Source organism: Pseudomonas sp. Larv2_ips, assembly GCF_963879675.1.
In the GTDB taxonomy this organism is placed as follows: domain Bacteria; phylum Pseudomonadota; class Gammaproteobacteria; order Pseudomonadales; family Pseudomonadaceae; genus Aquipseudomonas.
The window spans coordinates 184,285-240,920 of the sequence record NZ_CAWOAW010000014.1 but is presented as its reverse complement, the minus strand read 5'-3'; the positions used below and the strand labels follow the sequence as shown (position 1 = coordinate 240,920).

Sequence of the window (56,636 nt, the reverse complement as noted above, 5' to 3'; positions counted from 1 at the left end):
GCATCAATCGGAAGATGGCCGGCAAACTTGCGGCGCCAGGTATCTTCCAACTGCGACTGCCAACTGATACCGCACTCACGCAGGGCGAGGTCGATATCAGCGCGTTGCAGACCGCGCTGGCTCAGCTCTTCGCGAATTCGCGCCGGGCCGTAGCCGGAGCGCGCGCGGTAGGAGACAAAGCTTTCCAGGTAACGCGCTTCCGACAGAAGCCCTTCTTCCGTTAAGCGGTCGAGGGCAGTTTCGATCATCTCGGGCTCTGCGCCGCGCTGACGCAGTTTACGCGTCAGCTCGACTCGACCATGCTCGCGTCGAGCGAGCAGGTCCATCGCAGTGCGCCGAACGGCGACGAGTGTATCCAGTACAACAGTCATCGTTTGCTTCAGATGTCAGTATCAGCTTCTTCGACTTCTTCCACCGGCTCGCGATTGGCAGCAGCTTTCACGTCTGGCGCTGCGGTCAGCAACTTGTCGCGAATCTGCTTCTCGAGCGTGGCGGCGATATCCGGGTTGTCCGCCAGGAACTTGGCCGAGTTGGCCTTGCCCTGACCGATCTTGCTGCCGTTGTAGGCATACCAGGCGCCGGACTTCTCGACGAAACCGTGCAACACGCCCAGGTCGATCATCTCGCCGTTCAGGTAGATACCCTTGCCGTAGAGAATCTGGAACTCAGCCTGACGGAAAGGCGGAGCCACTTTGTTCTTCACGACTTTAACGCGCGTTTCACTGCCGACAACCTCGTCACCTTCCTTCACCGCGCCAGTACGACGGATGTCCAGACGGACCGAAGCGTAGAACTTCAACGCGTTACCACCAGTGGTGGTTTCCGGGCTGCCGAACATCACGCCGATCTTCATACGGATCTGGTTGATGAAGATCACCAGGCAGTTGGCGTTCTTGATGTTACCGGTGATTTTACGCAGCGCCTGGGACATCAGGCGGGCTTGCAGGCCCACGTGCATGTCGCCCATTTCGCCTTCGATTTCAGCTTTCGGTACCAGGGCTGCCACGGAGTCGACCACGATCACGTCGATGGCATTGGAACGCACCAGCATGTCGGTGATTTCCAGGGCTTGCTCACCGGTGTCTGGCTGGGAAACCAACAGGTCGTCTACGTTGACGCCCAGTTTGCCGGCGTATTCAGGATCCAGGGCGTGCTCGGCGTCGACGAACGCACAGGTGGCGCCCATTTTTTGCGCCTGGGCAATCACCGACAGGGTCAGGGTGGTTTTACCGGAAGATTCAGGGCCGTAGATTTCAACGATACGGCCTTTTGGCAGGCCGCCAATGCCGAGTGCGATGTCCAGACCCAGAGAGCCAGTGGAAATAGCCGGGATCGCCTGACGGTCGTGATCGCCCATACGCATTACGGCACCCTTGCCGAATTGACGTTCGATCTGACCCAGGGCCGCAGCCAAGGCTTTCTTCTTGTTGTCGTCCATTAAAGTCCTCACGTAATCAATAAGGCCTGACGGCCAACACCTGTATAAGTAGACAGTATTGTTCCACAAAGATCGAAGATCGCCTACCCCTGTTTTTCTATTTCTAGTGCAGCTCGTCGCAACAAGCCCTCAAGCGCGGCCTTTACCGTTTGTCGGCGGACCTCGTCGCGGTTGCCGGGGAAGTGCGCAAGCTCGGCCGTCACCTCCTCGCCAACGCCAAAAGCCAGCCAAACGGTGCCGACCGGTTTGTCCGGCGAACCGCCGTCAGGCCCGGCAACACCGCTGACCGCCACGGCAAAGCGCGACAGGCTTTTTTCCTGTGCACCACGGACCATCGCCTCCACCACTTCCTGGCTGACAGCGCCGACTTTGCCGAACAGTTTCTCGGGTACGCCCAACTGCCGAGTCTTCTGCCGGTTGGAATAGGTGACATAGCCCGCCTCGAACCAGGCCGAACTGCCCGGAATCCGCGTGATGGCTTCGGCGATACCGCCGCCGGTGCACGACTCGGCAGTGGTGACGTGGGCGTTAAGCACCTGCAAACGGCGACCCAGTTCAGCGGCCAGTTGAGTGATTTCCTTCACGGTCGACTCCAGAAGTAGGCGGGGATTTGCCTACCCTACAGGAGCAAATCGCACACGCAAGCGACAGACTGGATCAAGATGCTAACGCCCGACGGCGCGCACGTACGCTTGGCAGGCACGTAAGGCGATCAGGGCGTTATCGCCGTCGTCGGTGATGGCGATAATTCGCTGAGCATGCGCCGGGTCAAGTCCGGCTCGCGGGGTTGCATGAACCACGCCGCTGGCGGTGGCGGCGGTTGGCACTGAGCAATTGAGACTGCGGTCGGTGGCGTCGAGAAGGACTGACAACCGCACATCAGCAGTGGCCAGGCGGTCGCGCAGAGCAGCTTGGTTATGTTGGGCATCGTTCAACTCCTGTACGTGTTGCTGATCGTTGGCACTGAGCTGCTTCTCCAACGCCAACCGTTCTTTTTGCTCAGCCAGGTGTTGAAGCACAACCGCCTGTGCCTGTACATCCGCCTGGCGCTCGAGCTGCGAGCCATAACGCCACGCCTGTACTTGCCAGGTCACAACCACCAGCAGGCAAACGCCGATCAGCCGTAACGCGCCTAAGAAACGCATAACACCGACTTGGCCCGCGCCCACACTTGCAAACGGTCCTCCAGCCCTTTCAGGCCGCCATTGATGCGGCGGGTAATGGTGGTGAACTGGTCTTTGTCGGCCAGCTCATTCAAGCCGTTGCTCTGCCAAAACCACGCCGCGGACTCACATGCCCACTGTGGCTGTTCCAACAGCTGCGGCTGTCCCAGCAGGCGATCGTCGCCGAACAATGCCTGGCTGCACGCCAGGTAGTTACGCCGCCCGGTGATCTGGATCAGTCCCCTGCCCCGATACTTCTGGCCATCGCCGTCCGCTTCGGGGGTGTTGCCCAGGCGCGCGGCCAAAATGCCGGTGTCGTATTTGCTGAGGTATTGGTCGCTGCCCAGTTCGCGCACGTAGCGCAGCTCACCGGATTCGTGGCCGACTTGCGCGAGGAACGCAGCGATGCGCTTGGGTTGGCCGATCTGGAACCTGGACATTGCAGTGTTCAATGCGGACAAAAAAAGGCCCGCAACAGGGCGGGCTCCGGGCAGGATTTGAACCAGTTGAGAAAGCGTTATAGCCATGGGTCCTCACTCGGCCGCGGATAAACCGTTGGCCATGATCGTGCATCGATAACTCTCGCTGCGCTTGCCGCTGGAAGTCACGGTCTTGATCGACCAACGGCCGCGCATGAAGTCGGGCCACGATTCGTCCAGCAGCAACAGGCCTTCAGCGCCGAACAAGGGGTTTCCAGGGCAGATCACATTGACCTGCATCCCTTCGCGCCCCACTCGGCGCATCTCGCCCTCGGCAGCGGTTCTGGCTTCAGCCTCGTTCTGGTAACGCTGCGTCACCACCTTGAACGGCGCGATGCCCACCTGCACCACTCGTTGTTTACCGGCTGCCGCGTCCCACCAGGACGTTTGTGCGCCCAGGTAAGTAGCGCGGCTGGTTTGGGTAAAGCTGGCGGTGATAAACGCGCGATCACCCGGACGATTGTCGCGGGTGATCGACAACGGCACGACCGGCAAGACCTTGCCCGACAGCGATTTTGTCTGCCCTTTGCGGCCCAGCACATACAGCTCGTCGACAGGCTTGGCCACGGCATCGAAGCGATTGGCCAGACGCGTGAGAAACGCCATGTCACTTTCATTGGTCTGGTCGATGTGCGGGATATGCTCGCCTTCCAGATCAGGCGCCACGCGCGGTGAAAAACCGTAGCGCGTGGTCAATTGGCGAAACAGCGCACCCAGGCTGATCGGCCCGTGACTGGCGGTGCGTCGCTTCTTGAATTCGGGCTCATCAAAGGGCGCCGCCGTCGCCACCAGCACCAGACGCAGCGGGAACAGTGACGGTGTGCGCTGGGTGATTTTGAAGCGGCCCTTGTCCACCAGGCCCGACTCCCGATACCCGATGCGCAGGCCGATACGCCCGCCCAGGCTGGGCAGCCCTTCAAGGCCCTCGATGTCGAGTGTCAGCTTGAGCTGGTCGGACGTAAACCCGGCCATGTCGGTATGCTCCCACTCCAATAGCCGCTCATTGAGGAGTGCGGCATTGGCACCGTAAATCTCCACCACGGGTGTAAATCCAAGTGTCATGGTTGCTCCTTAATCCCAGGCCGTAACCGGCTGCCTGGCCACGGGCTGGGTATCCAGCTCAGGCACAATCACATTGACGCCTGCCGGCAATACCGCGCCCTGTTCGGCCAACTGCGGGTTCAAGCGCCACAGCACCTCTTCGGCGGCATCATCACAGCGACCGAGCTCGCGATAGAGCAACAGGTTGACCGAGTCACCGGCAATACTTCGAACCTTACGCATTGACGAACTCCTCCAGTACCAACACCCAATTGACCACCATGGCCGTGCCGTCATCGATCACACAGGACTGTTTTTCGTCCACCGATTTGATGGTCCACAGCCCCCAGTTCAGGCCTACGCCATCGACCAGCGGCAACGGCACACGCAGGGCTTGCAGCGCACGCAATTCGTCCATCCGCGCCATGCCCAGCGCGCGTGCGGCCTTGCCGCCGAATGACAGCGTTTCGAGCGCCTGGCCAACTTGGGTGGATTTGGGCTTGCCGGAAACGATATCCAGGCTGCCCCAACCCCCACTGCTCAAACGGTCCAGGGTGTCGTAGGCAAACCCCCGGGACAGCCCGAAAATAAACGGGCCCAACGCCATTTGTTGTCGCATCACACCACTCCTGTATCGGTCAGGGCCGAGTCACGTCGCGTCGCCAGCAGGCTGTCCATCGACAGCGGCGAGAATTGCGCCTCGATCTGTTGCACCACGATCGCGGCCAGTTGTTGTGGGTTGGCCTGCTCGGGTGCGTTGATGGTGATTTGCGGCGCGAAGTTGACTTGGCGGTTGTCGGCTTGAGCGCTACTGAGGTTTTTGCTGGTCTCGCCGGGTGATGGCAGACGGTCATCGGAGCCCATCAGTTTTTCACTCAGCCAGGCGCCGATATCACTGCCGGCAAACGTACCCAGCGCGCCGCCGACCACTTTGCCGATGGCACCGCCAGCGACACCGCCCATGACCCCGCCCAGCACTGTGCCAGCCCCCGGCACCACCGAGCCGATCGCCGCCCCGGCGAGCGTGCCGAGCGCGCGGCCAACGGCCATGCCCGCAAATTCGCCAGCAACGCCACCGGCAACACCGCCGCCGACTGACCCTACCGTGGTGCTGACGGCTTTACTCAGGCTCCCCGACATCGCGCCCTGGACAAGGTCAATGCCAGCACCCGCCAGCACCACGCCAAGGGAGCCTCTTCGCGCGACCTTACTGGCTCTCGCAGTTCGTGAAGGCTTGTCTGCGGAGCGATCACCGCGCGGCGTTTCGTTGCCTTTGAGTGTGTTCTGGCTGGCTGGCGCGCTCACCTTGCCTGGTGTGGTATCGCCGCCTCCGAGAATCTTGCCGGCGACCTTCTCGAACACCTTGTCCTTCACCGCATCGAACACACCAGAAAACACCGGCCCCAGCGCCGCGCCAGCCAGCGTTACAGCGGCCGTGGTCTTGGGCAGCGCCTCGGCCAACCAGCCCACGCCCGTCACCAGCCCGGTCATCGCGGTTAGCGAGGTGTCCACGATCGGCGCCAGCGCGGCATCCTTGGCGGTATCCAGCCGCGTGGTGCTGGCCTCGAAGGCTTGACGACGTGCTTGTGTGGAGTCTGCGCGAACCGCTGCCGAACGCAGGACCGAGCCTTGTTCGCCAAGTGCCGACGTCGCGTACACCGACTTGTCGGCCACCAGCGTAAACGCCTGCTTTACCGTATCGATGGCGGGCACCAGGCTCAGAATCGACTGATTGCCATCGAACAATTGAGTGGCCAACGCCGCTTGTTTCTCAGCCGGTTGCGCCTTGAGCGCTTCAAGCACCGTGAGCAGGGTCTGGGGCGCATCCTGCTGCATCCCGCCAGCGAGCAACGTGGGATCAAGCTTGAGCGCCGCCCACGCATTGCGCTGGCTTTCAGAAGCGCCGTCGCCTTTGGCCAGGGTGCTGCTGATTTTCTCCAGCCCGACACCGGCTGCACTCTTGCTGTTGCCGGCACTGAGCAATGCCGCCGAAAGCGCCGCTGCCTGCTCGGGGCTCATGCCCGCGGCGGTGGCCGTCCCCCCTGCGCGCTGCACAATCGCGCCGATATCCGCCGCTTCTGCCTTGAGCGAAACGTGGGTGCCCAACACATTGGTCGCGTCAGCCAGGTCCCGGGTTTGCTCGCGGTCGATTTTCATCGACTCGCGCCAGCCGCCCATCATGTCGCCGGCATTTTTGACGTCGACCTTGAAGGCCGTCGCCATGATGGCTGCGTCGCGGGCGAACTGGGTCAGGTCGTCCTGACGAGCCGCGCGGTCGATATTGCCCGAGGCATCCTTGCGGTCGCTGCCGATGCCGGACCGGGCGGCCACATACTCGACCTGTGCCAGGTCCACGGCGCTTGCACCGCTCGCCGCTACCATCGGTTCCGACGCCATGGCCAAGTTGGTTTCGCGCAGTTGTTTGCGCTGGCGGCCGACAAACATCAACAACTGATCCAGGTCAGTCATCGCGGCATCCAGTGCCTGCGAGGGTTTGCGCGCCTCAGCGGGGGCTGCAGCTTTTGCTGCTGCCGCGCCTTCGCCAGCTTCAACTTGCCGGGCGTCCATCATCTTGAGCAGTGAGGCGTTGAACAGCTCGAGGGTATTCACCAGCCGATCCTGCCCCGCCGCCAGGAGATTGATCTCAAGGCTGGCAGTCGCCAGGGCCAACCCCAGACTCGCGGCCTCTACCGGCATCGCGCCCGAGGGCCCGGCGAGTGTTGACGCAATGGGTTTGATACTGGCCTGCGCCACTGCGGTGTCACGTGAGCCCAGCGTCAGCTCGCCTTCCGTGGCGATGGCTGACGGGCTTGCATGGTTATTGCCTGCCATACCGCTCTACTCCTGTTTGACGCCAAGGCGAGTGATCGCGATGTCGTAGCGGCGCAATGCTTTTCCGGCGTCCCAGTCGAGGATCTCCGCCTCATTGACCGAGTAAATCAGTGGCACCACATCGAGGATTACTTCGATGTCGCGCTCCGAAAGAAGTCCGCCGGTTGATTTAAAAAATCGTCGATGCGCTCCTGCAGTTCCGTCCAGTCAGGAACGGTCAGCCCGGCCAGGTCCGGAATCATCAGGCCGGTGCAATGAGCGGTAATGAATTCTGCGCGTTCTTTGTTAGTGGCGAGTTTCTTCATGGCCTTGGTAGCGCGCAGGGCGGGCATTTCCAGGCTCAGTGCGGTCAGGTTGCGGCCGGCGGCATCAAGAGGCAGCATCAGGTGCACCTGTTCATGCTGCGACGGTTCATCGCGTTCGCCGAGGAAGAACGACGCAGGCCGCGTCGACATTTCGTGCACGTACTGAGCAATGCTCACGTAGTCCGGGCGCTTGAGCTGATCGAGTTCTTTTTCCGACAGGCCGGTGGCGAGTTTCGCCAGTTCAAAAAACTGGTCGTCCTCGTCATCACCGGCCCGGGCCAGCGCAGCTTTTTGCGCGGCGTAGAACAGCGGCTTGAGTTGAATCTGCTGGATCGTCGCGCCGGTGTCGGCGGTGATCGGAGACAGCAGAATGTGCAGCGGTGGCATCCAGGCCATGGGGCAATTCCTTGTTTAAGCGTTGTTGAAAGCAGCGCGAATCTAAAGCTGAGCGCGGTCGATGTGGGAGCTGGCTTGCCTGCGATGGCATCACCTCGATACGCCAGGCACACCGAGTCGCCTGCATCGCGGGCAAGCCCGGCTCCCACATTGACTGTGCTCACTTCAGGTCACGGTAGCCCTTAAGGCATCAGCACCGCGCGGCGCGCATCGCCGAGAATGTCGACACCGTTGAGCATGAACTTCTGGGTGCGCACGTCGATGTCGATCACCGAAATGCCGTTTTCCAGACGGTTGTAGGTACGGCAGGACAGTTCCAAAGTGGTGGTGACCTTGTCGCCCATCTTCAGCTTCGCCTCCTCCAGGGATTTGAGTTTGCCGCCGACGGTGTGGTAGGTGAAGTAGGTCTTGCCATCCTGGTCCTGGCCGGCTTCACGCACGTTCAGCAGAATGTCGTCGCCCATACGCACGCCCAGGGCCAGCATGATCTCCGGCCCGGCACCTTGCAGAACCAACTTGGCATTGAGCACCTTGCCGCTCTTGGCCATCTCTTCGGCGATGAAGCGCCCGCCGGACATGGATTCCATGTCGAACTCGATCTTTGGCGGGGTGAACTCTTCCACCGTCGCGGACAACGGCAGGCCTTGCAGGGTGGCCGCAATGGCCTGTCTTACACGGTTGGTAAACATTAGAGAACGTCCTCCAGGAACTGCTCGATGATTTCATCGCGGGCGTTGAGTTGATAAATCATGTGTTCGTTCGGCGCGTAGCGGCCGTAGTCGATGACGATGAACCAGGTGCCGTTTTTGTACTTCTCGACACTGTTCAATTCCGGGTGCAGGTACACGCTGCCGCCGGGGATGGTTTCGTCGGCGACCAGGGTTTGCAGCCAGTCGTTGATGCGCTTGACCTCCTGGTCCATGAACGACTTGGTGAGGTTCTTGGCCATGGCTTTCTGGCCGGCCTTGACCAGCTTGCGGCTGATGGCATCTTCCAGGCCGACGTAGCTGATGAACTTGCCGGTGATGGAGCGGTTACCCAGCAGCGAGAAGCCGCCGAGGATGGTGCGGGCGTAGTAGCTCACGCCATAGCGGTTGAGCAGGTCGCCTTCGGTGGAGGTGTCGAGGATGTTGTACTCGACCACGCGGGAAACGTCCTCGGCGAAGGTCACCTGGTTGCCCGGGCTTTCCCATTGCTTGACCTTGGCCAATGCGGCGATGGCCAGCGAAGATGGCGACAGGAACACGTTTTTCTTCGCCGCCTTGGAGTACACCGATGGCATGTTGTGCACCAGCAGGCATCGGTCGAAACCCAGGTCGGCACCGCCCAGTTCGCCGCTGTAGGTCACCTGATCAGCAACCGAGGCGTCTTTGCCATCCAGCACCACACGGGCCTTGATGCGCTTGCCGAACGAGGCAAACTCGCCGGCCACGGATTTGGTGCCGGTGAAACCCGGGGCGCCGATGATGGTCAGGTCTTCAGGGACGCTGCTCAGGGCAGCCAGGCCCAGCTTGCGCCCAGTGGTTGGCTCGTTGCCGCCGATCACATTGTTGAGGGTGTCGGCCGGGGTTGCGCCCTCCTCCACGATCACCACGTAAACCGGCACCTTCACTACTTTGAGGATCTGGTACACCGCCTGAAACAGCGTGCCCGACTCGGCGCCGGTCGGGTCCAGCAACGCCTGGGTGGTGAAGCTGTTGATGCGAAACGGCGCGTTTTTCGGGATCGACGCGTGGGCGTTCGGCGCAGTGCCGACCAGGCCGATGACGTTATCGCCAAGACCACCCATGGCCTCGGGAGATTCAGTGGCATTCACGGTGATGCCGTTGTGCTCGAAGTTAAGAACCTCAGCCATGGTTAGTCAGCCTTCTTGGGGGTGGAGTTGAGGACGCTGGTCAGTTCCAGGCGGCCGGCGGTGCGCAGGGTGGATGCTTCGACGTCGAGCAGTTCCAGTTCTTCGCCGGCGGTGGACCAGTGGCCACCTCCGAGGGGGAATGGGATGAGGACGGTGTATTTCTGGCGATTAGACGTAGCCATTTTTTTGAATCTCCAGGCATAAAAAAAACCGCAACGCGGCTCTCGGGGAATGTTTCAGATATCGGGTTAAGCATTACGCGCCAAGGCGCGAGGTTATTTCTTTGGAAGTTCGGAGGGATCGACGCCCTGAAAAGCCTTCACTTCAGGCTCGGATGGCGGTGTGTAAATGAAAGGGCTCGCGGGCTGTTCCGGCCAGATCACTGCCTGTGGAAAATCAGGCTGGCCCTCCATCTGTGCAAGATGCACGCGGTACAGGCGCCAAGCCGCCACCTCAGCTTGCCTGGCGGGCAATTCGTCCGCCTCCTCTCCCGCCAAACCAGCGGCGATGGTGTCCTGCAATACCTCAACAGCCGTCAGCAATTCGTTGATTTTCTGGGTAGCGGATGCAGCCTTATCCGTACGCATGCACATCACCAGCGCGAGGATCATTTCACGCGTAGGCTCTTGAACCTCTCCAAACTCGCCAGCCTTCGCACGCTCGAAAAGCTCAACACCGTGAGGCTCAGCGTCATTAGGAGATGCCGCGAAGGGCTGTTCCCCAATGGTCTCTTTGGTTTGTTCAAAAACCACGTTCAGCACTATTGCGCTATGCGCCTGGTCGGTCCAACGTGGATTGTTTGCACTTAGAACGGTAAACATTTGATCACCTTATATTTTAATTAAGAAACACGTTGCCACAACGAAGCGTTGTAGCTAGTCAAAGCGCCATGCAAGCGCCACTGCCCTACGTTGAGCAGGCCTGAATTATTGCCTGCACCGTCACTTACAGTGAGCGATGTATAGAGCAACTGATTGCCCGCCAATATCGTGCCTTGGTTAGAGGCAGGCTGCGCAACCAGCGGACGCGCAAATGCATATTGCCCGACTGCACTTAGGCCAAGGGCAGCCACTTTTGCACCATGATTTGCGTCACTGATCAAATCGCCAAAATCTGTTGCGTCTACCGTTAAACGCAGACTCCCTGCCGAGTTAAAGCCCAGTTTAACTTTGTTATTAACCTGCCCCACGCCACCGCCCTGTTGTATCGGCGTGTAGCCCAAACGCGGCTGAATGTAATAAACGACACCGTCTGTCAAACGGCGCATGTACATGAATTCAGGGTTATCGGACGCCATCCCCACCGTGGTGATGGCATCGCGAATTGGCCTGGACAAAACATACTCTTCGCACTTGGCAATTGTTTCGTCTTTTGTATACGCGTTGGTAATGCCATAGGCGGCAAGCGTAGAGCCCCAATTTGCCTTGGTGTCAGGCGAAAAGTTTCCGGAATACCAAAAATTGCCAAGATCCGTTGTATCCACCGTCGCCTTCAAGCCGACAGGGGACCAGCCAATGTTAACCCTTGATCCCGTCTGTCCCACCCCGGTGCCTTGCGCGACGGGTGTGTAATCCAGTTTTCTCTGGATAAAGTACAACGCGTTATCCGATTCACGGCGCATGTACATAAGCGCTGGATCATTACCGGCCATGCCGATGTTGGTAATACCATCGCGCATGACGCGTTGTGCAACCAAGTATCCCGTTTCATCTTTGGTATAAGCGTTGGTAATGCCATAGGCGGCAAGCGTCGACCCCCAATTTGCCTTGGCGTCGGGAGAGAAGTTTCCGGAATACCAAAAATTCCCCAGGTCTGTTGTATCAACCGTTACTTTCAAACCAACGCTGGACCATCCAATGTTTACTCTTGAGTTATTTTGGCCTACGCCGGTCCCTTGCGAGACGGGTGTGTAATCCAATTTCTTCTGTATGAAATACACCAGGTTATCTGTTTCACGGCGCATATACATAAGTGATGGGTCATTACTGGCCATGCCTATGTTAGTAACACCGTCGCGCAAAGCACGTTGCCCGACCAGATAATTGGTTTCGTCCTTGGTAAATGCGTTAGTCACTCCATAAGCGGCAAGCGTCGACCCCCAATTAGCCTTGGTATCGGGAGAGAAATCAGAAGACGTCCAGATTTTTCCGAGATCGGAATTATCGATGGTCAACTTCAGATTATTACCTGACCACCCCAGCCTTACCGTGTTTTGGAGCTGGCCAATACCCGTGCCTTGCTGAACAGGGAGGTAGGTCAATTTTGACTGAAAGCGCACGTCGCTCTCGGTTTTTGTGAAAGCATCCACAATACCGAAACCCGCGAGACTGGTTGGGTTGGTGCCACCGATCACAAAACCTCGACGGTCAACCGAGACACTCCGATACGTGCCAGGAGTGACCCCACTCGGGCCATAAATCTGCTCGAATTCGAGCGCTGTAGTGCCCAGGATAATCGGTGCGTTCGTGGTCAGTTGCCACAGCGTGTCAGCGTACTTCGTGCCCTCCTCAACACTGACTATCAAGTTAGGTGTTACTTCACCACTGACATCTGCATCAGTACGGCGAAACCAAGTGCCATTGGCAACAGTGTAAATACCATTAGTGGCCGCAATCGCCTGGAACGTTACCAGTACGCTGTCGCCCGCCACAACGGCAACGCCGTCGAGCATTTGAGCACCGCTCAACACAATTGGCCCAGTTGCAGCGGCTCGCACGGACTTTTTAGTGTCCAGTTTCGCCAGCTCGCCTGCCACGTAATCGGCCACCCAGGCACGCGTGGCCTTGACGATCGAGTCATCGATCGACAGCACCACATTCGACGCGTTGCTCGTTTGAAAAATAGCACGCAGATAAAACTCTTTGCCTGCGCCTTGATCGGCCATTACCGGTTTGAATGACTCTGGATACTTAATGACCGCATAGAGGATACCGGTGTCAGTCCATATGGCGGCTTCACGCACATACCAGCCACCCACCTCATTAGGAATCGTCACCTCAGCCAGTAACCAGCTTAAGTTTTTTTGATCCTGCATCAATGCATTGATGCTGCCTCGCCATACCTCACGGCGCAAAGCGACCGCGGTCGCGTCGGGGTTATAAGCAGAACCGCCGCCATCGCCGACCGACATATGCGTCAACTTGATAGGCGTCCCGCTTGCCTTGCAAGCGGTCTCGTGCGCGATCCCGGCGTTTGTTAACAGTGTGTAGTAATCAGCCATTTTTACTCCAACGGGTAAAGGGTCATGGTCTCGACGGTGTAAATACCCGCCGCCATATAAAGCGGCGAAATGGATGAGAGGCCTTCCAACTTGAAGGGGTAAATCGTGGTCAGTTCCCCACACACAGTGACCGCACTGATGCAGTGATTGCCTGATGCGGATAACCCGACACTCACCGCCAACGTGTCACGCTCGCTTTTTGCATCCGCGAGGCGCTTGTCGAGCCGAGTGTTTATCTCTTCGCTGTAAGGCCGATCAGTGAAAGCTCTAACGGTGAAACTGTATGGCGCACCCGTAGGAGACTTCTCATGCCACGCCTGTATCTGAGGCGATAATTCAAGCCCCCGGACCGCATTTTCGAGCGCAAGGCGCGTGCCTGCCTGGCGTTTTGTTGGCCAAGAAAACCCGACGGTAAGACGCTTTTCAGACTCCGCAGCGTTAGCACTCCATTCCGCCACACCGCGATCCGCAGCCAGGTAGGGTAGAAACTCCGTAGGCGTTTCATTAGGGTTCATCAGACTCGGAAAAGGCGGCGTAATACGGTTGACCAGCTTTGCGAAACCGAGGTCCAGCGCCCTCTCCAGTGCCGAACTATTCGCCGGCAGGAGGCTATGATCGATTTGTTCTTCGCTCATAAGATTCGCACCTCAACCGCGACACCGGTGCAATAGGGAGCCTGAAAGGCCGTTGCCTGAATCGGAGATACAGGCTCGAGGATTTCAAGCTGTGCGGCACCCGCTGTATGAATGGCGTAATCAATCCAACTCGGGTCCACACGACCTTCCAGCCGATGACAGGATTTCGCATAGTCCTGCAGCAGTTTTTGAGCAGCTACTTGAGTGAGGCCCGAGTCCGGACCGGCATTGATCTTCGCTACCACACTGATTTTGTAAGGCAGGATTTTCGCAGCTTGCACGCTGACCAGATCCGTCTCCGGCCGTACATCCGGCCGTGCGAAATGGCGACGAACGCCGTCAAGCAAATCGACAGAAGGCGTGCCGTCGCCCTCACGGGAAAGCACGGTGACCATGACTTCGCCGGGCGCTGTTCGACGCCCATTGCCGTCTTTGACCTGGGCCGCATAGCCGTCCGGGTCAAAGGTGTAGCTGACGGTTACCACACCTGGCGTAGCGCTTTGCACCTTCACCGACGGCCGTTCGCCTAGAGTGAAAACCTCACGCCGATACTGCATTCGCGAACCTGCGGCCGGGGCATGTGGCGCCAGGTAGTAACGCAGGCGAGCGTCGTCATCACTCTCCAATGTTGGCGGCACAGGCGGAAATGCCGCCGGGTCGCCAGGGTCGAGTACCTGGCGCTCCAGGCCCATATCGGCCAGGCGCGCATCCAAATTGCTGCCGGTGGCCCACCACGCCAGCATCTGTTTGATGCGTGCATTGTATTTGCGCTCGTGGGTTTGCAGCCGCACGCAAAACGCTTCCAGCGCCAGGGTCAGCAGCTCGCTTTCATTGTCGAGACTGACCTTGAGTTTGGCCGCACTTTGCGGCGCTCGGGTGGCGACGTAGTCAACGACAAACGCCTTGAATTCGGCCAGCAACGGTTCGAACTCATCCACCGCGATGATGGCCGGTTCCTCCAGTTGGTTCTGGCCGGGGATCAGCATGCTCATGTCACGACCTCGAAGGTTTGTTGGCGGTTTTTCCAGGTGCCGGCGAAGCGCAACAACAAGCCGGCACCTTGGCGGGTGGCGACGATGACCTGGGGTTGGAAATCGCCGATGCCGTTCTGCGCGTTATAGAACGCTTGGGCGGCGTGGCTTTGGGCGAGAATCAGCAGGTCGTCGCCGAGGTTCTGGCCGAGCAGTTGCGGGATCTGCGAGCCGTACAGCGGGCGTTTTTGGCGAGTGCCCACGGGGGTGGTCAGCGCTCGGGTGGCGCGCTGCACGAATTGCAGCCAGTCATCAACGGCTGCGCCGGTGTTCCTGTCGATTCCGATCATGCGGTGTCCTTATCGGGGGCTGATGACGCGTCCTTGGTGGTCCACTACGGGGCCGCTGAAGTGTGCGCCGCCGGCATCGAGCAACAGGCGGGTGCCGCCGATTTGCAGGGTGATGCCCTGGGCGCTCATGGTCAGGCTGGCGGCGCCGACCTTGACGTCGACCTGCTCGCGGGAGCCGGTAAAGGTGGTGGGGCCGTTGACCCAGTTGAACGTGTGGCTGGCGTCGTCGTAGTCGCTTTGAGTGCCGTCCTGATGGCGGCGGCGGGTCAAGCTGGCAACGCTGGAGACCGGCGGAAACTGACTAGTGTTCAGGCCGAACAAGGCCACAGACTGGCCGCCGCCTTCGCCGCCGCCGTAGTTGAGCAACAGGCATTGTTCGCCCACGGACGGAATGCGCGTTTCAGTCTGTGCACCGGCGCTAGGGTTGAAAAAACGGATGGCCGGCGTGAGCAACTCACCGTGGCTGACCTTGCAGGTATTGCTGTCGGCGTCGACCTCCTGACACACGCCAATGCGGCAGAAGCTTTCGGCACGCCGGTAAAGGTCTTCAAGCTGGGTTTCCATTTCCACCAGGCGCTCTACGATCGGCCCCAGTTGCATGCGTAACAGCGCGTCGAACATGGGCTACTCCGCCAGTGGTTTGTATTGATCGGGGTCGTTGATGTTCGAGACTTCCCAGGTGCGAGCGAACAGCGGTTGGCCTGTGGGATCGGTGAGTAATACAGGTCCCAAGTAAAGGGTTTGGGTGAAGGAAACGGTCCAGGTGTCGTAGTCCGTTTCCGCCGTGGTGCGCACAGACGGCGCGGCGACGATATTCATCGGCAAATCACACTGTGACTGCGGCAGGTTCCAGCGGTTATCCAGCACCAGGTCCATCAGTTGGCTGGCCAGGTCGCAGGCATCAAATGGCAATGCCCCGGGCGCAACCATGGCCTTGAGCGAAAGGGTCAACGCGTGAGCCTTGCGCCCTTCTCGGGAGCGAATGCCGGGGCCATTGCCCTCGACCGTGATCAATACGCCGGTGTTATCCCCGGTGCCGTTAAGGTCCTGGTGATTGCCGATCTTCAGGTCCGGGAAGGCCGCTTGCAGCGCCTCGCCAATGGCGAGGGGCAGTTGAGAGGGCTTTTCGATGAGCATCATTTTAAGTAGCGTCCTTGCAACAGTTACTGCGGGTCCTGACGGGAGTTTTCGTTGATTCCGATGCGCTTGGCCGCCCACCGCTCATACAGGCCGATGGCTACATCGGCACCGGCCATGGCAGTCAGGCAACCGATGGCGCCGGCCGTCCAGATCGACATGCCGGCGGCGTAGCACAGCATCAGCGCTGAAACGCCGCACACCATGCAGGCCCCGGAGCGCAGGGCCAGACGGCGGATCAGCGACCAACCCCGTGCGCCCTCTTTGTCGGCGCGCCACATTTCGCCGGATACCCCGCCGATCACTGCCAATACGATGACCAGCCAGATAGGCATTTCCGCTAACGCTTGCTGTTCATTTGTCATGTCACGCCTCCTGGCTGAGCAATAGATAGTCCGTTTTTCATTTACAAATGCTTCGATAGGTAGGCATTCCAAAAAGCCCGGTCGCCCGGGCTTTTCAGTAATGCGGTCCAGATTCGGTCTTTCGGCGCTACTGGCGCGGTACGGACCTTTCCTCAATGTTTTTCCGACCACGATCCCTGTCTGCCGGATAACTGCTTCTGGTGCTTTACGCTGCACACCCGGGTCAGTTGCCAACCCTCTGAACCGTTATTAGGCCGGTTCATCGCTGCCTGTTTTTGAAGCGTTGAAACTAAAGAGCGTCGGCATCCTTGCCGGTGTTGCCTGGCATCCCTGCCATCGCTTCGATGGCGTCCTTGCCGATGTTGCGTGCCGTCCTTGTCACTTTCCTTGGCAGCATCCTTGCCGCCTCCACCACCTTGTTGGCTGGCTTGAGACAAAGAATATGCATGTATGCATATACAGTCAATGCACAAATGCATTTATTTTTGCCGTGGAAATGCATGCGTGCATTCGCGGCCTTGCGGGCAGAGGGCTTGGTGGTTTTCTGCAGGCGAAAAAAAGCCCGCGCAATGGCGGGCGTTGTCTTACGTAAGGAGGTTAACGGGCGTACATGCCCCACCAGAACACATGACCGAGGATGCTGATCTGCTCATCCTGGATATCCTGGAAACTGTAGTCCTCGTCCGGGTGTTCATCGCGATTGAAGCTGCGCAAGCGAATCCCGGTAGGCAGGCGGTAGAGCTGTTTCACCCGTAACTGGCCATTGTGGTTGATGGCATACAAATCGCCATCGACGATATCGCCAATGCCACTCTTGCCTGCGTTCACCCCGACCGTGGCGCCGTCGCGCAGCACCGGCAACATACTGTTGCCGCGCACCGTCACACACTTGGCCTGGTCGAACTGCACACCGTTATGCCGCAAGCTGCGCTTGCCGAACCGCAGGCTGGCCTTCTCGCTTTCCTCGATGACGAATCTTCCTGATCCAGCAGCCAATTCAACCTCGCGCAGAAAGGGGATCGACACCTCGTCATCATTAACGGGCGTGTCGTCGTCCCACAGGCTTATGTCCTTGAGTTCCGAATGCATCGGGTCGCGCCCGTCATCGCGCAAAGCCCCCGCCGCCGCGCGCCCGCGCAGGTGGTCGGTGCTGACGCGAAAGTACTCGGCGATGCGCGAGATGTGCTTGTCCGACGGGTCAACGATCTTGCCGCTGAGGATCCGCGAGAGTGTGGATTGAGGCACGCCGGTACGCCGGTGAAGCTCCGTGGGGGAGATCCGGTCGCGGTCCAGCAGTTCTCTTAAGACGATAGAAACGTTGCGTTTTTGCATAACGCGGATAGTGCCGGGAGTTTTAGGGGTTGGCAAATGCTAATTTGCATAATTTATGCAAATCAGAAAGCGACAGCCAAAACGTCAGTAAGCGATGGGGGACTGGACACTCATCAACTTCAAAGTCTGAGAGGCTGTTATCAGCCAAAAGCAGTCATTCATCTGACCTTCAAACAAGAGGTATTTATACGGAGAACGACAATCGAGAAATTATGAGGCACCGGCGGTCGGACTCGTCTCAAGCACCGCTCTGGAAGGCCGATACCACAGGTGTTAATTTGCGCGGCTCCGGCCACGAACCGGAACCGCAGACAGGGATGTTTGGACGTCTTTCACGCCCAACCAGGCGTGCCTAATTTCTGTCATGAGTATCATCCGATGCTGCAAAGATCCCTAAGAACCCAAATTCTCGCGCTGCTGAGCGGCAGCCTGTTGGCGATGTTGCTGATTGCTTTGGCATGCTTTCATTTCCTGTCCAGCGGGGTGCAAAACTACGCCAACCTAATCGAAGGTCCGCTGCACACGTCGCAATTGATCGACGAAGCCAATCTGCAATTCAAGGTGCAGGTACAGGAATGGAAAAACGTATTGCTACGGGGCAAGCAGCCGGCAGACCTGGATAAATATTGGAAGCAATTCGAAGAACGTCAGCGCGACGTGCAGGGGATCCTCGGCGAACTGGCTAACCAAAATGGCCTGGACGGCCAACTCAAGGCCCGCATCGAACGCCTGCGTGACGAACACCGCCAGCTGGGCAGCGCATACCAGAAAGGCCGCGATGCCTATATCGCCGCGGGTGCAGACCCCACCGCAGGCGACACCGCCGTTAAAGGCGTCGACCGTGCTACCAGCGACCAGATGAGCGAACTTGTCGGCGAACTGCGCAAACAGGGCGCCGAGCAATCGACGCTGATCAGCGCTGCTGCAAAACGCACGGTGATGCTGGGGATTATCGTAATGCTCGCCTCGGGTCTGTTGATCGGCCTGTTGAGCCTGTGGCTCATCAACCGCAACTTGGTTGACCCCATCCGCAAGCTGATCGACTACGTGGCGCAACTGAGCCAAGGCAAACTGACCGAACGCGTGGTCAGTAGCCGTGAAGACGAGTTGGGCAAACTGGCCATGGCCGCCAACACCTTGCGCGACTTTCTCGCCGAAACCTTCAACCGCTTGCAGCGCAGCGCCAAGGATCTGGACAGCGCAAGTGGCGAGTTAAACGCCATCGCCGGTCTCATGGCCAGCGGTACCAACGAGCAGTTCAACCGTACCGATCAGGTGGCTACGGCGATGAACGAAATGTCCGCCACCGCCCAGGAAGTGGCTCGTCACGCAGCCGATGCCGCACGCGCTGCCGATGATGCCGACCAATCCGCGCAGCAGGGCGAAAAAGTCATGCGGGGCACCATTCACACCATCACCCAAATGCGTGGCGAGATCGCCAACACAGCCACGGTGATCCGTCGCCTGGAAACCGACAGTGGCCGCATCGGCAAGGTGCTGGAAGTGATACGCGGCATCGCCGAACAGACTAATTTGCTGGCGCTGAACGCGGCGATCGAAGCGGCCCGCGCCGGTGAAGCCGGACGCGGTTTTGCGGTCGTGGCCGACGAAGTGCGAAGCCTGGCCCAGCGCACAGCGGCGTCTATCATCGAAATCAACCAGATCATCCAAACGGTGCAAACCGGCGCGGTGGACGCGGCTCAGGCGATTGAAAGTGGCCAGTCGCGCAGTGAAGAAAGTGTCGCGCAAGTGAATGAGGCCGGCGCCATGCTGGAGCGCATCACCCATGCCGTGGAAGCCATTCGCGACATGAACCGCCAGATTGCCACCGCCGCCGAAGAGCAAACCTCGGTGGCGGAAGACATCTCGCGCAACCTCACCGAAATCACCACGATTGCCAGTACCAACCTGGACAACATGCAGCGCACCGAAGCGGCAAGCCGCAACCTTCACGGGTTGTCAGGGCAGTTGAATGAAGTGACGGCACGCCTGAGTGCTTAGCCGGACCGTTAGCCGTTAGATCGGCTTCGGGCTGAGCAGACATGTTGGAAGACCGAGCCCCGTATTTAGTCATAGCCTGACACGGGGCAAATGCTCAGACCAAAGACTCTCAGCATTTGCGTGACCTTGCGGCGGTGATACCTAATCGACGAAACGTAGGCTTTTTTTGCGGGCACGCTGGACAGCTTTTTTGCCAGGCTCTTTTGGCAGCAACTGCGTTAGATCCGATAATCGCGTCTCCGCTTTTTCGAGCGCGTTGATTGAGTAGCGCTGCCAAACCTTTTCAACTGGCCACAGGTCAGGTTCAGTCGAGCTCTCCCGACGGGCATCTTTTGTCCGTTTCCACTTGAGTCGATTGATCGGTAGTGGCCTAAAGCTGCGTTCACCTTTAAGCCACTGACCAGGGCTTTTATCCTCAGGTGATCATTGGCGGGGCGTATCCCCCCGCATGGGCCCGCTGGCAACTGGCAAAGCAAAGAGGCTTCCCTTTTTCCCAGTTGCACCCACCCCAGCACCACGCTACCCTCCTTCCCGTCGCTGCCAATTCAGTGATCGGGCCTGAGAACCCGGCAAGATGCAGGCGCACCAAGCGCCCCCAAACCCGATTTGCAGGCGTTTTTTTTCGCCTCACAATTCGTGCAATGGCGGCTGTGCGTGGGAGACCTTCGGGTCTGCCGGGTTCCTGTATCTCCGGTTTCTCAGCCTGCGCACAGCTGCCACCCATTCGCCTGAGAACGAACGTGGTAGCTCTCCACTGATATGGGAGTTTTACCGATGACCGCTACAGATCCGTCTGCGTTAACCACCCTCGGCGTCACCCCCTTCTCCTTTCATTCCGACCAACCGCTATTCCGTGTCAACAGCGGTGTTTCCCTGCACGAAGCCTTGCACCATGCCTCCGACCTCCTCCATGTCGCCAAGCAGCTCGCAGAAGATGCGGCGATGACCAGGGAGACGGACCGTTACGCCTGGGCGTCGCATTACTTGCAGGAGATGGTGAAAGCGGTGGTTGATGATGCAGTGAAGGTGTTGGATTCGCCCGGCAACATTCAGTAAGGGGCGACCGTAAAAAAGGGCGGCGCTTTATATAAAGGCGCCGCCCTTTTTTTGTGTTTTACCTGGCCGTTTGCGACCTGCGAAGGGCCGACTTCACGTGTTAACCTTGCGCCCATCGCAACAAATGCTGGGCCAAGCGCCCAATGCCGTTTAGTTAAGCGCCCCCGATTGGGCACGATGTTGAGCTTTCGAACTTCAGCGATGCAGGGGCTGCGGCCTGCAGGTACAGCGCGGCGATCCCTTCGCAGCCTCGCTAAGGCTCGACAGCTCCCACATTCGGCCTGCGTCGTTTGGAAGCCTGCGCTGCGCAACTGATCGACACTGGACCACGCGCGCCCTTTGCCCCATCACTTTCAACGAATTTGCCTACTATCCAATGAGTAAAAACACCGCCGATCTGTCCTCCCACACGCCGATGATGCAGCAGTACTGGCGTCTGAAAAACCAGCACCCTGATCAGTTGATGTTCTATCGCATGGGCGACTTCTACGAGATCTTCTACGAAGACGCGAAGAAGGCCGCCAAGTTGCTGGACATCACCTTGACCGCGCGCGGGCAGTCGGCGGGGCAGTCGATTCCGATGTGTGGGATTCCTTACCATTCGTTGGAAGGCTACTTGGTCAAGCTGGTGAAGCTGGGCGAGTCGGTGGTGATCTGTGAGCAGATCGGCGACCCGGCGACCAGCAAAGGGCCGGTGGAACGTCAGGTGGTGCGCATTATTACGCCGGGCACGGTGAGTGATGAGGCGTTGCTGGACGAGCGTCGTGACAACCTGATCGCGGCGGTGTTGGGCGATGAGCGTTTGTTCGGCCTGTCGGTGCTGGACATCACCAGCGGCAATTTCAGCGTGCTGGAGATCAAGGGCTGGGAGAATCTGCTGGCGGAGCTTGAGCGCATCAACCCGGTGGAGTTGTTGATTCCGGATGATTGGCCCAAGGACTTGCCGGCAGAAAAGCGTCGTGGGACCAAGCGTCGTGCGCCGTGGGATTTCGAGCGTGATTCGGCGTTGAAAAGTCTGTGCCAACAGTTCTCGGTGCAAGACCTCAAAGGCTTCGGCTGCGAAACCCTGACCCTGGCCATCGGCGCCGCCGGTTGCCTGCTCGGTTATGCCAAGGAAACCCAGCGCACCGCCCTGCCGCATTTGCGCAGCCTGCGCCACGAGCGCCTGGACGATACCGTGGTGCTCGATGGCGCCAGCCGTCGCAACCTGGAGCTGGACACCAACCTGGCCGGTGGCCGCGATAACACGCTGCAATCGGTGGTGGACCGTTGCCAGACCGCCATGGGCAGCCGCTTGCTGACCCGCTGGCTGAACCGTCCGCTGCGCGACCTGAGCGTGCTGCAAGCGCGCCAAACCTCTATTACCTGCCTGCTGGATGGCTATCGTTTTGAAAAGCTGCAGCCGCAGCTGAAGGAAATCGGCGATATCGAGCGCATCCTGGCGCGGATTGGCCTGCGTAATGCGCGGCCGCGTGACTTGGCGCGTCTGCGCGATGCCTTGAGCGCCCTGCCGCAGCTGCAAGTGGCGATGACCGAGCTGGACACTGCGCACTTGCAACAACTGGCCGTGACCGCCGGCACATACCCGGACCTCGCGGCGCTGCTGGAAAAAGCCATTATCGACAACCCGCCGGCCATCATCCGTGACGGCGGCGTGCTGAAAACCGGTTACGACACCGAGTTGGATGAGCTGCAATCGCTGAGCGAAAACGCCGGGCAATTCCTGATCGACCTGGAAGCTCGCGAAAAGGCCCGCACCGGCCTGGCCAATTTGAAGGTCGGTTACAACCGCGTGCACGGCTACTTTATTGAGTTGCCGAGCAAGCAGGCCGAGTCGGCGCCGATCGACTATCAGCGTCGTCAAACCCTTAAAGGTGCTGAGCGTTTCATTACGCCGGAGCTGAAAGCGTTTGAAGACAAGGCGCTGTCGGCCAAAAGTCGCGCTCTGGCGCGCGAGAAAATGCTCTATGAAGCGCTGCTCGAAGACTTGATCAGCCGCCTGGCGCCGCTGCAGGACACCGCCTCGGCCCTGGCGGAACTGGATGTGTTGAGCAACCTGGCCGAGCGCGCGCTGAACCTTGATTTGAACTGCCCGCGGTTTGTCAGCGAGCCGTGCATGCGCATCGTGCAGGGTCGTCACCCGGTGGTGGAGCAGGTGTTGACCACGCCGTTCGTCGCCAACGACCTGGCGCTGGATGACGACACCCGCATGCTGGTGATCACCGGTCCGAACATGGGCGGTAAATCCACCTACATGCGCCAGACCGCGTTGATCGTGCTGCTGGCGCATATCGGCAGTTTTGTACCGGCAGCCAGTTGCGAGCTGTCGCTGGTCGACCGCATTTTCACGCGGATCGGTTCCAGCGATGACCTGGCCGGTGGCCGTTCGACCTTTATGGTGGAAATGAGCGAAACCGCCAACATCCTCCACAACGCGACCGAGCGCAGTTTGGTGCTGATGGACGAAGTCGGCCGCGGCACCAGCACCTTCGACGGGCTGTCGCTGGCCTGGGCGGCCGCCGAGCGATTGGCGCATTTGCGCGCCTATACATTGTTCGCCACGCACTATTTCGAGCTGACCGTGCTGCCGGAAAGCGAGCCGCTGGTGGCCAACGTGCATCTCAATGCCACTGAGCACAACGAACGTATCGTGTTTCTGCACCACGTGCTGCCAGGGCCGGCGAGCCAGAGTTACGGCCTGGCCGTGGCGCAATTGGCCGGTGTACCGGGTGATGTGATCACCCGCGCTCGCGAGCACCTCAGCCGCCTGGAAACCACGGCCTTGCCCCATGAAACCGTGGTGGCAAGCCCGAAAAAAGCCAGCAGCAAACCCGCTGCGCCGCACCAGAGCGACATGTTCGCCAGCCTGCCTCACCCTGTCCTGGATGAGTTGGCCAAGCTGGACCTGGACGACATGACGCCGCGCAAAGCGCTGGAAATGCTCTATGCACTAAAGACACGGGTCTAACGCAGACGCTTGCAAGCTGATAGAATCTCGCGCGGTTTGGGATGCTGCGGGCTTTTAGCCTGGCCTGCAGACTATCGCTCCCGAACCTCGCGAGCCCCACCACAAGGGGTTTCGCTGCCGCCGCCTGAGGAGAGAATTAGAAATGACCTTCGTCGTTACCGACAACTGCATCAAGTGCAAGTACACCGACTGCGTCGAAGTGTGTCCGGTGGACTGCTTCTACGAAGGCCCGAACTTCCTGGTTATCCATCCGGATGAGTGCATCGACTGCGCCCTGTGTGAACCAGAATGCCCGGCCGTCGCTATTTTCTCCGAGGACGAAGTCCCGGCAGAGATGCAGGAATTCATTCAGTTGAACGTCGAATTGGCGGAAATCTGGCCCAATATCACCGAACGCAAGGATCCGATGCCGGATGCAGCGGAGTGGGATGGCAAAAAAGGCAAGATTGCAGACCTCGAGCGCTAAAGCGCCGCCGCCCAATAAAAAAGGCCCCTTGCGGGCCTTTTTGCGTTTCTGCAGGGCAGGTTTCACTTTTCTGCAGGCAAAAAAAAGGGGCGGTATGACCCGCCCACATTTTTTCCCTAGTCCCTGTATTCCTTTTTCATCATCCTGATGAATCGCATCCTGCGACGTTCCTTCAACCATCGTTCCTTGATGGCTGTGTCAATCCGTGGACACAGGGCTGATCTTAGAGAGTTCCAAGGGAAGTTCAACGGGATCCAACGGCTGGGCTGAAGAGCTTCATCGCTAAAACAACAATAAATAATTGTTATATTTCAATAAGATAGAAAATTCTCTCTCCATTTCGAGATGTCCACGCCCGGTAAAAAACCCAAACACTTACGAAAAAGTAAGTGAATGCTTACACGCGCAAATGCGTAAAAGCGCAACAGCGCCCGGTTGACCTTCCTGCGGACAAGAAAAAAGCCCCGACACTGTCGAGGCTTCTTTTCCTTCAGGCTGATCAGTCGTCGCTGACCGTAATCGTCGGCATTGCCGGCGCAGCCGCTTCCTGCAGGACGATGCGCGCGCCTACATGACGGGCCAACTCCTGATAGATCATAGCGATCTGCCCATCGGGCTCAGCCGCCACGGTCGGCCTGCCGCCATCCGCCTGTTCACGAATTTCCATCGCCAGCGGCAATGAAGCCAGCACTTCAACGCCGTATTGCGTGGCCAGCTTCTCACCGCCGCCTTCGCCGAACAGGTGCTCGGCATGCCCGCAATTGGAGCAGATGTGCACCGCCATGTTTTCCACGACGCCCAGCACCGGGATGTTGACCTTGCGGAACATCTCGACGCCTTTTCTCGCATCAAGCAGCGCCAAATCCTGGGGCGTGGTCACGATCACCGAGCCGGCCACCGGGACTTTCTGCGCCAGGGTCAGCTGAATGTCGCCGGTGCCTGGCGGCATGTCGATCACCAGGTAATCCAGGTCGCCCCAGGCGGTCTGAGTGACCAATTGCAGCAAGGCGCCGGACACCATCGGCCCGCGCCACACCATCGGCGTGTTGTCATCGGTGAGGAAGGCCATGGACATGACCTCGACGCCCATCGATTCAATCGGCACGAACCACTTCTGATCCTTGACCTTGGGACGGGTGCCTTCGGCGATACCGAACATCACGCCTTGGCTTGGGCCATAAATGTCGGCGTCGAGAATGCCAACGCGGGCCCCCTCGCGGGCCAGCGCCAGTGCAAGGTTGGCGGCCGTGGTGGATTTACCTACGCCGCCCTTGCCGGATGCCACGGCGACCACGTTCTTGACGTTGGCCAAACCCGGGATCTGCGCCTGGGCCTTGTGCGCGGCGATCACGCACTGGATGTCGACCTTGGCCGAACGCACACCGTCGAGACCCTCGATGGCCATTTGCAGCATCTGCGCCCAACCGCTCTTGAAAAGGCCGGCGGCATAACCCAGCTCCATCTGGACCGCGACCTGGTCGCCCTGGACGTCGATGGCGCGTACACAGCCGGCGCTGACCGGGTCCTGGTTCAAATAGGGGTCGGTGTATTGGCGAAGAACGGCTTCCACCGCTGCGCGATTGACGGCGCTCATGGGCTACTCCCGAAAAAAGACTGACTGAAACAGGCGGCTATCCTAACCGTTCCAGCCGCCAAGCGGCATGCTTTCGCGCCCCGGGAGGATTCAGAAACAGCGCCACGGGGTGAAATATATTTCCCGGCGCTTTATAGTGGCCGACCTCCGTTTCATCAAGTAGCCGAGCCCCATGTCCGAGCCACGCAAGATCCTCGTCACCAGCGCCCTGCCCTATGCCAATGGTTCTATCCATCTTGGCCATATGCTTGAGTACATCCAGACCGATATGTGGGTGCGCTTCCAGAAGCATCGCGGCAATCAATGCATTTATGTCTGCGCAGACGACGCCCACGGATCGGCCATCATGTTGCGCGCCGAAAAGGAAGGGATCACCCCGGAACAACTGATCGCCAATGTGCAGGCTGAACACAGCGCCGACTTTGCCGAGTTCCTGGTTGATTTCGACAATTTCCACTCGACCCACTCCGACGAAAACCGCGAGCTGTCGAGCCTGATCTACACGCGCTTGCGCGACGCCGGGCACATTGCCACGCGTTCGATCACGCAATATTTCGACCCGGAAAAGAAAATGTTCCTGGCCGACCGCTTCATCAAGGGCACCTGCCCGAAATGCGGCACTGAAGACCAGTACGGCGACAACTGCGAGAAGTGCGGTGCCACTTATGCACCGACTGACCTGAAGAACCCGCGCTCGGCCATCTCTGGCGCCATTCCGGTGCTCAAGGATTCCCAGCACTTCTTCTTCAAGCTCCCGGACTTCCAGCAGATGCTGCAAACCTGGACGCGCAGCGGCACCCTGCAAGACGCCGTGGCCAACAAGATCGCCGAATGGCTGGATGCCGGCCTGCAACAGTGGGACATCTCCCGCGATGCGCCGTACTTCGGTTTCGAAATCCCGGACGAGCCGGGCAAGTACTTCTATGTGTGGCTGGACGCGCCGATCGGTTACATGGCCAGCTTCAAGAACCTGTGCGACCGCACGCCGGAGCTGGACTTCGATGCGTTCTGGGCCAAGGATTCCACCGCCGAGCTGTACCACTTCATCGGCAAGGACATCGTCAACTTCCACGCCCTGTTCTGGCCGGCGATGCTTGAAGGGGCGGGCTACCGCAAGCCAACCGGCATCGCCGTGCACGGCTACCTGACGGTCAACGGCCAGAAAATGTCCAAGTCCCGTGGCACCTTTATCAAGGCGCGCACCTACCTGGACCACTTGTCGCCGGAATACCTGCGCTACTACTACGCCTCCAAGCTGGGCCGTGGCGTCGACGACCTCGACCTGAACCTGGAAGACTTCGTACAGAAGGTCAACTCGGACCTGGTGGGCAAAGTCGTCAACATCGCCAGCCGTTGCGCCGGGTTTATCCACAAGGGTAATGGCGGTTTGTTGGTGGCCGAGAACGCCGCACCGGAACTGACCGAGGCCTTCCTGGCCGCCGCGCCAAGCATTGCCGACGCCTATGAAGCGCGCGACTTCGCCCGCGCCATGCGCGAAATCATGGGCCTGGCCGACCGTGCCAACGCCTGGATCGCCGACAAGGCGCCGTGGTCGCTGAACAAGCAGGAAGGCAAGCAAGCTGAAGTCCAGGCGATCTGCGCCACGGGCGTCAACCTGTTCCGCCAGCTGGTGATCTTCCTCAAGCCGGTGTTGCCATTGCTGGCCGCCGACGCCGAGGCGTTCCTCAACGTCGCGCCGCTGACCTGGAATGACCACGCTACCTTGCTCAGCAACCATCAATTGAACGAGTTCAAGCCGCTGATGACCCGTATCGACCCCGTCAAGGTGCAGGCGATGACCGATGCTTCGAAAGAAGACCTAGTCGCCAGCCAGACCGACACCGGCGAATCGGCACCGGCCGGCAATGGCGAGTTGGCCAAAGACCCGCTCTCCCCGGAAATCGACTTCGACGCTTTTGCCGCCGTTGACCTGCGCGTTGCGCTGATCATCAAGGCCGAAGCCGTGGAAGGTGCCGACAAGCTGTTGCGCCTGACGCTGGACATCGGTGATGAGCGACGCAACGTATTCTCCGGAATCAAGAGCGCTTACCCGGACCCCTCCAAGCTCGATGGTCGTCTGACCATGATGATTGCCAACCTCAAGCCACGGAAAATGAAGTTCGGTATTTCCGAAGGCATGGTGATGGCGGCGGGCCCTGGCGGTGAAGAGATCTACCTGTTGAGCCCTGATAGCGGTGCCAAACCGGGTCAACGGATCAAGTAAAACGATGTGGCAAGCAGCCTTGTTGTGGCGAGCGGGCTTGCCCCGCGTTGGGGCGCGTAGCGGCCCCTGAACCAAACACCCGGTTCTACCTTTGGAAACCCGGTGGCCTTGGTGGGGCCGCTTCGCAGCCCAACGCGGGGCAAGCCCGCTCGCCACAACAGCCCGGCTCGCCACAGAACAGCCGCCACCCACAACCGGCGGGCTCACCCTACAGCCCCTGTTTGTCTAACCGGCATGCCAATGATCACCCCATGACTCTGATCCAACGTATCGACGCGCTGCTGCCGCAGACCCAATGCGGCAAATGCGGGCACCCGGGCTGCAAGCCTTACGCCGAGGGCATTGCTCAGGGCGAGGCGATCAACAAGTGCCCGCCCGGTGGGCAGGAAACCATTGCGGGCCTTGCGCAGTTGCTGCGCGTGCCGGTGCTGGAACTGGACACCAGCCGAGGCGAGGCTCCCGCCCAGGTCGCCTATATTCGCGAGGCCGAGTGCATCGGCTGCACCAAATGCATCCAGGCTTGCCCGGTGGATGCGATTGTCGGCGCCGCCAAGTTGATGCACACCGTGATCATTGATGAGTGCACCGGTTGCGACCTGTGTGTGGCGCCCTGCCCTGTCGATTGCATTGAGATGCGCCCAACGACGAGCGTGCTGCCGATTGTCGGCGGCCTGGCTGCCAATGATCAGCAGCGCCATGCGCGTGCCCTCAAGCGCGACCGGGCGCGGCGGCGCTATGAGCAACGCAACGCGCGGCTGCAACGCGAAGATGCTCATAAACTCGCCGAGCGCCTTGCGCGATCCAAACGCCCGACACCCAGTGTGCCTGTGCACACCGACAGTGCTCAGGCAGCCCAGGATGCAGCGGTCAAGAAAGCCAAAATCACCGTGGCAATGAGTCGTGCCCAGTTGCACAAATCCTTGAAGGCATTCGGTCATCCGCCGACGTTTGAGCAACAGTCGCAGCTGATCGTCCTGCAGCAGCAGTTCGAATTGGCAGAGCAGGCGCTCAGCGCACTGGAGGCGAACTGTCCGCCTCCACCGCCGACCGCCAAAGACCCTGAACTCAAGCGCGCGAAAATCCAGCTGGCGATGCGCCGCGCCGAATTGAAGAAGGCCCAGGACCGTAATGCTGACGAGCAGCAATTGGCAACCTTGAGTGCCGCGCTGGCCACCGCAGAGCGAACCCTGCATGACGCCGAGGCTGTCAGTGAGCAGCCAAGACCTGAGTTGCAGCGTGTGGAAAAACGCCCCATCGACACTCAGCTGCGCCAGCTGAAAACCGCCTTGGCGTACGCGCGCGCGGACGTCAGCAGGTTGCTACGCCAGCCGCAAACCACCGCGGATGAGCTCAAAGCCGCACAACACACGCTCGAGCAAGCGCAGCGCCAAGTGGACGCGCACACCGGCGATTGATCCGCGACAGTCGCTGCCGGGCAGAGTGGCGATGGTTTATCCTGCAACGCCTGCACTTTTGAAACTACGACGACAGCCTGCAAGGAAATACCCGCCCCATGAACGCCGCAAAACGCCTGGAAATTTTCCGCAGGTTTCACGAAGACAATCCGGAGCCCAAAACCGAACTGGCCTACTCGTCGCCATTCGAGTTGCTGATTGCGGTGATTCTGTCGGCCCAATCCACGGACGTTGGCGTCAACAAGGCCACCGCCAAGCTATACCCGGTGGCCAATACGCCAGAGGCTATTTACGCACTGGGTGTGGAAGGGTTGTCGGAGTACATCAAGACCATCGGGTTGTACAACAGCAAGGCCAAGAATGTCATCGAGACCTGTCGCCTGCTCGTCGAGCTGCATGGCAGCGAGGTGCCCCAAACTCGCGAAGCCCTTGAAGCGCTGCCGGGTGTGGGTCGCAAGACGGCCAATGTGGTGCTCAACACTGCGTTTCGGCAACTGACCATGGCAGTGGACACGCATATTTTTCGTGTCAGCAACCGAACCGGCATCGCTCGCGGCAAAAACGTCGTTGAGGTGGAAAAACAGCTGATGAAGTTCGTGCCCAAGCCCTATCTTCTCGATTCCCACCATTGGTTGATCCTTCATGGACGTTACGTTTGCCAGGCCCGCAAGCCTCGCTGCGGCAGCTGCCGGATCGAAGACCTGTGCGAATACAAGGACAAGACGTCCGACGATTGAGCGATCATTGGTTTTCTCGATCAGTCGATTGAAAAAATCTTTTTTACCCGTTCATGGATTATCGTTATAAGGAGCGCCAATGGCAGTCTTAGCCTGGAGTGAACCTTATGAGCACTGGCAAAGAACAACTGGATGTAGAAGACGACCTCGTTGCAGAGTCGGATGACGATGGGGACGCACCTGTTGCAGAGGTGGCCAAGACCAATTTGAGCAAACGCCGCACTATCGATAACCTTCTGGAAGAGCGACGCTTGCAAAAACAACTGGCCGATTACGATTTCGACCTCTGATCAGCCCGTTCACGACCGGAAGCCTCCCTGATGGAGGCTTTTTTTTGCCGACTATTTCTGCGCCCCGCTCTAGACCAGGCCGTTGCGTTGAGCCAGCTCGATCAGGTCCACAAGCGACCGGGCATTGAGCTTGAGCAACAGGCGGGTCTTGTAGGTACTGACGGTCTTGTTGCTCAGGAACATGCCGTCGGCGATTTCCTTGTTGGTTTTGCCACGGGCCAACTGCTGCAGCACCATCATTTCGCGCCCCGACAAACGCTCGACCATGTCCGCCTCGCTGGCGTTGCCCATGGTTGAACGCACGGAATTGAGCGCCTGGTTGGGGAAATAGCTGTAGCCGGAGAGCACGGCCTTTATCGCGCTCAGCAATTCGGTCAGGTCCTGCTGCTTGCACACATAGCCCGCCGCTCCCGCCTGCATGCAGCGCATCGAAAAATGCCCGGGCGCCTGGGACGTCAGCACCAACACCTTGAAAGGCGCGGGCTGCTTGGCAGACGCCAAGCGGCAAATAACTTCCAGCCCATCGAGTTTGGGAATCCCGATATCCAGTATGACAATGTCCGGTACATGTTCCCGTGCAAGTTGCAACGCATCGACACCGTTATCAGTCTCAGCAACGACTTCATAACCATGACGCTCCATTAGCATGCGCACAGCAAGACGAATGACGGGATGATCATCCACGATCAGCACTTTATTCATGAGAAAGTCCAATTTCGCTGTTCGAATTATTTAGAGCAAGCACAATAGCGTAGTCGTTTCCTAGTTGGCATAGCATTACCCCCCAAGCAACAGCAAGCAGAGACCCACCCCACAGCGATATAGGAATTAACCTACAAAAAAACATTAACTCGGACAGTTTGGGCTTTATGGCGCCTTTCAGAACTTTCCGGGGGCTGACATGTTTTGAGTGAAATAACCGCCGCGCAAGGGGTTCAGGGTAAACGTGCCGCACAGGACTTTCAGGAAATACCCATTGCTCATCACCCACAAGCGAATGAGCAGACGCAAAAAAACCGCCTGCATTAGTTCCTTTGAACATATTCATTTACACCCCTGCTTCCTACAGAACTTTCCATGTCTTACATACCTTTCTTACTTGTGTAGTGAATTTTCTGTAGGACATAGTTCCTAGTCAGGTGTTAAAAATTCATTCAACAACGCAAAATATGAATTCGAACTGAAAAATAAACCCATCAACTTTCCTGACCGACAAAAACTTAAACATCCCCCTGAGTTTTTAAACATTGTGTTCGGTTCAACCCCCGCGACTTAATCGGCAGGCAAAAAAAATGGCCCCTTAACAGGGGCCATTTCTAACAACGCAGATCACTCAGAACAGCTTGCGACCCTTGTTGGCAGCAATGCGCATGCGCAGTGCGTTCAACTTGATGAAGCCCGCAGCATCCGCCTGGTTGTAGGCGCCGCCGTCTTCTTCGAAGGTAGCAATGTTGGCGTCGAACAGCGATTCATCGGACTTGCGGCCGGTGACGATCACGTTGCCCTTGTACAGCTTCAGGCGGACAACGCCGTTCACGTGGGCCTGGGAGGCGTCGATCATCTGTTGCAGCATCAGACGCTCAGGGCTCCACCAGTAGCCGGTATAGATCAGGCTGGCGTACTTGGGCATCAGCTCGTCTTTGAGGTGAGCCACTTCACGGTCCAGGGTGATGGACTCGATGGCGCGGTGAGCGCGCAGCATGATGGTGCCGCCCGGGGTTTCGTAGCAACCACGGGACTTCATGCCCACGTAACGGTTCTCGACGATGTCGAGACGGCCGATACCGTGTTCGCCACCGATACGGTTCAGGGTCGCCAGCACGGTGGCCGGGGTCATTTCGACGCCGTCCAGCGCGACGATGTCGCCGTTGCGGTAGGTCAGTTCCAGGTATTGTGGCTTGTCAGGAGCGTTCTCCGGGGAGACGGTCCATTTCCACATGTCTTCTTCGTGCTCGGTCCAGGTGTCTTCCAGCACGCCGCCTTCATAGGAGATGTGCAGCAGGTTGGCGTCCATCGAGTACGGGGACTTCTTCTTGCCGTGACGCTCGATCGGGATCGCGTGCTTTTCAGCGTAATCCATCAGCTTTTCACGGGACAAAAGGTCCCACTCACGCCACGGAGCAATCACTTTCACGCCTGGTTTGAGCGCGTAGGCGCCCAGTTCGAAGCGCACCTGATCGTTGCCCTTGCCGGTCGCGCCATGGGAAATGGCGTCGGCGCCGGTTTCGTTGGCAATTTCGATCAGGCGTTTGGCGATCAGCGGACGTGCGATGGAAGTACCCAGCAGGTACTCGCCTTCGTAGACGGTGTTGGCGCGAAACATCGGGAAGACGAAATCGCGGACGAACTCTTCGCGCAGGTCGTCAATGTAGATCTCTTTCACGCCCATGGCTTGCGCCTTGGCACGTGCAGGTTCGACCTCTTCGCCCTGACCCAGGTCAGCGGTGAAGGTCACCACTTCACAGTTATAAGTATCCTGCAGCCACTTGAGGATCACCGAAGTGTCCAGGCCGCCGGAATACGCGAGAACGACCTTGTTTACGTCGGCCATGCCATCACTCCACGGGGTTGTACGGAAAGGCGTCGATTCTACCGACCAAAACCGTGAATTTACAGAGGCGCGACAGCAAATGAAGATAAAGCGACAGATTATGTCGAGCGGGCGACCGAGGGTCGCACCTTAAGACGTGTGTGCCGGGTTGCTCGGTGCAGTGGCCTGCGGCGCCGGTTTCTCGGGGGCTGCCACGCGTTCCAGCTGGATATTCACGCGGCGATTGCGCGCCCGGTTGGCGGCATTGGTGTTGGGCGCCAGTGGGTAGCTCTCGCCGTAAAACCGCATGGAAATCTGCGATTCCGGGATGCCATTGGCCTTTAAGTAGTCCGTGACCGCCAACGCCCGGCGGCGCGAGACATCACGGTTGGTCAGGCGATTTCCGCTGTTGTCCGAATGGCCGTTCAACTCGACATGGTTGACGGTAGGATCGGCTTTCATGAACGCCACAATCACGTCCAGCTTCTTCTTCGCGGCCGCGTCCAGTTCAATGCCGCCACCGGGAAAGCCGACTTCGGTCTGTTTGACCTGGTCGTAATTCATCGGCAACAGCTTGGTGGTGCACAATTGGTAGTCGTTGTAGGCCTTGTTGAACTTGACCGGCAACAGACGAATTTCCGAGTAGCCGCCTTCGCGCCCGTAATGCCGCACGGTCGGGCTACGTCCTTCCAGCAAACCGGTGAACAGCCGCCCGGCCTGAGCTTGGGAGCTGTTGAACAACACCTCGCCACTGCCGGCACGCACGGCGCCAAGGTTGATGTCCCCGCGGCCCGGCTGCCAGGGCGCAGCGGCGGCCAACAAGGTCGCCGAGCCCGCACCCAGCGCGCCGTTGTAGGCTTTCAGGCGAAACGTCGCCTGCTCACCGGCCCGGCGCACGAACTCACCCGAGCCGAAATCGGTGATCGGCTGGGTCAAGCGGCATTCGAACTGGTCGCCTTCCACCTTCCACTCAATATTCTCCAGACGTGTCTGGAACGTGAGGGCCATCGCAGGCAGGCTGGCGAACACACTGAGCAGGGCTAGATAATGCTGGCGCACGGGAGGCTCCACTGGTTTCTACAACACTTCAAAGCGTCATACGTCGTTAAGGCATACCCAGGGATATCGGTAGCGTCCTGCAAAACTTGATAGCGAGTGCCTGCAAGAGTCTTTTCCGGTAGCATTCCCACCAGATTGACCCGCCTGGAATCCCCAATGTCCGACCGCCTGACCCTGCTGCGTCCCGACGACTGGCATATTCATCTTCGCGATGGTGCTGCGTTACCCCAAACCGTGGCCGATGTAGCGCGCACATTTGGCCGCGCCATCATCATGCCTAACCTGGTACCTCCGGTGCGTAATGCCGCTGAAGCCGACGCCTATCGCCAGCGCATCCTCGCTGCACGGCCGGCCGGCAGCCGCTTCGAACCGCTGATGGTGCTTTACCTCACTGACCGCACCCAGCCTGACGAAATTCGCCAGGCCAAGGCCACCGGCTTCGTGCACGCCGCCAAGCTGTATCCGGCGGGCGCGACCACCAACTCCGATTCCGGCGTGACCAGTATCGACAAGATCCTGCCGGCCATCGAAGCCATGGCTGAAGTCGGTATGCCGCTGCTGATTCACGGTGAAGTCACGCGTGGCGATGTCGACGTGTTCGATCGCGAGAAGGTCTTCATCGACGAGCATATGCGCCGCGTGGTCGAGCTGTTCCCGACGCTTAAGGTAGTGTTCGAACACATCACCACGGCCGACGCCGTGCAGTTTGTGACCGAGGCTTCGGCCAATGTCGGTGCGACCATCACTGCGCATCACCTGCTCTACAACCGCAACCACATGTTGGTGGGCGGGATTCGGCCGCACTTCTATTGCCTGCCGATCCTCAAGCGCAACACTCACCAAGTGGCCTTGCTGGACGCCGCCACCAGCGGCAGCCCGAAGTTCTTCCTCGGCACCGACTCCGCGCCTCACGCTCAACACGCCAAAGAAGCCGCGTGTGGCTGTGCCGGCTGCTACACCGCTTATGCGGCGATCGAGCTGTACGCCGAAGCGTTTGAACAGCGCAATGCCCTGGACAAGCTCGAAGGCTTCGCCAGCCTCAACGGCCCGCGTTTCTACGGCCTGCCGGCGAATACCGACCGCATTACCCTGGTTCGTGAAGACTGGACCGCCCCTGCCAGCCTGCCGTTTGGCGAGCTGACTGTTATCCCGCTGCGCGCCGGTGAAACACTGCGCTGGCGCCTGCTGGAGGAAAGCAAGTGAGTGAAGACCATTACGATGACGAACACGAGCACAGTGGCGGCGGTTCCCGTCACCCGATGGCCGAGCGGTTTCGCGGCTATCTGCCGGTGGTCATCGATGTAGAAACCGGTGGCTTCAACTGCGCCACCGACGCCTTGCTGGAAATTGCCGCGACCACCATCGGCATGGACGAGCAGGGTTTTGTGTTTCCCGAGCACACCCACTTCTTTCGTGTCGAGCCGTTCGAGGGCGCGAACATTGAAGCAGCCGCTTTGGAATTCACCGGCATCAAGCTCGACCACCCGCTGCGCATGGCGGTGAGTGAAGAAGCGGCGCTGACCGATATCTTCCGTGGTGTGCGCAAGGCGTTGAAGGCCAATGGTTGCAAACGCGCGATCCTGGTCGGCCACAACAGCAGCTTCGACCTGGGCTTCCTGAATGCCGCCGTGACGCGGTTGGACATGAAGCGCAACCCGTTTCACCCGTTCTCCAGCTTCGACACTGCTACCCTCGCGGGCCTGGCATATGGCCAGACCGTGCTGGCGAAAGCCTGTCAGGCGGCCGGTATCGACTTTGACGGGCGTGAGGCTCACTCGGCTCGCTACGACACCGAGAAGACGGCCGAGTTGTTCTGCGGCATCGTCAACCGCTGGAAGCAGATGGGCGGCTGGGAAGACTTCAACGACTGAGGCCTGCCCGAGCGCTGTTGTGGCGAACGGGCTTGTTGTGGTGCGGGCTTGTTGTGGTGAGCGGGCTTGCCCCGCGTTGGGCTGCGCAGCGGCCCCAGAACCAAACAACGCGGTCTGCCAGGTAAATCGTGGCGGTCTAATTGGGGCTGCTTCGCAGCCCAACGCGGGGCAAGCCCGCTCGCCACAACTTACTCACTCACCACAACCTACCCACTCGCCACAACAACCCATTGCCACAACAATCCTCCAGCCACTGAACACCAGTCGCCACAAGGTCATTTCCCGCGCATAAAAAAACCGGCCTTCTCAGGCCGGTTTTTTTTGCTTCGAACGTGGCTTACAGCTTGCCAGCGTTCTCGGTCAGGTAAGCCGCAACACCTTCGGTGGAAGCGGTCATGCCTTTGTCGCCTTTTTTCCAGTTGGCAGGGCAAACTTCGCCGTGCTCTTCGTGGAATTGCAGCGCGTCGACCAAACGGATCAGCTCTTCCATGTTACGGCCCAGCGGCAGGTCGTTGATGATCTGCGAGCGCACAACGCCCTTGTCGTCGATCAGGAACGCGCCACGGAAAGCCACGCCGCCTTCGGACTCAACGTCGTAGGCCTTGGCGATGTCGTGCTTCATGTCGGCAGCCATGGTGTATTTGACTTTGCCGATGCCGCCATCATTGATGGCGGTGTTGCGCCAGGCGTTGTGAGTGAAATGGGAGTCGATGGAAACGGCTACCACTTCAACGTTGCGCGCCTTGAAATCGTCCATGCGGTGGTCCAGAGCGATCAGCTCCGACGGGCAGACGAAGGTGAAGTCCAGCGGGTAGAAGAACACCAGGCCGTATTTGCCTTTGATGGCTTCAGACAGTTTGAAGCTGTCTACGATTTCGCCATTGCCGAGGACGGCAGGTACGTCGAAATCCGGGGCTTGTTTGCCGACGAGTACGCTCATTGGTTATCTCCTGATGCAGGGGTGACGATTGAAGTAAAAGGACCGGCCCAGTCTGACGCGAATAAGCGACAGCCCTGTGACGCGGTCACGCTTCGTGAAGACCGACCATCATACACTGAAAAAACCGTTCGTCAGCGCACGGGCAGTGCCGGGCAATACCCTACGAATCTACTTTGACAATCATTCTCGTTAACATTAAGATCCATCGCACTTAAGCCTTAACCCGCGATGGTTCTCCCTTATGTATGTCTGCCTCTGCACTGGCGTCACCGACGGACAAATCCGCGAAGCAATCTACGAAGGTTGCTGCAGCTACAAGGAAGTACGTGAAACCACCGGCGTTGCCAGCCAGTGCGGTAAATGTGCTTGCCTCGCCAAGCAAGTGGTACGGGAAACCCTGACGCAGCTGCAAACCGCTCAGTCAGCACTCCCCTACTCAGCAGAATTTACACACGCTTAAATAGCGTGTTTTGAAGAACCGGACTTAGTGTCCGGTTTTTTTATGCCCGCAATTCAATTAGTTAGCGTCAAGACGCGGAACACAAACATTCTTATTCCGATTAATTTTCATTTATTATTCAATAACTTAGGTTTGACACTAGGGATTTCGCCGCTCAAACTCCGCCTATATACAGCTAATACAGGGCAGGACCCCAGTCATGAAAGGCGACATCTCAGTCATCCAGCAACTCAATAAAATCCTTGCCAATGAACTGGTCGCGATCAATCAGTACTTCCTGCATGCGCGCATGTATGACGATTGGGGCCTGGAAAAGCTCGGCAAGCGCGAATACAAAGAATCCATCAAGGCCATGAAAGACGCGGACGCGTTGATCAAGCGCATCCTGTTCCTGGAAGGCCTGCCGAACGTGCAGGACCTGGGCAAGCTGAACATCGGCGAGCACACCCAGGAAATGATCATCAGCGACCTGAAGTTCGAACAGAAGAGCCACAGCGATCTCAAGGCCGCCATTGCGCACTGCGAAACCAAGGGCGATTTCGGCAGCCGTGAACTGCTCGAAGACATTCTGGAAGACCAGGAAGAACACATCGACTGGCTGGAAACCCAACTGGGCCTGATCGACAAAGTCAGCCTGGAAAACTACCTGCAATCGCAGATGGGTGAATAACCCGTAGTCAACAGGCCATAAAAAAGCCCCGCTCTCTTTCGAGAAGCGGGGCTTTTTATTGACTGACGCACTGAAGGCGCCGGCTAGCCGGCGCCTTCAGGATTACGCGTCGGTCTTGGCGGCGGCGTTTGCCGCTGCTTCTTTGATCAGCGCTTGCAGCGAACCATCCGCAGCCATTTCAGTGATGATGTCACTGCCGCCGACCAGCTCACCGGCTACCCACAGCTGCGGGAACGTCGGCCAGTTGGCGTACTTCGGCAGGTTGGCGCGGATTTCAGGGTTTTGCAGGATATCCACGTAGGCGAATTTCTCGCCGCACTGCATGATGGCCTGGGAAGCCTTCGCGGAGAAACCGCACTGAGGAGCGTTTGGCGCGCCCTTCATGTAAAGCAGAATGGTGTTGTTGGCAATCTGCTCTTTGATCGTTTCGATGATATCCATGGAACACCTCGGCTGGAACTTTGCGACTCACAGGTCGGCACGGTGGCGCATTGTAACGCAAAATTCCAGCCCGGTGGTCGGGCGCCTCAGGCAGCCGCTACCTGCACCGGCACACCGTTGAGCGCAGCATTGCCGGATAACTCGTCCAACTGCCGCTCGTCGGTCAAGTCATTCGCACTCGCCCCCGGCTGCCCGCTGGCAATGCTCATCTGCACGCCTGGGCGTCCATGCCCCCAGCCATGGGGCAGGCTGACCACGCCGGGCATCATGTCCAGGCTGGCCACTACTTCCACTTCGATCATGCCGATGCGCGAACTGACGCGCACCCGCTGACCATCGCTCAATTGTCGACTGGCCAGGTCATCAGGGTGCATATGCAACTGGTGCCGAGGCTTGCCCTTCACCAGACGATGATAGTTATGCATCCACGAGTTATTGCTGCGCACATGACGACGGCCGATCAACAGGAGTTCATCCAACACCGGCCCGGGGTGTGCTGCGAACCGCGCCAAGTCAGCCAGGATCACAGCCGGCGCTGCCTGCACCCGGCCGTTGGCGGTCTTCAAGCGCGCGACAAGATTGGGCTTGAGCGGCCCCAAATCCACGCCGTGCGGATGGTCGGCAAGCATCGCCACCGACAACTTGTGATCGGAAGCGTCACCGTAAGCCCCGGCACGCAAACCGAAGTCAATCATCTGCGCCGGCGCCATGGTCGGTTTGAGCGCCACGCCTGTCTGCGCCGCGAAGGCCTTGGCCAGGCCGACAAAAATTTCCCAGTCGTGCAGCGCGCCTGCGGGCTTGGGCAGGATCGCGCGGTTGAACCGAGTGACGTTGCGCACGGCGAACATATTGAACGTGGTGTCGTAGTGATCGTTTTCCAGCGCCGAGGTGGACGGCAGGATGAGGTCAGCGTAACGCGTGGTCTCGTTGATATAGAGGTCGATGCTGACCATGAACTCAAGCCCGTCCAGCGCCTGCTCCAACTGGCGACCGTTTGGCGTCGACAACACCGGGTTGCCGGCCACGGTCACCAGGGCGCGGATCTGGCCTTCGCCTTCGGTGAGCATTTCCTCCGCCAAGGCGGACACCGGCAATTCACCGCCATATTCCGGGCGCCCGGACACGCGACTCTGCCAGCGATTGAAATGCCCGCCACCGGTTGACGCCACCAAGTCCACGGCCGGCGAGGTGCACAAGGCGCCGCCGACACGGTCCAGATTGCCGGTCACCAGATTGATCAATTGCACTAACCAATGGCACAGCGTACCGAAGGCTTGGGTGGACACGCCCATGCGCCCGTAACAGACCGCCTTGTCCGCTGCGGCAAAGTCCCGCGCCAGCTGGCGGATCTGTTCGGCAGGCACTGCACATTGGCGGCTCATGGCTTCAGCGGTAAACCCGGCAATCGCGCGACGCACGTCTTCAAGACCGTCGACCGGCAAATGGCTTTCACGCGTCAGGTTCTCGCTAAACAAGGTGTTGAGCAACCCGAACAACAACGCCGCATCGCCTCCGGGCCGCACAAACAGATGCTGATCGGCGATCGCCGCCGTCTCGCTGCGTCGTGGGTCAACCACCACCACGCTGCCGCCCCGCGCCTGAATGGCCTTGAGACGCTTCTCTACGTCAGGCACGGTCATGATGCTGCCGTTGGACGCCAACGGGTTGCCGCCCAGGATCAGCATGAAATCGGTGTGATCGATATCCGGAATCGGCAGCAGCAGGCCGTGGCCGTACATGAGATGACTGGTGAGGTGATGAGGCAGCTGGTCCACCGAGGTCGCGGAAAACCGATTGCGCGTCTTGAGCTGGCCAAGGAAGTAGTTGCTGTGAGTCATCAGCCCATAGTTGTGCACGCTGGGGTTGCCCTGGTACACCGCCACCGCATTCTGCCCATGCCGGGCCTGGATACCCGCCAGGCGCTCAGCGACCAGCGTGAATGCCTCGTCCCATGGGATCGGTTGCCATTCGTTGCCCACGCGCAACATGGGCTGGCGCAAGCGGTCCGGGTCGTTCTGGATGTCCTGCAATGCCACCGCTTTGGGGCAGATGTGCCCACGGCTGAAGGTGTCCAGCGCGTCACCCTTGATTGAGGTGATCGCCAGGCTGCCGTCGTCGGCCCGGGTGGTTTCCAGGGTCAGGCCGCAGATGGCTTCACACAGATGGCAGGCACGGTGGTGGAGAGTCTTGGTCATGGCCAGTCTCTTTATTGGGCTTTGACCCAACTATGGCCCGTCACCTGAGCGCGTACCAGTAAGGTTCGCCCCGTGAATCGAGAGGCATCAGGCCAGACCATGAGCAAATGTTTCAAAACCTTGCGAAGAGCCGCCGAAACCGACGCAGCCTGGCCTGCGCCCGCCCCCACGCATTGCAAAAGGTCTCAGCGCCAGTGTACAAATGGCCCGCTGCTGTCAGGAATCAGTCTTCAAAAGCGCTTCAGCGCCCTTCTTGAACACCCTTAAAAACCGTAGCCCTATTGGTAAGACGCGACATTTAATTATAAGATCGCGCCTTCCCCTATTTCGTCGCCCCGTGCGGCTTTCGCCGCAGGTCTCGCCCGTTGTCACAATAAACAAGGCTTTGAGTATCTGCGGTCTGTTGCAAAAAGGTAGTTAATGATGAGCGCAAGGCACTTTCTCTCCCTGATGGATTGCACGCCCGAAGAGCTGGTCAGCGTGATCCGTCGAGGCATTGAGCTTAAAGACCTGCGTAACCGCGGCGTACTGTTCGAGCCTTTGAAAAACCGTGTGCTCGGGATGATTTTCGAGAAGTCGTCGACACGCACCCGTGTGTCGTTCGAAGCCGGCATGATCCAGCTGGGTGGCCAAGCCATCTTCCTGTCCTCGCGCGATACCCAACTGGGCCGCGGCGAGCCGATTGCCGACGCCGCCCGCGTGATGTCGCGCATGCTCGACGCGGTAATGATCCGTACCTTCGCGCACAGCACCGTGACCGAATTTTCCGCCAACTCTCGGGTGCCGGTGATCAACGGCCTGTCCGATGACCTGCACCCCTGCCAGTTGCTGGCCGACATGCAAACCTTCCTTGAGCATCGGGGTTCGATCCAGGGCAAGACCGTGGCCTGGATTGGCGACGGCAACAACATGTGCAACAGCTATATAGAAGCGGCGATCCAGTTCGACTTCCAACTGCGCGTTGCCTGCCCGGAAGGCTATGAGCCGGATGCACGTTTCCTGGCTCAAGCCGGCAACCGCGTCACCGTCGTGCGTGACCCGCGTGACGCGGTGATCGGCGCGCACCTGGTAAGCACCGACGTCTGGACCTCCATGGGCCAGGAAGAAGAAACCGTCAAGCGCCTGGCCCTGTTCGCACCGTTCCAAGTAACCCGCGCCCTGCTCGACCTGGCCGCGCCGGACGTGCTGTTCATGCATTGCCTGCCCGCGCACCGTGGCGAAGAAATCAGCCTTGACCTGCTCGACGATGAGCGTTCGGTCGCGTGGGACCAGGCCGAAAACCGCTTGCACGCCCAGAAAGCGTTGCTTGAATTCCTTGTCCCGCCGTCGTACCACCACGCATGAGCCAGCCATTACTGCTGAACCTGCGCAATCTGGCATGCGGCTATCAAGACCAACGCGTGGTGCAGAACCTCAACCTGCACCTCAACGCGGGCGACATCGGCTGCCTGCTGGGCTCTTCGGGCTGTGGCAAAACCACTACCTTGCGCGCGATCGCCGGGTTTGAACCGGTGCACGAAGGTGAAATCAGCCTGGCCGGCGACGTGATCTCCAGTGCCGGCTTCACCCTCGCACCGGAGAAACGCCGGATCGGCATGGTGTTTCAGGACTACGCGCTGTTCCCGCACTTGAGCGTGGCCGACAACATCGCCTTCGGCATTCGCAAGCACCCACAAAAAGACCGCGTGGTCGCTGAGTTGCTCGAGTTGGTCAACCTGAAGAACCTGGGCAAACGATTTCCCCATGAGCTTTCCGGCGGCCAGCAACAACGCGTCGCCCTCGCCCGCGCCCTGGCGCCGGAGCCGCAACTCTTGCTGCTCGATGAGCCGTTCTCCAACCTCGACGGCGAACTGCGGCGCAAGCTCAGCCACGAGGTGCGCGACATTCTCAAGGCGCGCGGCACCAGTGCGATTCTGGTCACTCATGATCAGGAAGAAGCCTTTGCGGTGAGTGATCAGGTGGGGGTTTTCAAGGAAGGCCGTCTTGAGCAGTGGGATACGCCCTACAACCTCTATCACGAGCCACAAACGCCGTATGTCGCCAGCTTTATCGGCCAGGGCTATTTCATCCGTGGCCAGTTGAGCTCACCGGAGTCGGTCAGCACCGAACTCGGCGACCTGCGCGGTAATCGTGCCTACACCTGGCCCACCGGCGGCGCGGTGGACGTGTTGCTGCGCCCGGATGACATCGTTTATGCACCGGACAGCGCGTTGAAAGCGCGGATTGTCGGCAAAACGTTCCTTGGCGCTTCGACCTTGTACCGTCTGCAATTGCCGACCGGTGCACAGCTGGAGTCGATTTTCCCCAGCCATGCTGATCATCAGGTGGGTGTGGACGTGGGGATTCGGGTGGCGGCTGAGCATTTGGTGTTGTTTCAGGCTTCGGGCAGCGTTGCGGCGCAGATTCCTAAAGCCGACTCCGGCGTAAGGCGCTACAGCCCCGCCAACTGAGTAACTGACGAAACCAGATCAAAATGTGGGAGCGAGCTTGCTCGCGAATGCGGAGTGTCAGTTAACGAATTTATTACTGAACCACCGTTTTCGCGAGCAAGCCCGCTCCCACATTGGATCTCGTCGTATTCAAAATGCGAGTTTCAGGCCCGTCCAATCGGCGCGAATGTGGCCTGGGTATGCTCAGCCAGCACCGCCGCCGGCAGCTCAACTTCCAACCCCCTCCTCCCGGCACTGACAAAAATCGTTGCAAACGGCTGCGCCGTCACGTCGATAAATGTGCGCAAACGCTTCTTCTGTCCCAATGGGCTGATGCCGCCCAACAAGTAACCGGTGGAGCGTTGCGCCGCTGCTGGGTCGGCCATTTCGACCTTTTTCACCCCGGCTGCATGGGCGAGCGCCTTTAAATCCAGACTTCCGACGACTGGCACCACCGCCACCAACAATTCGCCTTTCTCACTGCTGGCCAGCAAGGTCTTGAACACCTGGGCCGGGTCGAGCCCCAACTTTTCCGCGGCCTCCAGGCCATACGACGCCGCCTTGGGGTCATGTTCGTAACTGTAGATGTGATGTTCGGCACGAACTTTTTTCAACAGGTCCAGTGCGGGGGTCATGGCTACTCCGGGCATGGCAAACAGAGGGCCAATTCTAGGCCAAGCGTCAGCAAAACGCTCTAGTGCGCCACTCCCGCGAGACGTACCAATCGGCGTAAGCGTGATCATTCACCAGACCAATAGTTCGAAAATGACCGATGGTTCACTTTCGACCTTTGACAGCCGTCATTCTTGTCTATATTTTTTCGTTTCCGAATACTGTAGGAATAGCACCTGCGGTACTCCAGCAATAAGCCATGTCCTGGATGGGGATCCTCGCCACGGTGAAAATCGCGCAACAGCCCGTTGAGGCCGCGCGCCAAACAAGAACAACAATTGAGGTTTTCCATGACAACTGCTCTTCAACAGCCTTCACTTTCGAGCCAATGCATGGCCGAATTCCTGGGGACTGCGCTTCTGATCTTCTTCGGTACAGGATGTGTCGCTGCGCTCAAGGTCGCGGGTGCCAGCTTTGGGTTGTGGGAAATCAGTATCATCTGGGGGATCGGCGTCAGCATGGCGATCTACCTGAGCGCCGGTATTTCCGGGGCTCACCTCAATCCGGCGGTGAGCATAGCCCTGTGCATTTTTGCCGATTTCGAAAAACGCAAACTGCCCTTCTATATCCTCGCCCAGGTCGCCGGCGCCTTTTGCTCCGCCGCGCTGGTGTACACGCTCTACAGCAATCTCTTTTTCGATTACGAACAAACCCACCACATGGTTCGCGGCTCCCAGGCCAGCCTGGAGCTGGCGTCGGTGTTCTCCACCTACCCGCATGCCCTGCTGAGCACAGCCCAGGCGTTTCTGGTGGAAATGGTCATCACCGCCATCCTGATGGGCGTGATCATGGCCCTTACCGACGACAACAACGGCCTGCCACGCGGCCCGTTGGCCCCGCTGCTGATCGGCCTGTTGATCGCGGTGATTGGCAGTGCCATGGGCCCACTGACCGGCTTTGCGATGAACCCGGCGCGGGATTTCGGGCCCAAGCTGATGACCTTTTTCGCCGGCTGGGGTGAAATGGCCTTTACCGGTGGCCGCGATATTCCTTACTTCCTGATTCCGATTTTCGCGCCGATTGTCGGCGCCTGCCTCGGTGCTGCGGCCTATCGCGGGCTGATTGCCCGTCATCTGCCGAGCGCCACACCTGCTATAGATGAAACACCTGACACGGCTGTCAACGGCAAGACGCGTATTTCCTGATAGCGCCAGCCTGGTCCCTCTGCCCCTTTGCGGCCCAGGCTGATTCCTTACTCTCTTATTTTCCGTCCAAGGCAATCGACATGACCGATATTCAGAATAAGAACTACATCATTGCCCTTGATCAGGGCACCACCAGTTCGCGGGCGATCATCTTTGACCGTGACGCCAACGTGGTCTGCACCGCCCAGCGCGAATTTACCCAGCATTACCCGCAAGCCGGCTGGGTCGAGCATGACCCGATGGAAATCTTCGCCACCCAAAGCGCGGTGATGGTCGAGGCCCTGGCACAAGCCGGCCTGCACCATGACCAGGTCGCTGCCATCGGTATCACCAACCAGCGTGAAACCACCGTGGTCTGGGACAAGATCACTGGCCGTCCGATCTACAACGCGATCGTCTGGCAATGCCGGCGCAGCACCGAGATCTGCCAGCAGCTCAAGCGTGATGGTCACGAGCAGTACATCAATGACACCACCGGCCTGGTCACCGACCCGTACTTCTCCGGCACCAAGCTCAAGTGGATCCTCGACAACGTCGAAGGCAGCCGTGAGCGTGCGCGCAACGGCGAGCTGTTGTTCGGCACCATCGACAGCTGGCTGATCTGGAAATTTACCGGCGGCAAAACCCACGTTACCGATTACACCAACGCCTCGCGCACCATGCTCTTCAACATCCACACCCTGGAGTGGGATGCGAAGATGCTGGAGATTCTCGACGTGCCGCGCGAAATGCTGCCGCAAGTCAAATCGTCTTCGGAAATCTACGGCCGTACCAAAAGCGGTATCGCCATCGGCGGCATCGCCGGTGACCAGCAAGCGGCCCTGTTCGGCCAGATGTGCGTAGAAGCGGGTCAGGCCAAGAACACTTACGGCACCGGCTGCTTCCTGCTGATGAACACCGGCGACAAGGCCGTCAAATCCCAACACGGCATGCTCACCACCATCGCCTGCGGCCCCCGCGGCGAAGTGGCCTACGCCCTGGAAGGCGCGGTATTCAACGGTGGTTCCACCGTACAGTGGCTGCGTGACGAGCTGAAGATCATTGCCGATGCAACCGACACCGAATACTTCGCCGGCAAGGTCAAAGACAGCAACGGCGTATACCTGGTCCCGGCCTTCACCGGCCTGGGCGCTCCTTACTGGGACCCGTATGCGCGTGGCGCGCTGTTCGGCCTGACCCGTGGCGTACGGGTTGATCACATCATTCGTGCAGCCCTGGAGTCGATTGCCTACCAGACCCGCGACGTATTGGACGCCATGCAACAGGACTCCGGCGAACGCCTCAAAGCCCTGCGTGTGGACGGTGGCGCAGTCGCCAACAACTTCTTGATGCAGTTCCAGGCCGACATCCTCGGCACTCGGGTCGAGCGCCCGCAAATGCGCGAGACCACCGCGCTGGGCGCCGCTTACCTGGCCGGCCTGGCCTGTGGTTTCTGGGGCAGCCTGGACGAGCTGCGCGGCAAGGCCGTGATCGAGCGTGAATTCGAACCCACGCTGGACGAAGCCGCCAAAGAAAAACTCTACGCCGGCTGGCAGAAAGCGGTAAGCCGTACCCGCGATTGGGAACCGCACGAAGGCGCTGAATAAGCCAAGCGCCGGACCCACATAGGGTTGTAACTGGCGGGGAGCGGCGTGCTGCGTCATCATGGGCCACTTTTGTATGGCAGCCCAAAGGACGCCCCATGAATCTGCCTCCCCGCCAGCAACAAATCCTCGAACTGGTCCGCGAACGCGGCTATGTCAGTATCGAGGAGATGGCGCAGCTATTCGTTGTCACCCCGCAAACCATCCGCCGCGATATCAATCAGCTGGCGGACGCCAATCTGCTGCGCCGCTACCACGGCGGCGCGGCCTATGACTCCAGTGTCGAGAACACCGCGTACGCCATGCGTGCCGACCAGATGCGCGATGAGAAACAACGCATCGGCGAAGCCATTGCCGCACAAATTCCTGATCATGCCTCGCTGTTCATCAATATCGGCACCACCACCGAATCGATCGCGCGCGCGCTGCTCAATCACAATCACCTGAAAATCATCACCAACAACCTCAACGTCGCCACCATGCTCAGTGCCAAGGACGACTTCGACGTACTGTTAACCGGCGGTAATGTGCGCCGCGACGGTGGTGTGGTCGGTCAGGCGAGCGTCGATTTCATCAACCAGTTCAAGGTCGACTTCGCCCTGGTGGGCATCAGCGGTATTGACGAAGACGGCAGCCTGCTCGACTTCGATTACCAGGAAGTGCGGGTTTCCCAGGCGATCATTGCCAATGCGCGCCAGGTGATCCTGGCGGCCGACTCAAGCAAATTCGGGCGCAATGCCATGATTCGTTTGGGGCCGATCAGCCTGGTGGACTGCTTGGTGACCGATCAGCAGCCAGTGCCCGCGCTGGTGCAGTTGTTGAACCAGCACAAGGTTCGGCTGGAAGTCGTTTAGCGCCGTTACTGGCGCTATCGAGGGCAAGCCCCTCCCACACTGGAATGCGATCAATCTGTGGGAGGGGGCTTGCCCCCGATAGCGATCTATCTGCCACCCTCATGTTCACAAATTTTCCCTTTGCCCCCCTTCGATGAGTTTTTTCAATCGAAGTTGGCTGGCTGTGCGCGCGTTTATCAGCTACCATTTTCGTAAATGAACATTAATGTTCGAATTCCAAGACGAAAAGATCGCGAGGCTAGCCGATGAACCCTTCCACCTTGCCTGCTCCACCGCTTGCCGAAGTCTATGACGTTGCCGTAATTGGTGGCGGGATCAATGGCGTCGGCATCGCAGCAGACGCAGCCGGTCGAGGTTTGTCGGTATTCCTTTGCGAAAAAGACGACTTGGCCAGCCACACGTCCTCGGCCAGCAGCAAGCTGATCCACGGTGGCCTGCGTTACCTCGAACATTACGAATTCCGCCTGGTGCGCGAAGCCCTGGCCGAACGTGAAGTGCTGCTGGCCAAGGCCCCGCATATCGTCAAGCAAATGCGTTTTGTGTTGCCACACCGCCCACACCTGCGCCCGGCGTGGATGATTCGTGCTGGCCTGTTCCTGTATGACCACCTGGGCAAGCGTGAAAAACTCGCCGGTTCCAAGAGCCTCAAGTTCGGCCCTGACAGCCCGCTGAAAAGCGAAATCACCAAAGGCTTCGAATACTCCGACTGCTGGGTCGATGACGCCCGCCTGGTGGTGTTGAACGCCATGGCCGCTCGCGAAAAAGGCGCGCATATCCACACCCAGACCCGTTGCATCAGCGCGCACCGCAACAACGGCATGTGGGAAATGAACATGGAACGCGCCGATGGCAGCCTGTTCTCGATCCGCGCCCGCGCCCTCGTGAACGCCGCCGGCCCATGGGTCGCCAAGTTCATCAAGGAAGACCTGAAGCTGGATTCGCCTTACGGCATCCGCTTGATCCAGGGCAGCCACCTGATCGTGCCGAAACTGTATGAGGGTGCCCACGCACACATCCTGCAGAACGAGGACCAGCGCATTGTCTTCACGATTCCGTACCTGAACCACCTGACCATCATCGGCACCACTGACCGCGAATACACCGGCGATCCGGCGAAAGTAGCGATTACCGAAGGTGAAACCGACTACATGCTTAAAGTGGTGAATGCCCACTTCAAGAAGCAGTTGAGCCGCGACGACATCGTCCACACCTACTCCGGCGTGCGCCCGTTGTGCAACGACGAGTCGGACAACCCGTCGGCCATCACCCGCGATTACACCCTGTCGCTGTCTGGCGGCACTGGCGAGGCGCCAATCCTGTCGGTGTTCGGCGGCAAGCTGACCACCTACCGCAAACTCGCCGAGTCGGCGATGGCGCAGCTGGCGCCGTTCTTCACCCAGATGCGTCCAAGCTGGACGGCCACGGCCAGCCTGCCGGGCGGCGAGAACATGACCACGCCAGAAGCGCTGGCCGAGGCAGTTCGCGCCAAGTTCAACTGGGTCCCGGCCGAGATCGCGCGTCGTTGGTCTACCACCTACGGCAGCCGCACCTGGCGCTTGCTCGAAGGTGTGCAGTCGCTGGCTGACCTGGGCGATCACCTGGGTGGCGGCCTGTACACCCGCGAAGTCGATTACCTGTGCGCCGAAGAATGGGCAACGAAACCGCAGGACGTGTTGTGGCGCCGTACCAAACTTGGGCTGTTCACCACCCCAGAGGAACAGGCCAACGTGCAGCGTTACCTGTCCAAGGTCGAGCAGAACCGCGCGAAGATCGAAGCGGCCTGATCAAGCCGTCGTGAAAAGCCCCTGTGCCCAAAGGCCAGGGGCTTTTTTTATGCCTGCTGCGCCTGGCGCTGATACCGCAGGCCCATGTCACGAATGCCGCTGAGGGCGGAGCCCAGCAACACCGGATAAGCCGCCTGCAAAAACCCGGGTGTTGCCGTTGCCAGCGCGCGCTCCAGCCACAGGCAGGCCTGCGGCTCATCGCCGGTTTCGGCCAGCTCGGCAGCGTGGTTGTATTGCCCGCGAAAATCGCCCGCCTCGGCTGAGCGCTGATACCACTGCCGCGCCAGTTGCACATCCTTGGACACCACGACGCCTTCATGGTGGAACCGCCCCAGCAGGTTCATCGATTTGGCATGCCCTTTGGCCGCCGCCTGCTCGAACAACTCATACGCGGCGACAAGGTCGCGCTCGACACCGCGACCGCGCGTCAGCAACTGGCCGTAGTTATACAGCCCCCAATCCAGCCCAAGGTCGCCCGCTTTGCGGTAATGCTCGGCGGCGTCCGGCAGGTCGATTTCGCAACCCCAGCCGTTTTCAAGGCAGCGCCCGATCATGTTGATGGCCATCGGGTGGTCCTGACGTGCGCTGATGCGAAACCAGCTCAGCGCCAACGCTTCGTCCTTTTGTATGCCCCGACCCTCCAGCAACAACTGACCCAAGGTCGCCTGCGCGTCGGCATCACCCAATTGCGCAGCGTGCATCACCCATCGCGCATACGCGCGCGGGTTATCACCGATTTCACCCGATTCATTGCCTGGCCGCGCGCTCTGCATGCTCGTCTGCACTCTCTCAAGCTGACAAAAATTTCATGAATCATCCTGTTACAAACTATTACATTTGAGATCGTTTATCAATTACGATCACCTCTCAATTCCAACAACACGAGACTATTCAATGGCTACCGGGATCAGTTCTGCCCCTCATTCATCGCGGCATTTGCTCGCATCGGCGGTGGGTTTGGCAGTGGCTGCGCAAGGAGGATTCAGCTATGCAGCGGAGACTGCAGATGACGGCACAGGGGTAATTCAGCTCGGCGCGACCAGTATCGAAGGTCAGGCCCCAAGCCAGAGCGTTTACAACCCCGTAGCGCCTTCCTCCCCCAAGTACACCGAGGCGCTGCGTGATACACCGCAGACGATTACCGTGGTGCCCAAGGAAGTCATTCACGATCAAAACCTGCTGACCCTGCGCGACGTGCTCAGCACCGTGCCAGGCATTACCTTCGGCGCCGGCGAAGGCGGCAGCGGTTACGGCGACAGCATCAACCTGCGCGGTTTCTCGGCCAGCGGCGACATCTACGTCGACGGCGTGCGCGACAGCGCGCAGTACAGCCGCACCGACCCGTTCAACCTGGAACAGGTCGAAGTCGTCAGCGGCGCGAGTTCGGTGTACTCAGGTTCCGGCGCGGTCGGCGGCACCATCAACCTGGTGTCCAAGCAGCCGGAATTACGCGACAAAACCACGATCAGCGCCGGCATCGGCACCGATAACTACAAGCGCACCACGCTGGATACCAATCAACAACTCAACGACACCACGGCGTTCCGGCTCAACCTGATGGCGCATGGTAACGATGTGCCGGGCCGCGATTATGAAGATTACTCGCGCTGGGGCATTGCGCCCTCCATCGCCTTTGGCCTGGGCACGCCGACCCGCGTTACCGTCAGTTATGAACACCAGAAAGATGACAACACGCCGCAGTACGGCATCCCCATCTACAACGGCAAGCCGATGCCGGGTGTGGGTTGGAGCGACTATTACGGTTACCACAACATCAATGACCAGCAAATCACCTCGGACGCGTTCAGCCTGAAACTCGAACACGACTTCAACGACGCCGTGTCAGTGCGCAACTTCACCCGCGTCGAGCGCGTGCGCCAGGACCTGCGCGCCTCCGGCCCCGAAGGTGCCCAGGCCGGCTGCCTGGCCAGCGGCACCCAGATAACGGGCGCGCCCTGCGCCACCGGCCTCAAGCCAGGCTATTTCCAGCCAAGCGGCGGTTCGCTGGGCAACGAGCGCAACACCCAGAACAAAATGTTCACCAACCAGACTGACGTAACCAGTCACTTCAGCACGGGCTTTATCGACCACACACTGGTGACCGGCATCGCCATCAGCCGCGAGGAATACGAGGCGGATACCGGAAAATGGCTGACCAACAGCAACGGCAGCACGATCGTTCCACCGCCGGTCAGCTTCAGCGACCCCAACTCGGACTGGACCGGCCCCGTCAACTTCACCCGCGCAGCCCACGTTGACGGTGCGCTGAACAACCGCGCCGCCTACGCCTTCGACACGCTCAAACTCAACCCGCAATGGGAAATCAACGGCGGTTTGCGTTACGAGCACAATGCCGGCAGTTCGGTCACCAATGCCTACTCCAGCACCGGCGTGGAAACGCCCGGCGTTCGCTACGGCCAAGCGGATGACCTGACGTCCTATCGCCTGGCGCTGGTGTACAAACCGGTGGAAAACGGCAGTTTCTATATCGCCTACGGCAACAGCAAGACGCCGTCGCAAGCCAGCGTCAATGGTGGCTGCTTTACCCCGGCGAAAACGTCCAGCGCGCCCACCAACAACTGCAACGTTGCCCCGGAAACCGCCGTCAGCTATGAGATCGGCACCAAATGGGACTTCCTCGACAATGCCTTGTCGGTCACCGGCGCGATCTTTCGCAATGACCGCACCAACTACAAAGTCGCCGATCCCGACCCGACCAACCTGAGCGGCACGCAATCGCTCGACGGCAAAGCACGCGCAGACGGCGTGGCACTCGGCCTGAGCGGTGCGATCACGGATAAGTGGAAAGTCTTCGCCAACTACACCTACCTGGATACCCGAGTGTTGCGCAGCGCCAGCGACTTCACCCTGGCCACCACCGGCTTCGACGCGCAGAAAGGCGAGCCGCTGCCGTTTACGCCGAAACATGCGGCCAGCCTTTGGACGGTGTACGACCTGCCCTACGACTTTCAGGTGGGCTACGGCATCACGGCGCAATCCAAGCAGTACCTGGTCAGCGCCGCCGGGGCACCGACTGCGCCGGGCTACGCCGTGCAGCGCGCGATGCTCGGCTACAAGGTCAACAAACAGTTGAACCTGCAGTTGAACGTTAACAATCTGTTCGACAAGGAATACCTGACGCGCATCCGTAACAACGGTTGGGCGGTGCCGGGTGATGGGCGTGCGGCGGTTGTTTCGGCTGACTATACGTTCTGATTGTGGGGGGTGTTTTGGGGGGCATATCCGTTGGTTGGGTGATGGCGGGTATGGGTTCCGCCCTTACGGCGGGTCACTTTGGAAAAGCCCCAAAGTAACCAAAGGGCTCTTGCCCCACCACTCGGCACCTCGCTTAGGCTCGGTGTGCCCGAACGAAGGCTTGAATCCGTGGGCCGCCGTGACGGGCCATCCATGGCCCAACACGGCTAACCCGGCGTCCTGCCGGGTTACCCACGGATTCAAGCCTGCGTTCGGCCGCGTGGTTTAACGGGGCGCCTAAGATCAAGATCAAGATCTACAGCACGGCGGCCTAGTAGCCGACCTGAGTGGTAGAAGCAAAAGCAAAGCCGAGGCGGCCTGACAGCCGACCTGATTCTGGAAGCTGTACTCAGTCAAATGTGGGAGCTGGCTTGCCTGCGATGGCATCGACTGGGAGTTACTGATACACCGAGTTGCCTGCATCGCAGGCAAGCCAGTTCCCACAGAAAAGCAAAAGCAGTGCGGTGCTGGAGGCTGAACTCGGTCAACTTGTGGGAGCGGGCTTGCTCGCGAAGGCGGTGGATCAGTCAACTCATGTGTAGCTGACACTCCGCATTCGCGAGCAAGCCCGCTCCCACATTTGGATCTCAGTGCATCAGATATGAGATGTGTTTCTCCGCTTTTGATCCGCTTTTGCTTCAACCACTCAGGTCGGCTACTAGGCCGCCGTGCTCTGCTTTTGATCTTGATCTGACAGGCCCCGTCAACCACGCTGGCCGAACGCAGGCTTGAATTCGTGGGTAACCCGGCAGGACGCCGGGTTAGCCGCGTTGGGCCATGGATGGCCCGTCGCGGCGGCCCACGGATTCAAGCCGGAGTGAGGGCACACCGAGCCTGGGCGAGGTGCCGAGTGGTGGGGCAAAGACCTTTTGGTTACTTTTGGGGCGTTTGCCAAAAGTGACCCGCTGTAAGAGCGGAACCCTAAGCCGCCCTGACCGCAGCAACGGATATACACCCCCCACCGCAGCCATTCGGTTTTCCGAACACCACACCCCAAACCATTCGGTTTGCCGGACCAAACCGCCAAACCCCTCCCGTCATACAAACTTAATACCCATATAAATCAACCAGATAACCTTTTATCCCTGGTATGGCACGACTCATGCTCTACACTCCCTGACGATTGCCTGCGACGCTTCAGGAGCCGTCACGGGCATTCGCTGTACAAAAGAGAGCCGTCTAGCCGGCTTCATAAAAAAAACAAATGTCGAGGAAGTATTGATGCGCATCGTTCCCCATATCCTGGGCGCAGCTATCGCTGCTGCTCTGATCAGCACTCCAGTTTTCGCCGCCGAACTCACCGGCACACTGAAGAAAATCAACGACTCCGGCACCATCACTCTCGCTCACCGCGACAGCTCCATTCCGTTTTCCTACATCGCGGACGGCTCGGGCAAACCCGTGGGCTACTCCCACGACATTCAACTGGCCATCGTTGAAGCCCTGAAAAAAGACCTGAACAAACCCGATTTGAAGGTCAAGTACAACCTGGTCACCTCGCAAACCCGTATCCCGCTGATCCAGAACGGCACCGCGGATATCGAATGCGGCTCCACCACCAACAACGCCGAACGCGCTCAACAAGTTGATTTCACCGTCAACATGTTCGAAATCGGCACCCGCCTGCTGGTCAAGAAAGACAAGGATGGCAAGCCGTCCTACGCTGACTTTGCCGACCTGAAAGGCAAAAACGTCGTGACCACCGCTGGCACCACGTCCGAGCGCATCATCAAAGCGATGAACGCCGATAAGCAAATGAGCATGAACGTCATCTCCGCCAAAGACCACGGCGAATCCTTCCAGATGCTGGAAAGCGGCCGCGCCGTCGCCTTCATGATGGACGACGCCCTGCTCGCAGGCGAAGAAGCCAAGGCCAAGAAGCCGGACGACTGGGTCATCACCGGTACGCCACAGTCTTTCGAAGCCTATGCGTGCATGGTGCGTAAAGACGATCCAGCCTTCAAAAAAGCTGTCGATGACGCCATCGTCGGTCTGTACAAATCCGGCGAAATCAACAAGATCTACAGCAAGTGGTTCGAGAGCCCGATTCCTCCAAAAGGCCTGAACCTCAACTTCCCGATGAGCGACAAGGTTAAGGAGCTGATCGCTAACCCAAGCGACAAACCAGCCCCTGACGTAAAAATCTGATACCTGACTAAGCTTATCTCCTGAGGGAGCCAACCCTCCCTCAGGCGTCTGTTACTACCTGCTGGCTTTAATTTGGAACACTCGACCTGGCGGTTTTCGAGCCGATCGCGTGTGCCTGGCGTTCAACGTCGGGCGGGAAAGGATCTTCCCCAAGCGGGTGCTTGTACATCGATCGATCTCGAGGGGAGACCCTAATGAATTACAACTGGGACTGGGGCGTGTTCTTCAAGTCCACTGGCGTGGGCAGCGAGACTTATCTCGACTGGTACATCGCCGGCTTGGGCTGGACCATCGCCATCGCTGTCGTGGCATGGATTATCGCCTTGTTGCTGGGGTCCATTCTGGGCGTCATGCGCACCGTGCCAAACCGCATCGTATCGGGCATCGCGACCTGCTACGTGGAACTGTTTCGTAACGTGCCGCTGCTGGTTCAGCTGTTTATCTGGTACTTCCTGATACCCGATCTGCTGCCGCAAAACCTGCAGGACTGGTACAAACAAGACCTCAACCCGACCACCTCGGCCTACCTGAGCGTCGTCGTGTGCCTGGGCCTGTTCACCGCCGCCCGTGTGTGTGAACAAGTGCGTACCGGCATCCAGGCGCTGCCACGCGGCCAGGAATCTGCCGCACGCGCCATGGGCTTCAAGCTGCCGCAGATCTACTGGAACGTGCTGCTGCCTCAAGCTTACCGCATCATCATTCCGCCGCTTACCTCGGAATTCCTCAACGTGTTCAAGAACTCCTCCGTGGCGTCCTTGATCGGCTTGATGGAACTGCTGGCGCAAACCAAACAGACTGCCGAGTTCTCGGCCAACCTGTTTGAAGCCTTCACCCTGGCCACGCTGATCTACTTCACCCTGAACATGAGCCTGATGCTGCTGATGCGCGTGGTCGAGAAGAAAGTCGCGGTGCCCGGCCTGATCTCCGTGGGGGGTAAATAATGGACTTCGATTTCAGCGGCATCATCCCCGCCATTCCTGGCCTGTGGAACGGCATGGTCATGACCTTGCAGTTGATGGTCATGGGTGTGATCGGCGGTATCGCGCTGGGTACGATGCTGGCGCTGATGCGCCTGTCGTCCAGCAAACTGCTGTCGCGTCTGGCCGGCGCCTACGTGAACTACTTCCGCTCGATCCCGCTGCTGTTGGTGATCACCTGGTTCTACCTGGCGGTGCCGTTCGTGTTGCGCTGGATCACCGGCGAAGACACCCCGATTGGTGCGTTCACCTCCTGCGTCGTGGCCTTCATGATGTTCGAAGCCGCGTACTTCTGTGAAATCGTGCGGGCCGGCGTGCAGTCGATCCCCAAGGGCCAGATGGCCGCCGCACAGGCGATGGGCATGACCTATGGCCAGACCATGCGTCTGATCATCCTGCCCCAGGCGTTCCGCAAGATGACCCCGTTGCTGCTGCAACAGTCGATCATCCTGTTCCAGGACACCTCGCTGGTTTACACCGTGGGCCTGGTGGACTTCCTCAACTCCGCCCGCTCTAACGGCGACATCATTGGCCGCTCCAATGAGTTCCTGATCTTCGCCGGTGTCGTCTACTTCATCATCAGCTTTTCCGCCTCGCTGCTGGTCAAGCGTCTGCAAAAAAGGTTTGCCGTATGATCTCTATCAAGAACATCAACAAGTGGTATGGCGACTTCCAGGTGCTGACCGATTGCAGCACCGAGGTTAAAAAAGGCGAAGTGATCGTGGTGTGCGGGCCGTCCGGCTCGGGTAAATCCACCCTGATCAAGTGCGTCAACGCACTGGAACCGTTCCAGAAAGGCGACGTGGTGGTGGACGGCACGTCTATCGCCGACCCGAAGACCAACCTGCCGCAACTGCGCTCGCGCGTGGGCATGGTGTTCCAGCACTTCGAACTGTTCCCGCACCTGACCATCACCGAAAACCTGACCATCGCGCAGATCAAGGTGCTTGGCCGCAGCAAGGAAGAAGCCACCAAAAAGGGCCTGCAACTGCTTGAGCGCGTCGGCCTTTCGGCACACGCGCACAAGCACCCGGGCCAGCTTTCCGGCGGCCAGCAACAACGGGTGGCGATTGCCCGCGCCCTGGCCATGGACCCGATCGTCATGTTGTTCGACGAACCGACCTCGGCGCTCGACCCTGAGATGGTCAACGAAGTGCTCGACGTGATGGTGCAACTGGCCCACGAAGGCATGACCATGATGTGCGTAACCCACGAAATGGGGTTTGCGCGCAAAGTGGCCGACCGTGTGATCTTCATGGACGCCGGCAAGATCATCGAAGACTGCCCGAAGGAGGAGTTCTTCGGCGACATCAGCGCCCGCTCCGAACGCGCGCAGCACTTCCTTGAGAAAAT

Annotated in this window: 56 protein-coding genes (1 of these 56 running past the window's edge); 23 read left to right on the top strand and 33 right to left on the bottom strand. The window is 59.2% G+C overall.

Features of this window, described 5'->3' with window-relative positions; all coding sequences use genetic code 11:
• The 23 genes from recX to AACV02_RS07375 form a co-directional block, all read right to left on the bottom strand.
• On the bottom strand, positions 1–371 hold the 5' portion of the coding sequence (gene recX / locus AACV02_RS07485) for a recombination regulator RecX (protein WP_017137076.1). Its footprint begins 97 nt before the window's first position; the window shows 371 of its 468 coding nt (coding positions 1–371); it begins with the start codon at positions 369–371; the stop codon falls past the left edge of the window.
• 8 nt (positions 372–379) lie between these two features.
• Positions 380–1,438, bottom strand: a complete 1,059-nt coding sequence (gene recA, locus AACV02_RS07480; protein ID WP_003189042.1) for a recombinase RecA — start codon at positions 1,436–1,438, stop codon at positions 380–382.
• Between the two features lie 83 nt (positions 1,439–1,521).
• Positions 1,522–2,022, bottom strand: a complete 501-nt coding sequence (locus tag AACV02_RS07475; protein WP_106577235.1) for a CinA family protein — start codon at positions 2,020–2,022, stop codon at positions 1,522–1,524.
• 81 nt (positions 2,023–2,103) lie between these two features.
• Positions 2,104–2,583: a lysis system i-spanin subunit Rz gene (locus tag AACV02_RS07470; RefSeq protein WP_119738665.1), complete on the bottom strand. Its 480-nt coding sequence runs from the start codon at positions 2,581–2,583 to the stop codon at positions 2,104–2,106.
• Positions 2,571–3,128 (bottom strand): glycoside hydrolase family 19 protein, encoded by a 558-nt coding sequence (locus tag AACV02_RS07465; RefSeq protein WP_119738663.1) that lies wholly within the window; start codon positions 3,126–3,128, stop codon positions 2,571–2,573. The genes AACV02_RS07470 and AACV02_RS07465 overlap by 13 nt, the downstream gene beginning before the upstream one ends.
• A 6-nt stretch (positions 3,129–3,134) precedes the next feature.
• Positions 3,135–4,142 carry a contractile injection system protein, VgrG/Pvc8 family gene (locus AACV02_RS07460; RefSeq protein ID WP_106577238.1) on the bottom strand — a complete coding sequence of 336 codons (1,008 nt, stop codon included), beginning with the start codon at positions 4,140–4,142 and terminating at the stop codon, positions 3,135–3,137.
• A gap of 9 nt (positions 4,143–4,151) precedes the next feature.
• Entirely contained in the window at positions 4,152–4,364 is a 213-nt protein-coding gene (locus tag AACV02_RS07455) for a tail protein X (protein WP_106577239.1), read from the bottom strand.
• Positions 4,357–4,740 carry a phage tail protein gene (locus AACV02_RS07450; RefSeq protein WP_119738661.1) on the bottom strand — a complete coding sequence of 128 codons (384 nt, stop codon included), beginning with the start codon at positions 4,738–4,740 and terminating at the stop codon, positions 4,357–4,359. The genes AACV02_RS07455 and AACV02_RS07450 overlap by 8 nt, the downstream gene beginning before the upstream one ends.
• Complete coding sequence (locus tag AACV02_RS07445) at positions 4,740–6,953, bottom strand: phage tail tape measure protein (RefSeq protein WP_119738659.1); 2,214 nt, start codon at positions 6,951–6,953, stop codon at positions 4,740–4,742. The genes AACV02_RS07450 and AACV02_RS07445 overlap by 1 nt, the downstream gene beginning before the upstream one ends.
• A 128-nt stretch (positions 6,954–7,081) precedes the next feature.
• Positions 7,082–7,654 (bottom strand): phage tail assembly protein, encoded by a 573-nt coding sequence (locus AACV02_RS07440; RefSeq protein ID WP_119738657.1) that lies wholly within the window; start codon positions 7,652–7,654, stop codon positions 7,082–7,084.
• A gap of 182 nt (positions 7,655–7,836) precedes the next feature.
• On the bottom strand, positions 7,837–8,343 hold the full coding sequence (locus AACV02_RS07435; RefSeq protein WP_119738655.1) for a phage major tail tube protein: 507 nt from the start codon (positions 8,341–8,343) through the stop codon (positions 7,837–7,839).
• Complete coding sequence (locus AACV02_RS07430; protein WP_119738652.1) at positions 8,343–9,509, bottom strand: phage tail protein; 1,167 nt, start codon at positions 9,507–9,509, stop codon at positions 8,343–8,345. Before AACV02_RS07430 ends, AACV02_RS07435 begins: the two co-directional genes overlap by 1 nt.
• A gap of 2 nt (positions 9,510–9,511) precedes the next feature.
• Entirely contained in the window at positions 9,512–9,691 is a 180-nt protein-coding gene (locus AACV02_RS07425) for a hypothetical protein (protein ID WP_119738650.1), read from the bottom strand.
• A gap of 93 nt (positions 9,692–9,784) precedes the next feature.
• A complete protein-coding gene (locus tag AACV02_RS07420) occupies positions 9,785–10,330 on the bottom strand; it encodes a phage tail assembly chaperone (protein ID WP_119738648.1) in 546 nt (181 codons plus the stop codon).
• A 20-nt stretch (positions 10,331–10,350) separates the two neighbouring features.
• On the bottom strand, positions 10,351–12,729 hold the full coding sequence (locus AACV02_RS07415; protein WP_119738646.1) for a phage tail protein: 2,379 nt from the start codon (positions 12,727–12,729) through the stop codon (positions 10,351–10,353).
• Positions 12,730–12,731: 2 nt separating this feature from the next.
• Positions 12,732–13,364 carry a phage tail protein I gene (locus AACV02_RS07410; protein ID WP_119738643.1) on the bottom strand — a complete coding sequence of 211 codons (633 nt, stop codon included), beginning with the start codon at positions 13,362–13,364 and terminating at the stop codon, positions 12,732–12,734.
• A complete protein-coding gene (locus AACV02_RS07405; RefSeq protein WP_119738641.1) occupies positions 13,361–14,356 on the bottom strand; it encodes a baseplate J/gp47 family protein in 996 nt (331 codons plus the stop codon). Before AACV02_RS07405 ends, AACV02_RS07410 begins: the two co-directional genes overlap by 4 nt.
• On the bottom strand, positions 14,353–14,685 hold the full coding sequence (locus AACV02_RS07400; RefSeq protein ID WP_119738639.1) for a phage baseplate protein: 333 nt from the start codon (positions 14,683–14,685) through the stop codon (positions 14,353–14,355). The genes AACV02_RS07405 and AACV02_RS07400 overlap by 4 nt, the downstream gene beginning before the upstream one ends.
• A 9-nt stretch (positions 14,686–14,694) precedes the next feature.
• A complete protein-coding gene (locus AACV02_RS07395) occupies positions 14,695–15,306 on the bottom strand; it encodes a phage baseplate assembly protein V (protein WP_119738637.1) in 612 nt (203 codons plus the stop codon).
• Between the two features lie 3 nt (positions 15,307–15,309).
• On the bottom strand, positions 15,310–15,825 hold the full coding sequence (locus AACV02_RS07390) for a hypothetical protein (protein ID WP_119738635.1): 516 nt from the start codon (positions 15,823–15,825) through the stop codon (positions 15,310–15,312).
• Positions 15,826–15,848: 23 nt separating this feature from the next.
• Positions 15,849–16,187 carry a phage holin family protein gene (locus tag AACV02_RS07385; RefSeq protein ID WP_106577252.1) on the bottom strand — a complete coding sequence of 113 codons (339 nt, stop codon included), beginning with the start codon at positions 16,185–16,187 and terminating at the stop codon, positions 15,849–15,851.
• Positions 16,188–16,476: 289 nt separating this feature from the next.
• Positions 16,477–16,806, bottom strand: coding sequence for a hypothetical protein (locus AACV02_RS07380; protein ID WP_157986820.1), 330 nt, complete (start codon positions 16,804–16,806; stop codon positions 16,477–16,479).
• Positions 16,785–17,519, bottom strand: a complete 735-nt coding sequence (locus AACV02_RS07375; protein ID WP_119738633.1) for a LexA family transcriptional regulator — start codon at positions 17,517–17,519, stop codon at positions 16,785–16,787. The genes AACV02_RS07380 and AACV02_RS07375 overlap by 22 nt, the downstream gene beginning before the upstream one ends.
• A 378-nt stretch (positions 17,520–17,897) precedes the next feature.
• On the opposite strand from AACV02_RS07375, the gene AACV02_RS07370 reads away from it, so the two are divergent.
• The 4 genes from AACV02_RS07370 (at position 17,898) to fdxA (ending at position 24,010) form a co-directional block, all read left to right on the top strand.
• Complete coding sequence (locus AACV02_RS07370) at positions 17,898–19,520, top strand: methyl-accepting chemotaxis protein (protein WP_119738631.1); 1,623 nt, start codon at positions 17,898–17,900, stop codon at positions 19,518–19,520.
• Positions 19,521–20,294: 774 nt separating this feature from the next.
• A complete protein-coding gene (locus AACV02_RS07365; protein ID WP_119738629.1) occupies positions 20,295–20,576 on the top strand; it encodes a DUF3077 domain-containing protein in 282 nt (93 codons plus the stop codon).
• Positions 20,577–20,952: 376 nt separating this feature from the next.
• Positions 20,953–23,544 carry a DNA mismatch repair protein MutS gene (mutS, locus tag AACV02_RS07360; RefSeq protein ID WP_119738627.1) on the top strand — a complete coding sequence of 864 codons (2,592 nt, stop codon included), beginning with the start codon at positions 20,953–20,955 and terminating at the stop codon, positions 23,542–23,544.
• Between the two features lie 142 nt (positions 23,545–23,686).
• Positions 23,687–24,010, top strand: coding sequence for a ferredoxin FdxA (gene fdxA, locus AACV02_RS07355; protein WP_003208688.1), 324 nt, complete (start codon positions 23,687–23,689; stop codon positions 24,008–24,010).
• 499 nt (positions 24,011–24,509) lie between these two features.
• Here fdxA and apbC read toward each other — a convergent pair whose 3' ends face one another.
• Positions 24,510–25,604, bottom strand: a complete 1,095-nt coding sequence (gene apbC, locus AACV02_RS07350) for an iron-sulfur cluster carrier protein ApbC (protein ID WP_119738625.1) — start codon at positions 25,602–25,604, stop codon at positions 24,510–24,512.
• A 172-nt stretch (positions 25,605–25,776) separates the two neighbouring features.
• On the opposite strand from apbC, the gene metG reads away from it, so the two are divergent.
• From metG to AACV02_RS07330, 4 genes are all read left to right on the top strand, one after another.
• On the top strand, positions 25,777–27,828 hold the full coding sequence (metG, locus tag AACV02_RS07345) for a methionine--tRNA ligase (RefSeq protein WP_119738623.1): 2,052 nt from the start codon (positions 25,777–25,779) through the stop codon (positions 27,826–27,828).
• 251 nt (positions 27,829–28,079) lie between these two features.
• Positions 28,080–29,243 (top strand): electron transport complex subunit RsxB, encoded by a 1,164-nt coding sequence (rsxB, locus tag AACV02_RS07340; RefSeq protein WP_119738621.1) that lies wholly within the window; start codon positions 28,080–28,082, stop codon positions 29,241–29,243.
• Between the two features lie 98 nt (positions 29,244–29,341).
• Positions 29,342–29,980 (top strand): endonuclease III, encoded by a 639-nt coding sequence (nth, locus tag AACV02_RS07335; protein ID WP_119738619.1) that lies wholly within the window; start codon positions 29,342–29,344, stop codon positions 29,978–29,980.
• A gap of 107 nt (positions 29,981–30,087) precedes the next feature.
• Positions 30,088–30,270 (top strand): PA3496 family putative envelope integrity protein, encoded by a 183-nt coding sequence (locus AACV02_RS07330; RefSeq protein WP_106577264.1) that lies wholly within the window; start codon positions 30,088–30,090, stop codon positions 30,268–30,270.
• Positions 30,271–30,339: 69 nt separating this feature from the next.
• Here the strand turns inward: AACV02_RS07330 and AACV02_RS07325 are convergent, their stop codons facing one another.
• The 4 genes from AACV02_RS07325 to AACV02_RS07310 form a co-directional block, all read right to left on the bottom strand.
• On the bottom strand, positions 30,340–30,972 hold the full coding sequence (locus tag AACV02_RS07325; protein WP_106577265.1) for a response regulator transcription factor: 633 nt from the start codon (positions 30,970–30,972) through the stop codon (positions 30,340–30,342).
• The gene (locus AACV02_RS07320) at positions 30,965–31,318 is read right to left on the bottom strand and encodes a hypothetical protein (protein WP_157986819.1); all 354 of its coding nucleotides are present in this window, start codon (positions 31,316–31,318) and stop codon (positions 30,965–30,967) included. Before AACV02_RS07320 ends, AACV02_RS07325 begins: the two co-directional genes overlap by 8 nt.
• 285 nt (positions 31,319–31,603) lie before the next feature.
• On the bottom strand, positions 31,604–32,821 hold the full coding sequence (locus AACV02_RS07315) for an argininosuccinate synthase (RefSeq protein ID WP_017738284.1): 1,218 nt from the start codon (positions 32,819–32,821) through the stop codon (positions 31,604–31,606).
• A 129-nt stretch (positions 32,822–32,950) separates the two neighbouring features.
• Complete coding sequence (locus AACV02_RS07310; RefSeq protein WP_106577266.1) at positions 32,951–33,859, bottom strand: flagellar protein MotY; 909 nt, start codon at positions 33,857–33,859, stop codon at positions 32,951–32,953.
• A gap of 156 nt (positions 33,860–34,015) precedes the next feature.
• Between AACV02_RS07310 and pyrC the strand changes: the two genes are divergently transcribed.
• Together pyrC and rnt are read left to right on the top strand one after the other, a co-directional pair.
• The gene (gene pyrC / locus AACV02_RS07305) at positions 34,016–35,062 is read left to right on the top strand and encodes a dihydroorotase (protein WP_106577267.1); all 1,047 of its coding nucleotides are present in this window, start codon (positions 34,016–34,018) and stop codon (positions 35,060–35,062) included.
• Positions 35,059–35,730, top strand: a complete 672-nt coding sequence (gene rnt, locus AACV02_RS07300; RefSeq protein ID WP_017137041.1) for a ribonuclease T — start codon at positions 35,059–35,061, stop codon at positions 35,728–35,730. Before pyrC ends, rnt begins: the two co-directional genes overlap by 4 nt.
• Positions 35,731–36,067: 337 nt before the next feature.
• On the opposite strand, the gene AACV02_RS07295 is transcribed toward rnt, so the two are convergent.
• Entirely contained in the window at positions 36,068–36,670 is a 603-nt protein-coding gene (locus tag AACV02_RS07295) for a peroxiredoxin (protein ID WP_057724790.1), read from the bottom strand.
• 241 nt (positions 36,671–36,911) lie between these two features.
• Between AACV02_RS07295 and AACV02_RS07290 the strand changes: the two genes are divergently transcribed.
• Together AACV02_RS07290 and bfr are read left to right on the top strand one after the other, a co-directional pair.
• Complete coding sequence (locus tag AACV02_RS07290; protein WP_078047118.1) at positions 36,912–37,130, top strand: bacterioferritin-associated ferredoxin; 219 nt, start codon at positions 36,912–36,914, stop codon at positions 37,128–37,130.
• A 199-nt stretch (positions 37,131–37,329) separates the two neighbouring features.
• Complete coding sequence (gene bfr, locus AACV02_RS07285; protein ID WP_106577268.1) at positions 37,330–37,800, top strand: bacterioferritin; 471 nt, start codon at positions 37,330–37,332, stop codon at positions 37,798–37,800.
• Between the two features lie 102 nt (positions 37,801–37,902).
• Here bfr and grxD read toward each other — a convergent pair whose 3' ends face one another.
• Together grxD and AACV02_RS07275 are read right to left on the bottom strand one after the other, a co-directional pair.
• Complete coding sequence (gene grxD / locus AACV02_RS07280; RefSeq protein WP_106577269.1) at positions 37,903–38,241, bottom strand: Grx4 family monothiol glutaredoxin; 339 nt, start codon at positions 38,239–38,241, stop codon at positions 37,903–37,905.
• A gap of 86 nt (positions 38,242–38,327) precedes the next feature.
• Entirely contained in the window at positions 38,328–40,436 is a 2,109-nt protein-coding gene (locus AACV02_RS07275; RefSeq protein WP_119738617.1) for a molybdopterin oxidoreductase family protein, read from the bottom strand.
• A gap of 423 nt (positions 40,437–40,859) precedes the next feature.
• Here AACV02_RS07275 and argF point away from each other — a divergent pair, with 423 nt between their 5' ends.
• Positions 40,860–41,780: an ornithine carbamoyltransferase gene (argF, locus tag AACV02_RS07270; RefSeq protein ID WP_119738615.1), complete on the top strand. Its 921-nt coding sequence runs from the start codon at positions 40,860–40,862 to the stop codon at positions 41,778–41,780.
• Positions 41,777–42,886, top strand: coding sequence for an ABC transporter ATP-binding protein (locus AACV02_RS07265; protein WP_119738613.1), 1,110 nt, complete (start codon positions 41,777–41,779; stop codon positions 42,884–42,886). Before argF ends, AACV02_RS07265 begins: the two co-directional genes overlap by 4 nt.
• A gap of 143 nt (positions 42,887–43,029) precedes the next feature.
• Here the strand turns inward: AACV02_RS07265 and ybaK are convergent, their stop codons facing one another.
• The gene (ybaK, locus tag AACV02_RS07260) at positions 43,030–43,500 is read right to left on the bottom strand and encodes a Cys-tRNA(Pro) deacylase (RefSeq protein WP_119738611.1); all 471 of its coding nucleotides are present in this window, start codon (positions 43,498–43,500) and stop codon (positions 43,030–43,032) included.
• Positions 43,501–43,827: 327 nt separating this feature from the next.
• On the opposite strand from ybaK, the gene AACV02_RS07255 reads away from it, so the two are divergent.
• The 4 genes from AACV02_RS07255 to glpD all read left to right on the top strand — a co-directional run bounded on the left by AACV02_RS07255 (position 43,828) and on the right by glpD (position 48,903).
• The gene (locus AACV02_RS07255; RefSeq protein WP_119738609.1) at positions 43,828–44,682 is read left to right on the top strand and encodes an MIP/aquaporin family protein; all 855 of its coding nucleotides are present in this window, start codon (positions 43,828–43,830) and stop codon (positions 44,680–44,682) included.
• Between the two features lie 80 nt (positions 44,683–44,762).
• Positions 44,763–46,268 carry a glycerol kinase GlpK gene (glpK, locus tag AACV02_RS07250; RefSeq protein ID WP_106577274.1) on the top strand — a complete coding sequence of 502 codons (1,506 nt, stop codon included), beginning with the start codon at positions 44,763–44,765 and terminating at the stop codon, positions 46,266–46,268.
• A gap of 95 nt (positions 46,269–46,363) precedes the next feature.
• A complete protein-coding gene (locus tag AACV02_RS07245) occupies positions 46,364–47,119 on the top strand; it encodes a DeoR/GlpR family transcriptional regulator (protein ID WP_010212755.1) in 756 nt (251 codons plus the stop codon).
• A 245-nt stretch (positions 47,120–47,364) separates the two neighbouring features.
• Complete coding sequence (gene glpD / locus AACV02_RS07240) at positions 47,365–48,903, top strand: glycerol-3-phosphate dehydrogenase (RefSeq protein WP_119738607.1); 1,539 nt, start codon at positions 47,365–47,367, stop codon at positions 48,901–48,903.
• A 47-nt stretch (positions 48,904–48,950) separates the two neighbouring features.
• On the opposite strand, the gene AACV02_RS07235 is transcribed toward glpD, so the two are convergent.
• A complete protein-coding gene (locus AACV02_RS07235; RefSeq protein WP_119738605.1) occupies positions 48,951–49,676 on the bottom strand; it encodes a tetratricopeptide repeat protein in 726 nt (241 codons plus the stop codon).
• Positions 49,677–49,797: 121 nt separating this feature from the next.
• On the opposite strand from AACV02_RS07235, the gene AACV02_RS07230 reads away from it, so the two are divergent.
• From AACV02_RS07230 to AACV02_RS07210, 5 genes are all read left to right on the top strand, one after another.
• Positions 49,798–52,119 (top strand): TonB-dependent receptor, encoded by a 2,322-nt coding sequence (locus AACV02_RS07230; protein ID WP_119738603.1) that lies wholly within the window; start codon positions 49,798–49,800, stop codon positions 52,117–52,119.
• A gap of 1,260 nt (positions 52,120–53,379) precedes the next feature.
• Positions 53,380–54,306 carry a glutamate/aspartate ABC transporter substrate-binding protein gene (locus tag AACV02_RS07225; protein ID WP_106579409.1) on the top strand — a complete coding sequence of 309 codons (927 nt, stop codon included), beginning with the start codon at positions 53,380–53,382 and terminating at the stop codon, positions 54,304–54,306.
• A 194-nt stretch (positions 54,307–54,500) separates the two neighbouring features.
• Positions 54,501–55,247 carry an amino acid ABC transporter permease gene (locus AACV02_RS07220; protein ID WP_003208731.1) on the top strand — a complete coding sequence of 249 codons (747 nt, stop codon included), beginning with the start codon at positions 54,501–54,503 and terminating at the stop codon, positions 55,245–55,247.
• A complete protein-coding gene (locus AACV02_RS07215; RefSeq protein WP_106579410.1) occupies positions 55,247–55,918 on the top strand; it encodes an amino acid ABC transporter permease in 672 nt (223 codons plus the stop codon). Before AACV02_RS07220 ends, AACV02_RS07215 begins: the two co-directional genes overlap by 1 nt.
• A partial coding sequence (locus AACV02_RS07210; RefSeq protein ID WP_157986847.1) for an amino acid ABC transporter ATP-binding protein occupies positions 55,915–56,636 on the top strand: 722 nt, incomplete at its 3' end. The genes AACV02_RS07215 and AACV02_RS07210, both read left to right, overlap by 4 nt.

Bases quoted from the DNA above. Each gene is read 5' to 3' on its own strand.
- recA (WP_003189042.1), bottom strand. From the start codon at position 1,438: ATGGACGACAACAAGAAGAAAGCCTTGGCTGCGGCCCTGGGTCAGATC.
- AACV02_RS07470 (WP_119738665.1), bottom strand. From the start codon at position 2,583: ATGCGTTTCTTAGGCGCGTTACGGCTGATCGGCGTTTGCCTGCTGGTG.
- AACV02_RS07465 (WP_119738663.1), bottom strand. From the start codon at position 3,128: ATGGCTATAACGCTTTCTCAACTGGTTCAAATCCTGCCCGGAGCCCGC.
- AACV02_RS07460 (WP_106577238.1), bottom strand. From the start codon at position 4,142: ATGACACTTGGATTTACACCCGTGGTGGAGATTTACGGTGCCAATGCC.
- AACV02_RS07455 (WP_106577239.1), bottom strand. From the start codon at position 4,364: ATGCGTAAGGTTCGAAGTATTGCCGGTGACTCGGTCAACCTGTTGCTC.
- AACV02_RS07450 (WP_119738661.1), bottom strand. From the start codon at position 4,740: ATGCGACAACAAATGGCGTTGGGCCCGTTTATTTTCGGGCTGTCCCGG.
- AACV02_RS07445 (WP_119738659.1), bottom strand. From the start codon at position 6,953: ATGGCAGGCAATAACCATGCAAGCCCGTCAGCCATCGCCACGGAAGGC.
- AACV02_RS07440 (WP_119738657.1), bottom strand. From the start codon at position 7,654: ATGGCCTGGATGCCACCGCTGCACATTCTGCTGTCTCCGATCACCGCC.
- AACV02_RS07435 (WP_119738655.1), bottom strand. From the start codon at position 8,343: ATGTTTACCAACCGTGTAAGACAGGCCATTGCGGCCACCCTGCAAGGC.
- AACV02_RS07430 (WP_119738652.1), bottom strand. From the start codon at position 9,509: ATGGCTGAGGTTCTTAACTTCGAGCACAACGGCATCACCGTGAATGCC.
- AACV02_RS07425 (WP_119738650.1), bottom strand. From the start codon at position 9,691: ATGGCTACGTCTAATCGCCAGAAATACACCGTCCTCATCCCATTCCCC.
- AACV02_RS07420 (WP_119738648.1), bottom strand. From the start codon at position 10,330: ATGTTTACCGTTCTAAGTGCAAACAATCCACGTTGGACCGACCAGGCG.
- AACV02_RS07415 (WP_119738646.1), bottom strand. From the start codon at position 12,729: ATGGCTGATTACTACACACTGTTAACAAACGCCGGGATCGCGCACGAG.
- AACV02_RS07410 (WP_119738643.1), bottom strand. From the start codon at position 13,364: ATGAGCGAAGAACAAATCGATCATAGCCTCCTGCCGGCGAATAGTTCG.
- AACV02_RS07405 (WP_119738641.1), bottom strand. From the start codon at position 14,356: ATGAGCATGCTGATCCCCGGCCAGAACCAACTGGAGGAACCGGCCATC.
- AACV02_RS07400 (WP_119738639.1), bottom strand. From the start codon at position 14,685: ATGATCGGAATCGACAGGAACACCGGCGCAGCCGTTGATGACTGGCTG.
- AACV02_RS07395 (WP_119738637.1), bottom strand. From the start codon at position 15,306: ATGTTCGACGCGCTGTTACGCATGCAACTGGGGCCGATCGTAGAGCGC.
- AACV02_RS07390 (WP_119738635.1), bottom strand. From the start codon at position 15,825: ATGATGCTCATCGAAAAGCCCTCTCAACTGCCCCTCGCCATTGGCGAG.
- AACV02_RS07385 (WP_106577252.1), bottom strand. From the start codon at position 16,187: ATGACAAATGAACAGCAAGCGTTAGCGGAAATGCCTATCTGGCTGGTC.
- AACV02_RS07375 (WP_119738633.1), bottom strand. From the start codon at position 17,519: ATGCAAAAACGCAACGTTTCTATCGTCTTAAGAGAACTGCTGGACCGC.
- AACV02_RS07370 (WP_119738631.1), top strand. From the start codon at position 17,898: ATGCTGCAAAGATCCCTAAGAACCCAAATTCTCGCGCTGCTGAGCGGC.
- AACV02_RS07365 (WP_119738629.1), top strand. From the start codon at position 20,295: ATGACCGCTACAGATCCGTCTGCGTTAACCACCCTCGGCGTCACCCCC.
- mutS (WP_119738627.1), top strand. From the start codon at position 20,953: ATGAGTAAAAACACCGCCGATCTGTCCTCCCACACGCCGATGATGCAG.
- fdxA (WP_003208688.1), top strand. From the start codon at position 23,687: ATGACCTTCGTCGTTACCGACAACTGCATCAAGTGCAAGTACACCGAC.
- apbC (WP_119738625.1), bottom strand. From the start codon at position 25,604: ATGAGCGCCGTCAATCGCGCAGCGGTGGAAGCCGTTCTTCGCCAATAC.
- metG (WP_119738623.1), top strand. From the start codon at position 25,777: ATGTCCGAGCCACGCAAGATCCTCGTCACCAGCGCCCTGCCCTATGCC.
- rsxB (WP_119738621.1), top strand. From the start codon at position 28,080: ATGACTCTGATCCAACGTATCGACGCGCTGCTGCCGCAGACCCAATGC.
- nth (WP_119738619.1), top strand. From the start codon at position 29,342: ATGAACGCCGCAAAACGCCTGGAAATTTTCCGCAGGTTTCACGAAGAC.
- AACV02_RS07330 (WP_106577264.1), top strand. From the start codon at position 30,088: ATGAGCACTGGCAAAGAACAACTGGATGTAGAAGACGACCTCGTTGCA.
- AACV02_RS07325 (WP_106577265.1), bottom strand. From the start codon at position 30,972: ATGAATAAAGTGCTGATCGTGGATGATCATCCCGTCATTCGTCTTGCT.
- AACV02_RS07320 (WP_157986819.1), bottom strand. From the start codon at position 31,318: ATGAATATGTTCAAAGGAACTAATGCAGGCGGTTTTTTTGCGTCTGCT.
- AACV02_RS07315 (WP_017738284.1), bottom strand. From the start codon at position 32,821: ATGGCCGACGTAAACAAGGTCGTTCTCGCGTATTCCGGCGGCCTGGAC.
- pyrC (WP_106577267.1), top strand. From the start codon at position 34,016: ATGTCCGACCGCCTGACCCTGCTGCGTCCCGACGACTGGCATATTCAT.
- AACV02_RS07295 (WP_057724790.1), bottom strand. From the start codon at position 36,670: ATGAGCGTACTCGTCGGCAAACAAGCCCCGGATTTCGACGTACCTGCC.
- AACV02_RS07290 (WP_078047118.1), top strand. From the start codon at position 36,912: ATGTATGTCTGCCTCTGCACTGGCGTCACCGACGGACAAATCCGCGAA.
- bfr (WP_106577268.1), top strand. From the start codon at position 37,330: ATGAAAGGCGACATCTCAGTCATCCAGCAACTCAATAAAATCCTTGCC.
- grxD (WP_106577269.1), bottom strand. From the start codon at position 38,241: ATGGATATCATCGAAACGATCAAAGAGCAGATTGCCAACAACACCATT.
- AACV02_RS07275 (WP_119738617.1), bottom strand. From the start codon at position 40,436: ATGACCAAGACTCTCCACCACCGTGCCTGCCATCTGTGTGAAGCCATC.
- argF (WP_119738615.1), top strand. From the start codon at position 40,860: ATGAGCGCAAGGCACTTTCTCTCCCTGATGGATTGCACGCCCGAAGAG.
- AACV02_RS07265 (WP_119738613.1), top strand. From the start codon at position 41,777: ATGAGCCAGCCATTACTGCTGAACCTGCGCAATCTGGCATGCGGCTAT.
- ybaK (WP_119738611.1), bottom strand. From the start codon at position 43,500: ATGACCCCCGCACTGGACCTGTTGAAAAAAGTTCGTGCCGAACATCAC.
- AACV02_RS07255 (WP_119738609.1), top strand. From the start codon at position 43,828: ATGACAACTGCTCTTCAACAGCCTTCACTTTCGAGCCAATGCATGGCC.
- glpK (WP_106577274.1), top strand. From the start codon at position 44,763: ATGACCGATATTCAGAATAAGAACTACATCATTGCCCTTGATCAGGGC.
- AACV02_RS07245 (WP_010212755.1), top strand. From the start codon at position 46,364: ATGAATCTGCCTCCCCGCCAGCAACAAATCCTCGAACTGGTCCGCGAA.
- glpD (WP_119738607.1), top strand. From the start codon at position 47,365: ATGAACCCTTCCACCTTGCCTGCTCCACCGCTTGCCGAAGTCTATGAC.
- AACV02_RS07235 (WP_119738605.1), bottom strand. From the start codon at position 49,676: ATGCAGAGCGCGCGGCCAGGCAATGAATCGGGTGAAATCGGTGATAAC.
- AACV02_RS07230 (WP_119738603.1), top strand. From the start codon at position 49,798: ATGGCTACCGGGATCAGTTCTGCCCCTCATTCATCGCGGCATTTGCTC.
- AACV02_RS07225 (WP_106579409.1), top strand. From the start codon at position 53,380: ATGCGCATCGTTCCCCATATCCTGGGCGCAGCTATCGCTGCTGCTCTG.
- AACV02_RS07220 (WP_003208731.1), top strand. From the start codon at position 54,501: ATGAATTACAACTGGGACTGGGGCGTGTTCTTCAAGTCCACTGGCGTG.
- AACV02_RS07215 (WP_106579410.1), top strand. From the start codon at position 55,247: ATGGACTTCGATTTCAGCGGCATCATCCCCGCCATTCCTGGCCTGTGG.